Genomic DNA, 56161 nt, shown 5'->3' on the forward strand with positions numbered 1-56161 from the left:
GGACGCGCTGATGGAGGTGGGGCTGGGTTACGTCAAGGTCGGCCAGCAGGCCACCACCCTGTCGGGCGGCGAGGCGCAGCGGGTCAAGCTGGCCAAGGAACTGTCGCGCCAGTCCACCGGCAAGACGCTGTACATCCTGGACGAACCGACGACGGGCCTGCATTTCGAGGACGTGCGCAAGCTGCTGGAGGTGCTGCACCGGCTGGTCGATCAGGGCAACACGGTCGTGGTCATCGAACACAACCTGGATGTCATCAAGACCGCCGACTGGATCATCGATATCGGTCCCGAAGGCGGCGATGGCGGCGGGCGCATCGTGGCCGTCGGCACCCCCGAGGACGTGGCCAAGGTCGGCGAAAGCCATACCGGCCGCTATCTGGCGCCGATGCTGCGGCCCGCGCGGGTGCGCGCGGCCGAGTGAACCGTCTGGAAAGGTCTGCCGTCGGAAGTCCGGGGCCCATTCCCCGGCGCGCCGCCGGACCCTCAATGGCCAAGCGGCAGGACGACGGAAAAGCGGCCCCGAAGGGCCTTTGCCGAAAAGTGGCGGGCAGGCAACTTTTCCTCTTGCACCCCCCGGTCCGGTCCCATAAATCACCGCCTACCAAAGGCGACATGCTGCATGGCAGGCCAATGGAACGGATGCGGGCGTAGCTCAGGGGTAGAGCATAACCTTGCCAAGGTTAGGGTCGTGAGTTCGAATCTCATCGCCCGCTCCAATCAAAAAACCGGGCTTCGGCCCGGCTTTTTTTTGCGCAATCGCAAAATGTGCAGACAAAATATTGCGCACGATGCAAAATCGGGCTATCGTTGAATTCCAACCCTGGCCCGATCCTCGTTAAAAAGAAAAATCAAGAACCCAGGCCAGAGCCGTGAGCGAACGGACCCACACTTATTAACCCTGAAAAACGCAACAAGCGCGTTTTTCTCACCAGCCTACCGTGACACTGCTGGGCATCGCAGAGTTCGCCCAGAGGGTTTACAATGTCAAGATAAGATGAGGCGGCCATGCCCACACGTGGCAACTTACCAGAGGCCCTGGTCCAGGCCGGCATCGCCCTGCTGGACGAGGATGGAACCGAGGCGTTGTCGCTGCGGCGCATTGCGGCACGGGCAGGGGTTTCCCATGCGGCGCCTGCCCATCACTTCGGTGGATTGCCGGGTCTTAAGACGGCTATGGCGATCCGTGGCTTTCAGCAATTTCAACAGCATCTGATGGCCGCCCGCGATGCGGTGCCTGCCGACGCCCCGCCGTTCCAGCGGCTGTCCACGGTCGCCGATGCCTATGTCCGCTTTGCAGGAATGCGCACCGGTTTGTTCCAGTTGATGTTCGATCAGCTTGCTGCCAGCGATCCCGATCTGCTGCATACGGCATTGGGCAGCTATCTTCTGATCAAGGAATTGTGCGCGCCCTTCGTGGACGGCCGGCCCGCGGTTGCGGTCGAAACCGCCGTCTGGTCGCTGACCCACGGCTATGCGGCCCTGAACCTGGACAGGCCGCGCCCGTCAGACACGCAGGTCGCCACCTCGGCCTTGGTGGATGCCTTGCGCCTGATTATCGACTGACGATCAGGCGCCGCGGTTATCCATCGACGCGAATGCGCGCGTTCTGCGGATCGTAGGGACTGTCTTCCGTCACCTCGGCATTCCAGAACTCGCGGAACATGCGGACTTTCAGCTTGGTGCCGGGCGCGGCCAGATCGGGGCGGACATAGCCCATGCCGATTTGCTTGCCGAAGGCCGCCGAATACCCGCCCGAGGTGAGGCGCCCGACCTTTTCCCCCTCCAGAAAGATCCCTTCGCGCCCCCAGGGATCGGCGTCCTGCGGGCCGTCGATCAGCAGCGTCACGCAGATCGACCGGATGCCCTTGTCCTGCATCGCCGCCTTGCCCCGGAAATCCTTGGACAGATCGACAAAGCGGTCCAGCCCGGCCTCCAGCGGGGTGGCGTCGCGGCCCAGTTCGGTGCCGAAGGCGCGATAGGATTTTTCCTGCCGCAGCCAGTTCTGCGCCCGCGCGCCCACCAGCTTCATGCCCAGCGGCTCTCCGGCTTCCATCAGGCGGTCGAACAGATGGTTCTGCATCTCGATCGGGTGATGCAGTTCCCAACCCAGTTCGCCGGTATAGGCCACGCGGATCGCGTTCACCGGCACCATGCCCAGTTCGATCCGCCTGGCCGACAGCCAGGGAAAACGCTTGTTCGACAGCGCCGTTTCGGGCTGCGCGTCACGGATCATCCTGGCCAGGATGTCGCGGGATGCCGGACCTGCAAGGGCAAAGACGCCCCACTGGGTCGTCACGTCCTGGATGCCGACGTGTTCGCCGGCCAAGGCCATGAAATCCTCGGCCGACTTGACCAGGTGATCGCCGTCATAGGCCGCCCAGGCGCCTGCGGACACAAGGTAATAGTCGTTCTCGGCCAGACGGACGATGGTGTATTCGGTCCGCGTGGTGCCCGCATCGGTCAAGGCATAGGTCAGGTTGATGCGGCCGACCTTGGGCAGCCTGTTTGTGGTCAGCCAGTCGAGGAAGGCCGTCGCCCCCGGCCCCGTGACCATGTGCTTGGCAAAGGCGGTGGCGTCGATCAGGCCCGCCGCATGGCGGACAGCCTCGGCCTCGGCCCTGGCATACTGCCACCAGCCGCCGCGCCGAAAGCTGCGCGCGGCGTGGTCGTCGAAACCTTCGGGGCCATAGTAGTTCGGGCGTTCCCAGCCGTTCACCTGCCCGAACTGCGCCCCCCGCGCCTTCTGCCGGTCATAGGCCGGAGAGGTGCGCAGCGGCCGGCAGGCGGGCCGTTCCTCATCGGGGTGGTGCAGGATGAAGACGTGTTCGTAGGCTTCCTCGTTCTTGCGGGCGGCATATTCGGTGGTCATCCAGCCGCCGAAGCGGCGCGGGTCCAGCGATGCCATGTCGATCTCGGCCTCGCCCCCGACCATTATCTGCGTCAGGTAATGGCCGACGCCCCCCGCCGCCGTGATGCCGAAACTGAAGCCCTCGGCCAGCCACATGTTGCGCAGACCGGGTGCCGGGCCGACCAGCGGGTTCCCGTCGGGCGTATAGCAGATCGGGCCGTTGTAGTCGTCCTTGAGCCCCGCCGTCTCCGAGGTCGGAAGGCGATGGATCATCGACATGTATTCTTCCTCGATCCGTTCCAGATCCAGCGGGAACAGGTCGGCGCGAAAGGTTTCGGGCACGTCGTACAGGAACCGTGCCGGGGCGTTCCGTTCATAGGGGCCAAGGATCCAGCCGCCGCGCTCCTCGCGGACATACCACTTGGCGTCGGCATCGCGCAGGACCGGGTGTTCCGGGTTGCCCTCGGCCCGCCATTTCACCAGGGCCGGGTCGGGTTCGGTGACGATGTACTGGTGCTCGACCGGGATCGCGGGGATCCTGATGCCCAACAGGCGGGCGGTGCGCTGTGCGTGGTTGCCGGTGGCGGTCACGACATGTTCTGCCCGGATTTCGAACGTTTCGCCCGACCCCACCAGATTGCCGCCTTTCTCGGCCAGCTTCTCGCAGGAAACGATCCATTCGCCGCCGGTCCATCGGTAGCCGTTGACCTGGATCTTGCGCTCGATCGTGGCGCCGGCCATGCGCGCACCCTTGGCCATGGCCTGCGTCACGTCGGCGGGGTTGATATAGCCGTCGGTCGGATGGAACAGCGCGCCCCGCAGATCCTCGGTCCGGACCAGCGGCCAGCGATCCCTGATCTGGGCGGGGGTCAGGAACTGATGCTCGATGCCTACCGTCTCGGCGGTGGCGGAATACAGCATGTATTCGTCCATCCGTTCGTCGGTCTGGGCCATCCGCAGGTTGCCGCAGCGGGTAAAGCCCGCGTTCAGCCCGGTCTGCGCCTCGAGTTCCGCATAGAGCCTGACGGAATAGTCGTGGATATGGGTTGTCGCATAGTTCATGTTGAACAGCGGCAACAGCCCCGCCGCGTGCCAGGTGGACCCCGCCGTCAGCTCGTCGCGCTCGACCAGCATCGTCTCCCATCCGGCGCGGGCCAGATGCAGCGCGATGCCGCAGCCGACCGCGCCGCCCCCGACGACCAGAACCTTCACATGCGACTTCATTTCCGCGCGACTCCATTGGCCTGTTGCTGCCTGTTACTGACATGGTCTGAAAACGGCGTGTCGATGGGCCCGACCTAAAATGGCCAAAAACGACATGCTGCGACGCAGCACTTGTGCGAATCTGTGCCGTTACCTTAGGGTCGCGCCACCGGGGAATGGGGGACGGATGCAGATTTGCCGCGACAAGCAGGCGATGCGCGACTGGCGCGGTCAGGCAGGCCGCATTGCCCTGGTGCCCACCATGGGCGCCCTGCATGCCGGACACCTGTCGCTTGTGGCCCATGCCCGCACATGGCTGGACGCAGGGGGCGGAGGGCGGGTGGTCGCGTCGATCTTCGTGAACCCCACGCAGTTCGGCCCGAACGAGGATCTGGCAACCTATCCGCGGGACGAGGAAAACGACCTTGTTCTTTTGCGGCAGGCGGGCTGCGACGCGGTGTTCCTACCGACCGTCGCCGACATCTATCGCCCCGGCGCACAGACGGTGGTCGAGGTCACGGGCCTGTCGCGGATATTGATGGGACGCTTGCGCCCCGGCCATTTCCGGGGGGTGGCGACCGTGGTGACAAAGCTGTTCAACATCGTTCAGCCCGATGCGGCCGCGTTCGGCGAAAAGGACTATCAGCAGCTTGCCGTGATCCGGCAAATGGTCGCGGACCTGGACATGCCGGTCGAAATCCTGCCCGTGCCCACGGTCAGGGAACCCGATGGTTTGGCGATGTCCTCGCGCAACCGCCGCCTCTCGCCCGCCGAGCGTGCAGCCGCCCCGGTGTTGAACCGTGCCCTGGATCGCGCGGCGCAGATGATCGCCGATGGGGCGAACCTGCCCGCCGTCAGGGCCGAGCTGCGGCGCATCATCAGGACCGAACCTCTGGGCCAGATTCGCTCGATCGACATCCGCGATGCCGCCGACCTGTCGCGCGTCGGCGCCATTCGCCGTCCGGTGGTGATCCTGTTGGCCGTCCGTTTCGGGGATGTGCTGCTGATCGACCAGCGTGTTGCCGTTCCGAAGGGAGAAATGAATGTCCGTTGAAACCCGCATCAAGCGCGTCACCGCGCCCCAAATCGCCTCCCGCAAGGGCGATACACCGGTCGTGGCCCTGACGGCCTATACCGCGCCCATGGCGGAACTGGTCGATGCCCATGCCGACCTGATCCTGGTGGGCGACAGCCTGGGCATGGTGGTTCACGGCCTGCCTTCGACCATCGGCGTCACGGTCGAGATGATGATCCTGCACGGCCAGGCCGTCGTGCGCGGCAGCCGGCGGGCGATGGTGGTGGTGGACATGCCCTTTGGCAGCTACGAGGAAGGCCCCGAGCAGGCCTTCCGAAACGCCGCCCGCATCATGGGCGAAACCGGTGCGGGCGCGGTCAAGCTGGAAGGGGGCAGCCGCATGGCCCCCACCATCCGGTTCCTGACCGAACGCGGCATTCCCGTGATGGGGCATGTGGGTCTGCTGCCGCAGGCCACCCACACCCTTGGCGGCTTCAAGACCCAGGGGCGCGAAACGGACACCTGGTCCCGGCACCTGCAGGATGCCGTCGATGTGGCCGAGGCGGGGGCGTTCTCCATCGTGGTCGAAGGCGTCGTCGAGCCCCTGGCGGTCCGCCTGACCGACGCGGTTTCGGTCCCGACCATCGGCATCGGCGCCTCGGCCCGTTGCGACGGGCAGATTCTGGTGCTGGACGACATGCTGGGGCAGACGGCACGGGCGCCCCGCTTTGTTCGCCGCTTCGCGGATCTGGGGGCGCAGGCCGACCGGGCCATTGCCGACTATGCGGCGGCGGTCCGCGACCGCAGCTTTCCGGGGGACGACCACGTGTACCGCTGAGCGGCCGGTGGCGCGCCCCTAGCCGCCGCCCTCGAAATCGGCGTTGCTTGCCAGCCGTGACAGCAGCAGCGGAATCAGAAGAAGCAGCGACAGGCCAATGAAGATGGTCGAGAAACTCATCCCCTCGGCCAGGAAACCGATGGTTCCGGGGGCCAGCAGGATGCCGGAATAGCCCATCGTCGTCACCACCGACAGTCCGATCCCCTGCGCAAGGCCCGGCAGATTGCCCGCCGCGGAAAAGGCGATGGGCACCATGTTGGCGATGCCGATCCCGGCCACGGCGAACCCCGCGATCGCCACCGCCGCCGAGGGTGCAAGCCCCGCCAGCGCCAGACCCGCCATGGCAAGGACGCTGCTGAGGCGCAGCGTCCTGACCGCGCCCAGACGGCGGCGGAGGCCGTCGCCCAGAAACCGCATCACGGCCATCGTTGCCGCGCAGGCCGCAAAGCCCCATCCCGCCAGCGACAGGGGGGCGCCCATCTCGCGCTGAAGATAGACGGCGGCCCAATCAAGGATGGCGCCCTCGGGGATCATCGAGGCAAGGGCCATCAGCCCGATCAGATAGGGCAGCGGCCTGCGCGGCAGGCGCAACGGCTGATGAACATGTTCCGCGCCGGGCGGATCGCGCAGCAGGCGCGGCAAGGCCCAGGCTAGGATCGCCGCGACGGCCAGCGTGACCAGCACGGCATGGCCCGTCTCGCCCAGGGTCTGGATCAGCATTCCGCCGGCCCCGGCCCCGGCGACCCCGCCAAGGGACCAGAACCCGTGGCAGGACGACATGATGGCCCGGCGCCGGGCGCGTTCGACCGCCACGGCATTGGCGTTCATCGCCACATCCATGCCCCCGATCAGGCCCCCGAACAGCAGCACGGCCGCCGCGACGGTCCAGACCGACGGGGCCAGGGATATCCAAATCAGGCTGGGCGCGAACAGCACCGCCGCCAGCCTGGCGGCGTGGGCCGATCCGCGCCGCGCCACCAGCGCGCCAAAGACCGGCATCAGACAGATGGACCCCACCCCAAGCGCCAGCACCAGCAGCCCGGCGGTCGATTCGCCGATGCCCAGCCGCGCCATCATCGCGGGCAGCTTGGGCGCCCAGCCGCCGACAACCAGACCGTTGGCAAAGAACAGCGCGGACACGGCCCAACGCGCCTCGATCCCGACGGGGGGTGCGTTCATGAGAGGGGTTTTCCTTTCCGATGTCGCGGCGATCACAACATGCTGGGCACGATCAGATCCGGGGGAGGATAGCCGTCGGCAAAGGTCCTGATGTTGAAGATCACCTTTTCGCCCATCTCGATCCGGCCTTCGACGGTGGCGCTGCCCATATGTGGCAGCAGGACCACGTTCGGCAACTGGCGCAGGCGGGGGTTGATCTCGTGCCCGTGTTCGAACACGTCAAGGCCTGCCCCGGCGATCTCGCCCGCCCGCAGCATTCGGGTCAGGGCGTTTTCGTCGATCACCTCGCCGCGCGATGTGTTCACCACCACCGCCGTGGGCCTGAGCATCTTCAGCCGGCGGGCGTTCAGCAGGTGATAGGTGGATGGCGTATGCGGGGCGTTCACGCTGACGATGTCCACCCGGCGCAGCATCTGGTCGAGGTTTTCCCACCAGGTCGCATTCAGCGCGGATTCGATCTCGGACGGCAGGCGGCGGCGATTGTGATAATGGACGTGCATCCCGAAGGCATTGGCCCGGCGCGCCACGGCCTGCCCGATCCGGCCCATCCCCAGGATGCCCAGGTGCCGGCCGCCCAGGCGCCCGCCCAGATGGGCGGTGGGCGACCAGCCGCGCCAGCGCCCGGCCTGCATCTCGGCCAGACCCTCGGGGATGCGGCGGGTGACGGCCAAGATCAGCGCCAGGGTCATGTCGGCGGTATCTTCGGTCACGACGCCCGGGGTGTTCGTTACCAGAACGCCGCGCTGCCGCGCCGCCAGAATATCGATATGGTCGATTCCCGCCCCGTAATTCGCGATCAGTTGCAGCCGGTTGCCCGCCTCGGCCAGCATCGCGGCATTGATGTGGTCGGTCAGCGTCGGCACCAGCACGTCCGCCCCCCGCATCGCGGCCAGAAGCTCTTCCTGGGTCAGTCGCTCGTCCGTGTCGCGGGCTACCAAGTCGAACTGTTCGGCCATGCGCGCCTCGACCGGCAGGGGCAGACGGCGCGTCAGGACGACACGCAGTTTCTGGCGATGGGGCCGCGGGCTGTGCATGGTGGCCTCACTTTCTCGATGCCATGTCGCGGCGGGCTTTTCATGGGCCGCCGCTTTTGGCAAACTGCCCGCGTCATGACACAGGCACAAGACCCAACGGGGATGCTTTCGGCCCCGATCGGGGGGCAGGAGAACCGCCGCAACGACGGTCGGGCAGAAACGGACAGGACATGAGAATACCGACAATTTCTGGTGGCGCCGCAGCCGTTCTGGTTGCCACGGCCCATCTGGCCATGGCGCAGACGGCCGGAGTGCCCCTGTCTGCCGACGCCCGGATCGTCAGAACGCAGGCCGCAGCCGATGGCATGGTCCGCGGCGCCGTCACCAACCTGCCCTTGCCGCGTTACGTCAGCCTCAAGGGGTCCGAGGGCAATGCCCGGCGCGGTCCCAGCCTGTCGCATCGCATCGACTGGGTTTTCCGCCACCCCGGAATGCCCCTGCGGGTCGTGGCCGAGTTCGGTCACTGGCGCCGGGTCGAGGACAAGGACGGCGCGGGCGGCTGGGTGCATTACGCCCTTCTGTCGGGCGTCCGCACCGCCCTGGTGACCCAGGACATGCTGGAACTGCGCACCCGTCCCCACCCCGATGCCGATATCGTCGCCCGGGCCGAAATGGGGGCGATCGTGCGGCTGGGGGAATGCAATCCCGGCTGGTGCCGCATTTCGGGCGGAGGTCAGCGCGGCTGGGTGCCCAAATCTGCGATCTGGGGGGTGGACCCGGATGAGGTCAAGGACTGACCGTTCAGGCCAGTCCCCGCCCGCGCAACAGCGCATCGACCCCCGGCATCCGATCGCGGAACGCCAGCCAGAGCTGGTCCGCCGGGGCCGACCCGCCGCGCGACAGGATCGCGTTCTCCAGCCGCCGCGCCGTGACCGGATCGAAGATGTCGCCGGTTTCGGTGAAGGCCGCAAAGGCGTCGGCGTCCATCACCTCGGACCACAGATAGCTGTAATAGCCGCTGGCATAGCTGTCGCCGCTGAAGACGTGGCTGAAATGCGGCGTGGCATGGCGCATCGGGACGGCCTGCGGGGCATCCAGGGATGCCAGGATGCGCGACTGCGCGGCCATCGGATCGGCCGGCGGATCGCCTCGGTGAAAGGCCAGATCGACAAGCGCGCTTTCCAGGTATTCGGTCGTGGAAAACCCCGCATTCGCCTTGCCCGCCGCCAGCAGCCGGTCGCGCAAACCCGGGGGAAGCGGTTCGCCCGTCTGGTGATGGCGGGCATGGGCGTCCAGCACGGCAGGCTGTTCCAGCCAGTGTTCGTAAAGCTGGCTGGGCAGTTCTACGAAATCCTGCGCCACCGCCGTGCCGGAAATCGACGGCCAGGTCACGTCCGATAGGATGTGATGCGTCGCATGGCCGAATTCGTGAAACAGCGTCCGCGCATCGTCCCAGGACAGAAAGGCGGGCGCACCGGGTGCCTCGGGCGGGGTGAAGTTGCAGACATTGACGACGATGGGCCTCTGGCCCGCGCCGATCTTGTGCTGGACCTGCAGGGACGAACACCAGGCCCCCGACCGTTTCGACGGCCGGGCGAAATAATCACCCACAAAAATCGCCATCAGCTGCCCGTTCCGGGTGATCCGCCAGGCACGGGCATCGGGCGACCACAGGGGGGCGTCGAAGGGCTGGAACTCCAGCCCGAACAGCCGGTGCGCGACGTCCATCATGGCCCCCAGCATCGCGTCCAGCGTCAGATAGGGCTTGACCTGATCGGCGTCGAAATCGTGTTCGCGCCGTCGCAGGCGCTCGGCATAGAGCCGCCAGTCCCACGGCTGCAGGACATCGTTGATGCCGTCGTCGCGCAGCAGGGCGGTCAGTTTCGCCTCGTCCTCGGCCACGCGCCGGCTGGCGGGTTCCCAGACCTGTTCCAGCAGACCGGCCACGCGGTCGGCATCGCCTGCCATTTCCGGCTCCAGCTTGTAGGCGGCGAAATCGGCGTATCCCAGCAGGCGCGCGCGTTCGTGGCGCAGCGCCAGGATTTCCGCGACCAAGGGCAGGTTGTTCGTGGCCTGCCCGCCCGCGCCCTGCCCCGATCCGCGCGCGGCCCAGGCCCGGAAGGCAACCTCGCGCAGGGCGCGGTCGCCTGCATGTTCCAGGAACGGCACGATCAGCGACCGCGACAGCGTGACGATCTGGCCCGTCAGCCCGCGCTCGCGCGCCGCCGCGCGCATGGACCCCAGCAGCCAGTCGGGCAGGCCCGCCAGCCGGTCGTCGGGGACGGGCAGGACGTAATCGCGTTCATCCGCCAGGACATTCTGGGAAAACTGCGTGGTCAGCACGGCCATCCGGGCGCGGATCTCGGCCATGCGGTCGCGGGCGGCGGCGTCCAGCCCAGCCCCGGATCGGGTCAGGCCGCGCAAGGCCAGTTCGGTGATGCGGCGATCGTCGGGCGGCAGGCTGTCGGCGGTGTCGGCGACCGCCTTGACGCGCGCGAACAGACGCGGGTCCATGCCCGTCTTGCTGTTATAAGCGGCAAGCCGGGGGGCAAAGTCGCGTTGCAGCGCCTCTCTCGCGGGGTTCGAATCGACGCTGGCCAGGGTATAGAAGATCGACAGGACGCGGTTCAGCCCGTCCTCGGCCGTTTCCAGGGTGGCGACGGTGTTGGCGAAGGTCGGCTGTTCGGGATTGGCGGCAATCGCCTCCATCGCGGCTTCGGCGGTGGCCAGTTCGCGTTCGAAGGCGGGGGCAAGGTCGTGATCCTCGATCCGGTCGAAACGCGGCAGCCCCTCGGGGCCGGTCCAGCGGGTGAGTTCGGGATTCATGGCGCCTCCTTGGTTGGCGCAACCCTATGATGCCTGCGGGCCGCCTTCCAGTCCCGATCCGCAAACGGGGCAATCGCCGCGCCGTGCCGTGCCGATCATGCGGCTTTCGCCATAAAGCCCGTCAAAGATCAGCATCCGGCCGCGCAGCCCCTGCCCCGCACCCGAGTCCGAAATGCCGGCCAGGTGCTTGATCGCCTCCAAGGCCATCAGGCTGCCGACAACGCCGGGCAACGGTCCGATCACCCCCGCCTCGGCGCAGGGGGGCGCCAGACCGGGGGCCGGGGCGGCGGGAAACAGGCAGGTCAGGCACGGCCCGCCCCGCGCCGGATCATACAGCGCGACCTGGCCTTCCCACTGGGCGATGGCCCCCGCGATCAGCGGCACGCCGGCCGCGACACAGGCCCGGTTGATCGCATCCCGCGCGGCAAAGCTGTCGGTGCCGTCCAGCACCAGATCGTGCTGCCCGATCAGGTCCGCATCGGCATCGGTGATCCGGCGCGGCAGGGGCGTTACCTGCACATGGGGATTGAGGGCGCGCATGGCGGCGGCAGCGGCGTCGGCCTTGGCCTCGCCCCGCTGGTCGCTGCGAAAGATCACCTGGCGCTGCAGGTTCGACAGGCTGACCGTGTCGTCGTCGGCCAGCGTGATCCGTCCGACCCCGGCGGCGGCCAGATACAGGCAGACCGGCGCGCCCAGGCCGCCTGTACCCACGACCAGCACCTGCGCATCGCGCAGCCGCATCTGTCCGGGGCCGCCGATTTCCCGCAGCACCAGGTGGCGGGCATAACGGTCCAGTTCGGCGTCGGCCAAACCTCGGTCAGCAGGGGCCGCGGGCTGATCGGGTGCCGCACGGGCCCGCAACCGTGCCAGGACAGCGCGATAGACGAGAACCGCCGCCGCCGCCCCGCCTGCGACCAGCCACCCCTGTGCCGAGCCGCCGAAGACCGCGCCCAACCGGGGCGACAGCAGATGGGCAAGTTCGATCAACCCCCATGCCGCGGTCAGTGCCCCCAGAATCAGGCGGCGGCGCAGGCCGAATACCCAGCCACCCGCCGCGATCATCAGCAAAAGAAAGACGCCGGCCATTCCCTAGGCCCCGGTCGAGCCGAAACCGCCCGCCGCCCGTTCGGTCGAACGGCTGAATGCCTGAACGACGCCAAAACGGGGCCGCACGACGGGAACGAAGATCATCTGGGCAATCCGCTCGCCGGGCTGGATGGTCAAGGGGGGCGATCCGGCGGGGTTGCGGTTCCAGGTGCTGATCAGGATCTCGCCCGTATAATCGGGGTCGATCAGCCCGGTGGAATTGCCCAGCACCAAGCCGCGCCTGTGGCCCTGCCCGGATCGGGGGAGGATCAGCCCGGCACAGGAAAAATCGTCAAAGGACAGGGCGATCCCGGCGCCGATAAGGACCGCCGGGGCCTGCGGCGCGATGTCCAGGGGCGCGTCGATGCAGGCGAACAGATCGACCGCCGCCGATCCCGGCGTCTGATAGTCCGGGATTCCCCAATCGAGAATACGCGGATCAAGTATCCTGACATCCATGCCTGCCGCCCCCGCTGTTCCGGCCTGCAATAGCGGAAGCGGATCAGACCTGCCAGCGCGGCTTGCGCCTATCGAAGAAGGCGGCGATCCCCTCGGATGCCTCGCCGCCCTCCCAGACGGCGACCAGGCGGTCGATGCTGTCGTCGATGACGGCCTGGTCGATGCGCGGGCCAAGGGCGCGGCATTGCGCCTTGGCGGCGGCCACGGCGCCGGGGGCGGCCATCAGGAACGGCGCCACTTCGGATTCGACCGCCGCATCCAGATCGTCCAAGGCGACGCTGCGGGCGGCAAGGTTCAGCCCCACCGCCTCATCCGCGCCGAACAGCCGGGCCGAGAAGAACACGCGGCGGGCCTTGTCCTCGCCCATGCGGGCCAGGACATAGGGGCCGATGGTGGCGGGGATCAGGCCCAGCTTTACCTCGGTCAGGCCGAATGTCGCGGTGTTGGCGGCGATGGCGATGTCGGCCACGGCCATCATGCCGACGCCGCCGCCAAAGGCATTGCCGTGGACCCGGGCGATCAGCGGCTTCGGCAGCAGGTTCAGCGCCGACAGCATCCCCGCCAGCACCCGCGCGCCGGTGCGCCGGGTGTCTGCATCGGCCTCCATCTGCGCGCGCATCCAGCCCAGGTCGCCGCCCGCGCAGAAGCTGGCGCCATCGCCCGCCAGCACGACGACGCGCACGGCGGGGTCTGTGCCAAGGCGGGCTGCGGCCTCGGTCAATTCCTCCATCATCCGCTGGGACAGGGCGTTATGCTTGTCGGGGCGGGCCAGCCACAGGGTCGCCACGCCGCGTCCGTCGGTGTCGATGCGGATCGTCTCAAACATGGGCCGTCCCCCTCAGGCTGTGCGCAAAGGCGGCGGCCTGTTCGATGACCGCCATGTCCAGGCCATGGGCGAACCCCCGCGCCGTCAGATGCGCGGCGACCTTTTCGGTGGCGACATTGCCCGCCGCGCCAGGCGCATAGGGGCAGCCGCCCAGTCCCCCGACGGCTGCGTCAAAGACGCGCAGCCCGCGCGCCAGGCTAGTGTCGATATTGTCCAGCGCACGGCCCGCCGTGTCGTGGTAATGCCCCGCCAGCCGTGCCGCCGGCAGTTCGTCCAGAACAGCAGCCAGCATGGAGTCGATGGTTTCGGGACGCCCCTGGCCGATGGTGTCGCCCAGGCTGATTTCATAGCATCCCATATCCCGCAACGCCGCCGCGACGCGGGCGACATGGCCGGGGGGCGTCGGGCCGTCGAAGGGACAGTCCGTCACCACGCTGACATAGCCGCGCACCGGAATTCCGTCCGCCTGCGCCGCCCGCGCGACGGAAGCTGCCCGGTCCAGGCTTTCGGCGATGGTCGCGTTCAGGTTGGCGCGGCTGAAACCCTGGGACGCGCTGGCAAAGACCGCGACCTCGCTGGCCCGCGCGGCCCTGGCGGCTTCGTAACCCTGCATGTTGGGCGTCAGCACGGCATAACGGACGCCGGGCGCGCGGGCGATGCCCGCCATCACCTGTGCTGCGTCGGCCATCTGCGGCACCCATTTCGGGCTGACAAAGCTGGTCGCTTCGATCCGCTGAAAGCCCGCCTGCGACAGCATGTCCACAAGCGCGATCTTGTCCGCCGCCGGAATCATCCGCTTTTCGTTCTGCAGGCCGTCGCGCGGCCCCATCTCGAAGATTTCGACCGTCTCAGGCATCGGGAAGCTCATAGAAATCGCGTTCGTAAAGCTGCGGCTCGCCCTGCTGCGGCAACGCGCGCCGAAAGGCCGGGCGCGCGGTGCAGCGATCGGCATAGGCCCGAAGCGCTGGGGTCAGGCGGACAAAACGGCCGGCGGTCCAGACCGACCAGCCCACGGCGCAGTCCACGCCCGAAAAGCCGCTGGCCATCAGCCAGTCCTGGTCCTTGACCGTCTGTTCGACCAGGCACAGGGCGCGGGTTAGCCGCGCCGTCTCCAGTTTCATCACCGTGGGCGATCGCGTCGAGGGATCGCGCAGGACCAGATGACTTTGCGTCAGGTTGGCGATGTGCTGGCCAAGGGTTTCCGCGAAATGCAGCCAGTCGAGCCAGCCCAGGCGTCCCTCGGCCCCCGGCGCGCGCCACAGGTGCGGCCCGCGGGTTTCGCACAGATATTCGACCATGGCGCCGGATTCGTGGATCACGTTGCCGTCGATCTGCAAGGCAGGCGCGCGGCCGACCGGATGGATGGCCTCGTATTCCGCGCCGCGCATGTCCTTGCTGCGCAGGTCCATCACCCGCAGGGCGAAGGGCAGTTCCAGTTCGTTCAGCAACCACAGGATCCGCATCGACCGCGACAGGGGCACGTGCCACAGGATGATCTTTCCGTTGTCATGGGTGACCGGTCCCCCTGCGGCGGGCGGCGGGGCCTCGGTCGGGACGGGATCGGGGGGCGTGTCAGGCATCCTGTTCCTCCAGCCGGATCAGGGGGGCGCCGGCCTCGACCTGATCGCCGGCAGCCGCCAGAACCTCGGCCACCACGCCGTCGCGGGCGGCGGTCAGGCTGTGTTCCATCTTCATCGCCTCCAGCACGGCCAGCCGGTCGCCGGCCTTGACCGCCTGACCCGCGCTGACATCCACCGACTTCACCAGGCCCGGCATCGGCGACAGGGTCAGCGCCGCCCCCGCCCCTGCATCGCCCCGACGGTCCAGCGGATCCAGCGGCGCCAGATGCAGGCTGCCGGCGCCAAAGACGCTGATGCCGCCGTCATGGGCGGCGATGCGGTGTCGGCACAGGCTGCCATCGACCCACCAGCGGTCGCCCTGCCAGCGGACCTCGTGCGGGCCGTCGTCCAGCGTCACGCGGGCCGCACCGGGGCCAAGCACCTCCAACACGGCATGACCGTCTTGCCAGTGGATGGTGCGGCGCAGGGGCTGCCACAGGGTCATGCCCCCCTTGACCGAGGGGTCGGCAAGCCCGGCCAGGCCGATCACCGCAAGGGCGCGGGCGGCAGGCTGGGGCTCGGACGCCGCGACAAGCGCGTCCAGATCGCGCCCGATCAGGCCCGTATCCACATCGCCCGCCTGGAACCCCGCGTGACGCGTCAGGGCGATCAGGAAATCGAGATTGGTGACGGATCCCGCGACCTCTGTATCGACAAGGGCGGCCTCCAGACCCCGCAGGGCGATGGCGCGGGTCGGACCACATGTCACCACCTTGGCGATCATGGGATCGTACCAGGGACTGATCGTGTCACCCTGCCGCACGCCGGTTTCGATCCGCGCGCCCTCAGGAAAATGCAGATGGGCCAGGCGCCCGGTTGCGGGCAGAAAGCCCGCAGGCACGTCTTCGGCGTAAAGCCGGGCCTCGAAGGCATGGCCCCGGATCGACAGTTCCTCCTGGCGGGCGGGCAGAGGTTCGCCGCTGGCCACGCGCAATTGCCATTCCACCAGATCGACGCCGGTGATCGCTTCGGTGACGGGATGTTCGACTTGCAACCGGGTGTTCATCTCCATGAACCAGAACCCGTCGGGGCGCAGGCCCCGGCTGCCGTCCACGATGAACTCGATGGTCCCTGCCCCGCTGTAACCGATGGCCTCGGCCGCGCGGACGGCGGCGTCTCCCATGGCCTGCCGCATTTCGGGCGTCATGCCGGGGGCCGGGGCCTCCTCGATCACCTTCTGATGGCGGCGCTGCAACGAACAGTCGCGTTCGAACAGGTGTACGGCATCGGTGCCGTCGCCGAACACCTGCACCTCGATATGGCGGGGCCGCTGGATGTATTTCTCGATCAGCACGGCGGGGTTGCCGAAGGCGGTCGCGGCCTCGCCCTGCGCCGATTGCAGGGCTGCGGCGAAATCGCCGGGCCGTTCGACAAGGCGCATTCCCTTGCCGCCGCCGCCTGCCACGGCCTTGATCAGCACCGGATAGCCGATCTGGGTGGCCTCCGCTTCCAGATGCGCCGGATCCTGGTCGCTGCCGTGATAGCCCGGCACGACCGGCACGCCCGCCTCGGCCATCAGCACCTTGGCCGCGTCCTTGAGACCCATCTTGCGGATCGCGCTTGCCGAAGGGCCGATAAAGACCAGCCCCGCCGCCGTGACGGCATCCACGAAATCAGGGTTTTCGGACAGGAAGCCGTATCCCGGATGGATCGCCTGCGCGCCCGTGTCCAAAGCCGCCCGGATGATCGCGTCGCCGCGAAGGTAGCTGTCCTTGGGGGCCGGGCCACCGATATGGACGGCCTCGTCCGCCATGGCGACATGGCGCGCGGCGCGGTCGGCGTCGGAAAAGACCGCCACGGTGCGCACCCCCAGCCTGCGGGCGGTGTCGATGACGCGGCAGGCGATCTCGCCCCGGTTGGCGATCAGGATTTTCTGGAACATGGCAGCAACCTCACATCCTGAAGACGCCGAAGCGGGTGGGTTCGATGGGCGCGTTCAGGCTGGCGCGCAGGGACAGGGCCAGCACCTCGCGGGTCTTGCGCGGGTCGATGATGCCGTCGTCCCACAACCGGGCCGAGGCGTAAAGCGGGTGGGACTGGCGGTCGAACATCTCGATGGTGGGGCGCTTGAACTCGGCCTCGTCCTCGGGCGACCACTGGCCGCCCGCGCGCTCGATCCCCTCGCGCCGGACGGTCGCCAGAACCCCCGCCGCCTGTTCGCCGCCCATGACGCCAATGCGCGAGTTGGGCCAGGTCCACAGGAACCGCGGGCTGTAGGCGCGTCCCGACATGCCATAGTTTCCGGCGCCGAAGCTGCCGCCGACCAGCATGGTGATCTTGGGGACATTAGTGGTGGCGACGGCCGTGACCATCTTGGCGCCGTGCCGCGCGATGCCCTCGTTCTCGTATTTGCGTCCGACCATGAAGCCGGTGATGTTTTGCAGAAAGACCAGCGGGATGTTGCGTTGGGAACAGAGTTCGATGAAATGCGCCCCCTTCTGCGCGGCCTCGCTGAACAGGACGCCGTTGTTGGCGACGATGCCGACGGGGCAGCCCTCGACATGGGCGAACCCCGTCACCAGCGTTTCGCCAAACCGGGTCTTGAATTCGTCGAAGCGGCTGCCGTCCACGACCCGCGCGATCACTTCGCGGATGTCATAGGGGGTGCGCAGGTCGGCAGGCACGACGCCCAGTATGTCCTCGGGGTCGTGGGCCGGGGGTTCGGGCGACTGCCAGACCACGCTGTCGGGCATCCTGCGGTTCAGGTTGCCGATCGCGCGGCGGGCCATGGCCAGCGCGTGGGCGTCATCCTCGGCCAGATAGTCGGCCACGCCGGACAGGCGGGTGTGGACATCACCGCCGCCCAGATCCTCGGCCGTGACGACCTCTCCGGTCGCGGCGCGGACCAAGGGGGGACCGGCCAGGAAGATCGTGCCCTGGTTGCGCACGATGATGGCGACATCCGACATGGCGGGGACATAGGCGCCGCCCGCCGTGCAGGACCCCATCACCACGGCGATCTGGGGAATGCCCCTGGCGCTCATCTGCGCCTGATTGAAGAAGATGCGCCCGAAATGATCGCGGTCGGGAAACACCTCGTCCTGGTTGGGCAGGTTGGCGCCGCCCGAATCGACCAGATAGACGCAGGGAAGATGGCACTGTTCGGCGATCTCCTGGGCGCGCAGGTGCTTCTTGACGGACAGGGGGTAATAGGTGCCGCCCTTGACGGTGGCGTCATTGGCCACGACCATCACGTCCTGGCCGTGCACCCGCCCGATGCCCGCGATCACGCCCGCGCCGGGGGCCGCGTCGTCGTACAGGCCATGCGCCGCCGTTGCGCCGATTTCCAGGAACGGGCTGCCGGGATCCAGAAGGTTCGCGACCCGTTCGCGCGGCGGCATCTTGCCCCGGCTGGTATGACGCTCCATCGCCTTGGGACCGCCCCCGGCGGCTGCGGCCAGGGCGGCCTGCCGCGCGACCTCCAGCAGCGCCAGATGCGCGGCGCGATTGGCGCGGAACGTGTCCGATGTGGTCAGGGCCGATGATGTCAGCTTCATGGATGGACTTTCCGGAAAAAGGCACGGCAGGTCGGAATCGGCCATGCCGCTGCAAGGGCGATTGCGGGACGACGGCGTGGACCCTGGCTGCGCGGCACTATCATCCCTGCAAGCTCCGCAATTCCAGGGCGCGCATGGCCGTCATGCTCATCTGGCAATTGGCCGCGGCAATGGTGCGCATCGAACCGCCGCCATAGCGGGCATACTGGAACGCGCATTCGGCATCGCGCCAGGCGATCCAGGCGCGCTGCGCATCGCGCAGGCGGTCGGCGGCGGTCTGGTCCTCTGCGTAATGCGCCCGTGCGGCCTGGTATTCGCGGTTCAGCGCCGCATCCCAGGCCGCATGTTCGCCCATCACGCATCGCGAGATGCCAATGGTGGTGTCCCCGCCCGGCGCCTGCTGGCATTGCTTCGCCGCGGCGCCGATGCAGCCGGGCGCAAGATCGCCCGCGGGGGTATCGGCCACACAGGCCTCGACGATCGACGCGTCTACGGACAGGGGTTTGTCATCCTGCGCCAGGGCGGGTGCCGCGATGACCAGCAGGATCATCAGGGCCGCACGCATCAGACCAGCCCCATCAACTCTCGTCCGATCAGCATCCGGCGGATTTCGCTGGTGCCGGCGCCGATCTCCATCAGCTTGGCGTCGCGGAACAGGCGGCTGACGGTGCTGTCGTTCAGGAAACCCGCCCCGCCCAGCGCCTGCACGGCCTGATGCGCCTGCACCATGGCCTGTTCGCTGGAATAGAGCACCGCGCCCGCCGCGTCCTGCCGCGTGACCTTGCCGGCGTCGCAAGCCTTGGCGACCTCATAGACATAGGCGCGGGCGGTGTTCAGCCCGACATACATGTCGGCGATCTTGGCCTGCATCAGTTGAAAGGAGCCGATGGGCTGGCCGAACTGCTTGCGCTCGCGCACGTAAGGCATCACCTCGTCCAGGCAGGCCGCCATGATGCCGGTGCTGATGCCCGACAGGACCAGCCGTTCGTAATCCAGCCCCGACATCAGCACGCGGACGCCCCGGCCTTCCTCGCCCAGGACATTCTCGAACGGCACTTCGCAGTTCTCGAAGATCAACTCGCCCGTGTTCGATCCGCGCATTCCCAGCTTGTCGAAATGTGGGCTGGTGGAAAAGCCGGCCATGCCACGTTCGATGATAAAAGCGGTGATGCCCTTGGACCCCGCGTCAGGATCGGTCTTGGCATAAACCACCAGGGTATGTGCGTCCGGCGCGTTGGTGATCCAGTATTTGTTGCCGTTCAGGACATAGCGGTCATTGCGCTTTTCCGCCCGCAGCTTCATGCCGACAACATCGCTGCCCGCGCCTTCTTCCGACATGGCAAGCGCGCCGACGGCCTTGCCGGAACACAGGTCGGGCAGATACTTGCGGCGCTGTTCGTCGGTGCCGTTCAGCTTGATCTGGTTCACGCACAGGTTCGAATGCGCGCCATAGGACAGGCTGACGCTGGCACTGGCGCGGGCGATTTCCTCGGTCGCGACGACATGGGCCAGATAGCCCATGCCCGACCCGCCGAATTCCTCGGGGACGGTGATGCCCAGCAGGCCCAGGTCGCCCATCTCGGTCCACAGGTCATTGGGGAATTCGTTGCTGCGGTCCACCTCGGCCGCGATCGGCTTGACGCGATCCTGCGCCCAGCGATGCACCATGTCGCGCAAGGCGTTCACGTCATCGCCCAGATCGAATTCCATCCCCTGCGTGAACATCCGCACCCCTCCCCGATTTATTGAACGACCGTTCATTTAATACATAGCCCAGTCGTGCGGCATCCGTCAAGATCAAGGGTGCGCCGCAACCGCCCGCTGGTCAATCGCCGATGACTTGCCCCTCGGTCGCGGGCGGGACATGCTGCGCCGGGGTTTGTGGAAAGGAACCATGGTCCGTATTCTGATCCTGCGCCACGCGCCGGCGATGCCGGGGGGCATTCTGGCGGGACGGCGTGATGTCGATGCCGACTGCACGGCAAAGGATGGCCTTGCCCGGATCCGCATCCGGATCGGCACCGTCCCGCAGATCGTCAGCAGCCCTGCCCGGCGCTGCCTGCAAACCGTCCAGGCCCTTGGCCTGCGGCCCGACCGCGAATGCCCCGAACTGTGGGAGCAGGACTTTGGCGCCTGGGAAGGTCTGCCCCACGCCGCGCTGCCCGACCTGGGGCCCTTGTCCACGGCCGAACTGGCCCTTTACCGTCCACCCGGCGGCGAAAGTTTCGAGGACATGGCATCTCGGGTCCGCCCGCTGTTGCACGAACTGGACCGGGATACACTGGTGGCGGGTCATGCGGGCACCGTTCGCGCCGCGCTGTCGCTGCTGGTCGGTCATGCGGCGCTGTCCTTTCAGATCGCGCCCCTGTCGCTGACGGTGCTGCACCGGCTGTCCGGGGTCTGGTCGGTCGAATCCGTGAACGTGACCGCATGACGATCCCCCTGATCGCCTTGCTGATGGACGCCGCGATCGGCTGGCCCGACCGCTGGTTCCGCCGGATCGGACACCCGGTCACATGGATCGGCGCGCTGATCGCCCTGCTGGATCGCCGCTGGAACGCGGGCAAGGCGCGTTTCCTGAAAGGGGCGGCTGCCAGCATCGCTATGATTGCGGCGGCGGCGCTGCCTGCCGCCCTGTTACAGGACTGGCTGGGCCCGGTGGCATCTGGCCTGTTGGCTTGGCCGCTGGTGGCGGCGCGGTCCCTGGACGAACATCTGCGCGCCGTGGCCCGGCCCCTGGCCGCAGGCGATCTGCGCCGCGCGCGGCAGGCCACGGCGATGATCGTCGGCCGCGACGTGACGCGGGCGGACGAGGCGGCATTGGCCCGCGCCAGCATCGAAAGCCTGGCCGAGAACGCCTCGGACGGGGTGATCGCGCCCTTGTTCTGGGCGGCGGTGGCGGGATTGCCGGGGATCGCGGCCTACAAGGCGATCAACACGCTGGATTCGATGATCGGGCACCGCACCCCCCGGCATCGGCAGTTCGGCTGCTTCGCGGCGCGGCTGGACGATCTGGCGAACTGGCTGCCCGCGCGGATCACAGCCATCGTGATCGCCCTGGCCTCGGGCAGGGCGCGCTTGGCCTGGACGGTCGCCGGGCGCGACGCCCGCAGGCACAGGTCCCCCAATGCCGGCTGGCCCGAGGCGGCCATGGCCGGTGCCCTTGGCATCCGGCTGTCCGGACCGCGCGTCTATGCCGACCGCGTGGCCGACGAGCCCTGGCTGAACGGCCAGGCACCTGACCCCGTCGCAAAAGATCTGAGGCGCGCCATGACCATCTATCGGCGGGCAATCCTGCTGGCCGGGGTGGCGTTGCTGGCGGTCAGTCCGTTTGCGTGACCGAAACCGTCTGGGTCTGCAATTCGGTCGCGGTCACGGTGGTCAGGAAGGCCACGTCAACGGCATCGCGGCCAACCGCGACCAGGGCCATCTCGTCCGCCTCGGCCATACCGGTCGGATCGATCAGGTGCCAGGTGCCGTCCAGATAAACCTCGGCCACGGCATGAAAGTCGGGCGGTTCGACCCGTGGGGCAAAGACGCTGGCGATGCGCGCCGGAATCTGGCCCGCTCGGCACAGGGCGATCATCAGATGCGCATAGTCGCGGCACACCCCGCGCCGTTCCAGAAACGTGTCCGCCGCCGTCGTGCTGGCGGTGCTGACCCCGGAAACATAATCCAGTCGCTGTTCGATCCAGTCGCGGATCGCCACCACCTTGTTCCCGCCCGACAGATCGCCGAACCGCTGGTTGACAAAGGGTCCAAAGCGTTCGGCCTGGCAATAGCGCGACGGCAGCAGATAGCGCAGCGCGTCGCCGGGCATTTCGTCCACCTCCATCGCGGCCATCCTTTCGAACACCGGCCGGGTGCGGGTGACGATCACGTCCGCCGAATACCGGCAGCGCAAATCCTCGGCCGCGCGGATGATGATCTTTTCACCGATCCCCTCCTCGCCCGGAACGCGGGCCAGATGTTCCACCGGGCCGAAATCGATGCTGGCATTGCTGATTTCCTGCCCGAAGGCCCCTGCGGCCTCGACCGCCAGGATGGCCGGTCCCGGCGTCAGCAGCGTGTAATGCAGGTCAACCTCGATCTTGATGCGCATGGGATCCCGTCTGCGTTGATACGGCACGAAACGACAGGATGGCGCGAAAGGTCCATGGGTCGCGCAAAGATCTTCAGTCCCGGCGCAGGGCCTGTGCCAGGGCTGCCCCCAAACTGCCTTCACCGCCCTGTTTTGCGGCAGGGCGGGGTCCGGGCTTGCCGCGCGCGGCCGGCGCGGGTGTTTCTTCGGGTCCGCCCTTGCGCATGCTCAGGCCGATGCGCTTGCGGGCCACGTCGATCTCGGTCACGCGGACGCGGACCACGTCGCCGACCCTGACGACCTCGTTCGGGTCTTTCACGAACCGATCGGCAAGCTGGCTGACATGGACCAGCCCGTCCTGGTGGACCCCGATGTCCACAAAGGCGCCAAAAGCCGCGACATTGGTGACTGTACCTTCCAGCACCATGCCGGGCCTCAGGTCGGTGATCTGTTCGACCCCGTCGGCAAAGCTGGCGGTGACAAAGCCGGGGCGCGGATCGCGACTGGGCTTTTCCAGTTCGGCCAGGATGTCGCGCAGGGTGGGCAGGCCGAACCGGTCGTCCACGAACTGTTCGGCCCGGATGCCCTTGAGCGCCGTCCCGTCGCCCATGATCGCGCGGATGTCGCGTCCGCAGGCGGCAACGATCCTGCGGGCGATGCCGTAAGCCTCGGGGTGGACGGCGGAGGCGTCCAAGGGCTCTTTGCCGCCGGGGATGCGCAGGAAGCCCGCGCATTGCTCGAACGCGCGGGGGCCCAGGCCCGCGACCTTCTTCAGGGCGGCGCGGGACGGGAAGGCCCCGTTTTCGTCGCGCCATGCAACGATGTTCTGGGCCAGCGACGGTCCCAGCCCCGCGACATGGGCCAGCAAGGGCGCGGATGCGGTGTTCAGATCGACGCCCACGGCGTTCACGGCATCCTCGACCACGGCCTCCAGCGTGTTTGCAAGCTGCCGTTGATCCACGTCGTGCTGGTATTGGCCGACGCCGATGGATTCAGGCGGCACCTTGACCAGTTCGGCCAGCGGATCCTGCAGGCGCCGGGCAATGGACACCGCGCCGCGCAGGGACACGTCAAGCTGCGGAAACTCTCGGGCCGCCAGTTCGGACGCCGAATAGACCGAGGCGCCGGCCTCGCTGACCACCACCCTGGTCGGCACCGTGGCGCCCGCGGGCAGGCGCTTAAGAATGTCGCCCACCAGCCGTTCGGTTTCGCGGCTGGCGGTGCCGTTGCCGATGGCGATCAGGTCGGCGCCGTGTCGCGCGATCAGCGCCAGCAACGTCGCCTCGGCCCCGCGCAGGTCGTTCCTCGGCTGGAATGGATAGATCGTTGCGGTGTCCAGCAGCTTGCCGGTCGTATCGACCACGGCGATCTTGCACCCGGTGCGGATGCCCGGATCGACGCCGATCGTGACACGCGGCCCGGCGGGCGCGGCCAGCAGCAGGTCGCGCAGGTTGCGGCCAAAGACGCGGATCGCCTCGTCATGGGCGCGCTTGCGCAGTTCGGTCAGCAGATCGACATACATCGTGTTCGACAGCCGCACCCGCCACGTCCAGGCCGCCACCTGCCGCAACCATTGGTCGCCGGGGCCGCTGCGCAACGGACCCAGGGCGCGGGCCACGATCCCTTCGGCCCGCGGGGTGCCGGTGTCGGAATCGGGCGAAATGTCGATGGTGACGATTTCCTCCTTGGCGGCGCGCAGGATCGCCAGGGCCCGGTGCGAGGGGATCGCCGACCATTTTTCCCGATGGTCGAAATAATCGCTGAACTTGGCGCCGACGGCTTCCTTGCCCGCGATCAGACGGGCCGCGATGAACGCCTCGGTCCGCATGAAATCGCGCAGATTGCCCAGCAGCGCGGCGTTTTCGGAAAGCTCCTCGACCAGGATGTCCCGTGCGCCGTCCAGGGCGGCCTTGGCGTCCGGCACCGCGTCGGTCAGGTATGTCGCCGCCAGGGTGGCAGGATCGGCCGTCCGGTCGGCCTGAATGGCGCGCAGCAGCGGTTCAAGCCCCTGTTCGCGGGCAATCATCGCCTTGGTGCGGCGCTTGGGCTTGAAGGGCAGATAGATATCCTCGAGCGCGGCCTTGGTTTCGGCCCCGGCGATGGCGCCGGCCAGATCGTCGGTCAGCTTGCCCTGACCGGCGATCGACGCCAGGATCGTCGCCCGCCGCGATTCCATCTCGCGCAGATAGGCCAGCCGGTCGGCCAGCATCCGCAACTGGGTGTCGTCCAGACCGCCCGTCGCCTCTTTCCGGTAGCGCGCGACAAAGGGCACAGTGGCGCCGCCGTCCAGCAGACCTGCGGCCGCCGCGACCTGGCCGGGACTGGCCTTGATCTCGGCGGCGATGATGCGGGCGATGCGGTCGGCGGTGTCCATGATGTTCTCCGGGTCGGGGCATTGGTTCTAACCGGCCACGGCGCGCAGGCCAAGGCCGACATGCGTCCGCCGCATGTTGACACGGCCTGCCGCCATGCACAGGTGCAGGGAATGCAAAAACGAAAGGATGATTGATGCCGACCCTGTTCGACCCCCTTCACATTGGACCCCTGACCCTTGAAAACCGCATCGTCATGGCCCCCCTGACCCGGTCGCGTGCCGGAGCCGAGCGCGTCCCGAATGCCCTGATGGCGGAATATTACGCGCAACGCGCCGGTGCCGGGCTGATCCTGTCCGAAGCCACCAGCGTGACGCCGATGGGCGTGGGCTATGCCGACACGCCCGGCATCTGGAGCGATGAACAGGTCGAGGGCTGGAAGCTGGTCACAAAGGCCGTCCATGACGCGGGCGGGCTGATCTTCTTGCAATTGTGGCATGTCGGGCGCATTTCGGACCCGATCTTCCTGGACGGCGAACTGCCGGTCGCGCCCAGTGCCGTGCGGCCCGCCGGCATGGTCAGCCTGGTGCGCCCGAAAAAGGAATACGTCACGCCACGCGCCCTGGAAACCGATGAAATCCCCGGCATCGTCGAGGCCTATCGCAAGGGCGCCCAGAATGCCAAGCGCGCGGGCTTCGACGGGGTCGAGATGCATGGGGCCAATGGCTATCTGATCGACCAGTTCCTGCAAGACAGCACCAACCGGCGGACCGATCAGTATGGCGGGCCGATCGAAAACCGCGTGCGTTTCCTCAACGAGATCGCGGACGCGGTGATCGGCGTCTGGGGCGCGGATCGCGTGGGTCTGCATCTGGCGCCGCGCGGCGACAGCCACGACATCGGCGACAGCGACCCTCGTGCGCTGTTCACGCATGTCGCCCGGCAGATGCGCGACCGGGGCCTGGCCTTCATCTGCCTGCGCGAACATCCCGGCCCCGATAGCCTGATGGGCGACATCAAGGCGGCCTTCGGCGGCGTGGTCATTGCCAACGAAGGGCTGACAGGCGAGGTCGCGGCCGATCTGGTCCGCAGCGGTCAGGCCGATGCCGCAGCCTTTGGGCGCGATTTCATCGCCACGCCCGACCTGCCGCGCCGCCTGCGCGAGGGGCTGGAGCTGAACCAGCAAGACCCCTCGACCTTTTATGCCGGCGGTCCCAAAGGGTATGTGGATTATCCGGTGGCCGAAGAGGTCGCCTGATTCATCCGGCTGGCCATCCCCGTGGCCAGCCGTTTCCTTACTTGGCCCGCGCCGCCGCACTTTCCGGCAGTTCCTCGTCGAACAGGCGCTGATAGAATTCCGCGACGGTCTGGCGTTCCAGTTCGTCGCATTTGTTCAGGAAGGTCAGCCGGAAGGCATAGCCGACGTTGTTGCCGAAGATTCGGGCGTTCTGCGCCCAGGCGATGACCGTGCGGGGCGACATGACGGTGGACAGATCCCCCTGCATGAAGGCCGTGCGCGTCAGATCCGCCAGCGTCACCATCTGGCCGATGATCTTGCGGCCCTTTTCGGTGTTGTAGGTCGGGTTCTTGGCCAGCACGATCGCCGCCTCGGCGTCGTGGGACAGATAATTCAGCGTGCTGACCAGCGACCAGCGGTCCATCTGGCCCTGGTTGATCTGCTGGGTGCCGTGGTACAGGCCCGTCGTGTCCCCCAGGCCCACGGTGTTCGCGGTCGCGAACAGCCGGAAACAGGGATGCGGGGTGATGACCTCGTTCTGGTCCAGAAGCGTCAGCTTGCCGTCGGCCTCCAGCACCCGCTGGATCACGAACATCACGTCGGCGCGGCCCGCATCGTATTCGTCAAAGACGATGGCGGTGGGGTTGCGCAGCGCCCAGGGCAGGATGCCTTCGTGGAACACCGTGACCTGCTTGCCGTCGACCAGCTTGATCGCGTCCTTGCCGATCAGGTCGATCCGGCTGACATGGCTGTCCAGGTTCACCCGCACGCAGGGCCAGTTCAGCCGCGCGGCAACCTGTTCGATATGTGTGGATTTCCCCGTGCCGTGATAGCCCTGGATCATCACCCGGCGGTTATAGGCAAATCCCGCCAGGATCGCCAGGGTCGTGTCCGGGTCGAACTTGTAGGTGCTGTCGATCTCGGGCACGCGGTCGGTCCGTTCGGCAAAGCCCCGGATCTTCATGTCGCTGTCCAGACCGAACACCTCGCGCAGGTCGATCTCTTCGGTGGGTTTGGCGTTCATATCCAGCATCGTCCGGCCCTTTCGTCGCATCTTGGTCTTGATCGCGCATTCATGCTGTGTGTGCAAGGCGCTCTGCCCCGCGTTGACGCCTCAACCGCCGCCGCCTACGGTGTGCCAGCGCGCCGGAAGAAAAGAAGACAGGCCCTTGCAACAATTTTGCCGATCCGAACTGGAAACGATGATCGCGCGGATTGCCGCAGGCGACCGGGCGGCCTTTGGCGCGCTTTACGACGCGACTTCGGCCAAGCTGCACGCCGTTTGCCTGTCGATCCTGAAGGACCGGCCCGAGGCCGAGGAAACCTTGCAGGAGGTGTATCTTCGCGTCTGGCAGGGCGCCGCCCGCTATGCGGTCAACGGACTGTCGCCGATGACATGGCTTATCACGATTGCGCGCAATCGCGCCATCGACCGGCTGCGCGCGCGCGGATCGCGTCCCATTGCGGTCGTCAACAGCCGCGACCCGCTTGCCCCGGATCTGGCCGAAACGCTGCCATCGGCCGAGCCCGGCCCCGAAGCCGCCGCGATCGCCAGCCAGCAGCGGCGGATGTTGGCCGACTGCCTGGCGCAGTTGTCCGATCCCCAGGCGGGGGCGGTGCGGGCGGTCTATCTTGAAGGCTGGTCCTATGCCGATCTGGCCGCGCGCGAGGGGATGCCCATCAACACCGTCCGCAGTTGGCTGCGCCGCAGCCTGTTGCGGCTGAAAGACTGCGTGGACCAATGACCATCGACGACGGATCGCTGACCGGCCCCGAGGCAGACCATGCCCTTGCCGCGGAATTCGCGCTTGGCCTTCTTGAAGGCGACGAACTGCAGATCGCGCGCGATCGCATGGCCGTGGATGCCGTCTTTGCCGCCGAGGTGCGGATGTGGCAGGAACGGTTGGCCGAACTGGCCTTGGCCCTGACGCCGGTCATGGCCCCTGCTCGCGCCCGCCATGCCGTGCGCGAAAGGCTGGGCCACTCGGTCGCCCCGCTATCCGTTGACCCGGCCGACCGCGTCCCCGTGTGGCGCGGTTCAGCGGGGTGGCTGACCGGATTGGCCGTGGCGGCCGCACTGGCCGTCGCCGTCTTCTCGCCCGCGCTGCGCAGCCCCCAAGACCGGGACGGGCAGCAGACCGAGACCGCCGGTTATCGCGCCCGGCTTGTGTCAGACGACAATGCGCTGCGCGTCGATGCGCAGATTTCGGGGCGCGAGATGCAGGTCACGCTGCAGGCGGGGGCCGCAGCCCAGGGGCGGGATTTGGAAATCTGGTGGATCGACCCGGATCTGGCCGCGCCCGTTTCGCTGGGCCTCCTGCCGGCAGCGGGCGGAATGCGCATGAGCCTGCCCGGCGAACTCGAGCCCGGCGCCGACATCCGCATCGCGCTGTCTGACGAACCCGCGGGCGGCAGCCCGACCGGCCAGGCGACCGGGCCGATTGTCGCGATCGCACCGTTCACTTCTTTGTGAATGCATTCTTTGCGCAACTTTCCGGGCGCGCTTCCGTGTCTGGCGGGGTGGGGTGCAACCGATGCCCCGTCAAACAGGAGAAAGCTCGATGACCTTTCGTATGTCCCTGGCCGCCGCGCCGCTGATCGCCGTTGCCGCCTTCGGCGGTGCCGCCCTGGCCCAGAACACCATGGTCGGCGGGGCCGAGATGTTTCCCGACAAGACCATCGTCGAAAACGCTTCGGCCTCGGCCGACCACACTACGCTGGTGTCGGCGGTGACGGCGGCCGGCTTGGCCGAAACGCTGTCCGGTCCCGGTCCCTTCACGGTCTTTGCCCCGACGAACGCGGCCTTTGCCAAGCTGCCCGAGGCCGCTGTCGCCGATCTCTTGAAGCCCGAGAACAAGGAAATGCTGACCAAGGTCCTGACCTGCCATGTGGTTGCAGCCGACGCCATGTCGCCTGCGATCGGCAAGATGATCATGGACGAGGGTGGCAGCCATGTCGTGGATACGCTGGGCGGCTGCAAGCTGACCGCGACGATCAATCCCGACAACAACGCGCTGCAACTGACCGACGAGAACGGCACCGTTGCCACCGTCACCATCCCGGACGTGGATCAGTCGAACGGCGTGGTCCATGTGATCGACACGGTGATGATGCCCGCGATGTAAGGCACCGCTGAATCTCGACGGCCCGCGCAGCCCCGACGGGGACGCGCGGGTCAACTGCGCCGTCAGGCGTTGAACAGGAAATGCAGCACGTCGCCGTCCTTGACCGGATAGGTCTTGCCTTCGACCCGGAACTTGCCTGCCTCGCGGGCCCCCGCCTCGCCCTTGTGGGCAACGTAATCGTCATAGGCAATGGTTTCGGCGCGGATGAAGCCGCGTTCGAAATCACCATGGATGACACCCGCCGCCTGCGGGGCCAGCGTGCCCCGGTGGATGGTCCAGGCCCGCGCCTCTTTGGGGCCGACGGTGAAATAGGTGTCCAAGCCCAGCAGTTTGTAGCCCTCGCGGATGAGACGATCCAGGCCGGCTTCGTGCAGGCCCATCTCCTCCAGAAACAGGGCGGCTTCGTCGGCGGGAAGCTGGCTGATCTCCTCCTCGATCCGGGCGGAAATCACCACATGGCCGGCGCCCTGCGCCCGCGCCATCTCGGCCACGCGATCGGATTGGGCGTTGCCGGTGGCGGCCCTGTCCTCCTCGACATTGCAGACGAACAGAACCGGCTTGGCGGTCAACAGTTGCAGCATGTCCCAGGCCTTGCGATCCTCGTCCGCGACCTGCACCGTTCGGGCGGGCTTGCCCGATTCCAGTGCGGCCTGCGCCCCCCTGAGCAGGCGTTCCTGGGCCACGGCTTCCTTGTCGCCGCCCTTTAGCTTGCGCGCGATATTGGCAAGGCGGCGCTCGACCGATTCCAGATCCGCGATCATCAACTCGGTTTCGATGGTTTCCGCGTCAGCGATGGGATCGACACGGCCTTCGACATGGGTGACGTCGCCATCCTCGAAACAGCGCAGGACATGGGCGATGGCGTCCACCTCGCGGATGTTGGCCAGGAACTGGTTTCCCAGACCCTCGCCCTTGCTGGCGCCCTTCACGAGGCCCGCGATGTCCACGAAGGTGATGCGGGTGGGGATGATCTGCTTGCTGTTCGCAATCTTGGCCAGCGTCTCCAGCCGCGGGTCCGGAACCGCGACATCGCCCACATTGGGTTCGATGGTGCAAAAGGGAAAGTTGGCGGCCTGCGCGGCGGCGGTTTTCGTCAGCGCGTTGAACAGCGTCGATTTGCCCACGTTCGGCAAGCCGACAATTCCCATGCGAAAGCCCATGACGCGCCCTTTCCTGCCAGGTCAGGGCGCGTTCTAGGCAAGAGGTCCGGGTTTCGCAAGCGTCAGCGGAACAGCACCAGCGATCCCGGCGACCAGGCCAGCCGGGTGCGCGTGCCCACCTCTTGCACGTCGCGGCCAAAGACGTTGCGCATGGAGATTCGCACCGGCCGCGCCTTGCCGTCCATCGCCGCGGCCCCGTCCAGCCGCAGGTCGTAATAGGTCATGTCGCCGTAATAGACGACCTCGTCGATGGTGGCGTTCGTTTCGCGCGGCTGGCCGTGGGTCTGGTTCGGGCCGACCAGGGTCATGGTTTCGGGACGGAAACCGATGGTCGGACCAGCGTCGTCGGGATTCGCGCGGCTGATCTGGCGTTCGGGCAATTCGACGACGCCCAGCCCCGGAACCTCGACCGTGGCCCCGCCCCCCTGTTCCCCCAGGATGCGCGCGGGCAGGAAATTCATCACCCCGATGAAATCCGCGACGCGGCGGTTGGCCGGGCGGGCATACAGCGCCTCGGGGCCATCCAGTTGCGCGATCTCGCCCTCGAACATGACGGCGATGCGGTCGGACATAACCAGGGCTTCCTCCTGGTCGTGGGTGACCAGCACGAAGGTGATGCCGACCTGGCGTTGCAGCTTGATCAGTTCGACCTGCATCTGTTCGCGCATCTTGCGATCCAGCGCGGACAGGGGTTCGTCCAGCAGCAGCACCTTGGGTTTCAGGATCAGGGCGCGGGCCAGCGCCACCCGCTGCCGCTGCCCGCCCGACAGGGCGTGGGCGGCCCGGTTGCCGAAACCGCGCAGGCCGACCATCGCCAGGGACTCATCGACCAGTGCAGCCTTTTCGGCCCTGCCGCGCGGATCGCGGCGCAACCCGAAGGCCACGTTCTGCGCCACCGTGAGATGGGGAAAGATCGCATAGGACTGGAACACCATGTTGGTGGGCCGCTTGTTGGCCGGCACATCCCCCATGTGCTTCTGGTCGATCAGGATCGCGCCGTCGGAAATATCCTCGAACCCGGCGATGGTGCGCAGCAGCGTCGTCTTGCCGCAGCCGGACGGCCCCAGAAGCGAAAAGAACTCGCCCGCGCGAATGGTCAGGTCGATGCCGCGCAGGGCGTGGTAATCGCCGTAATGCTTGTGGACGCCGCGGCATTCGATCATCGGCTTGCGGTCGTCGGTCACAGGAACCCTCCGGTCGGATTGCCGCCCATCCGGGCATTGCCCCGGCGGCGGAAGTATTCGCCCAACGCCAGCAGGACGATGGACAGCGCCACCAGCACCGTGCCAAGCGCCATGATCATCGGGATCTGCTTGGGGAACCGCAACTGGCTGAAGATATAGGTGGGCAGCGTCGGCTGGTTGCCCGCCAGAAAGAAGGCGATGATGAATTCGTCCAGGCTGATCGTGAACGAGATCAGCAGCGAACTGATGATGCCCGGCATGACCAGCGGCAGCGTGACCAGGCGGAACGCGCTCCACTTCGTCTCGCCCAGGTCATAGGCCGCTTCCTCGAGCGACTTGTCCAGGGACGAAAAGGCCGTGGACAGGATGGCGATGGCATAGGGCATGCAGATCAGCACATGGCCCACGATCACCGTCAGGATCGACAGTTGCACCCCCGCGCCCAAAAGCACCACCAGCAGCGACATCGCCACGATGATCTCCGGCAGCACCATCGGCAGCAGGATGAAGCCCATCATGCCGCCCTTGCCCGGAAATTCGAACCGGGTGGACGCGCGGGCGGCAAAGATGCCCAGGCAGGTCGCCAGGATCGCCGCCGAAACCGCGATGATCAGCGAATTGGTCAGGGCGGTGCGCAGCGTGGCGTTGTCCCACATCTGCGAAAACCAGTCGGTGGTGAATCCCTGCAACGGAAAGGCGATGATGGTGCCGGAATTGAACGCGAAAAGGGGCAGCAGGATGATCGGCGCATAGAGAAACAGCAGATACAGCAGCGCATAGATCTGAAGGCCCCGTCCCTGCCCCTTCACGACCGCACCTTCAGAAAGCGACGGTTGATCAGCAGGAACACGATGCTGACGATCGCCACGATGGCCATGGTCGTCACCGCCAGGGCCGATCCCAGCGGGCGGTTGTCCAGGGCCAGCATCTGCACCTGGATCAGGTTGGCGATCATCGGGATCTTGCCGCCGCCGATCAGTTCGGGCGTCACATAATCGCCGATGGTCGGGATGAACACGATCAGGACCGCCGCCAGAACCCCCGGCATCGCCAGTGGCAGCGTCACCCGCAAAAAGGTCATCACCCGGCTTTCGCCCAGGTCGCGCCCCGCCTCCAGCAGGGAACGGTCGATCTTTTCCAGGGCCACGAAGATCGGCAGGATGGCAAAGGGCGCATAGGCATGGGCCAGCGTGATCACGATGGAGTTCACGTTGTAGAGGATGAAGGTCAGCGGCTCGTCGATGATGCCAAGGCCCGTCAGGCCCGAATTGATGACGCCGTTGTATCCCAGGATCACCTTCCACAGGAACACCCGGATCAGATAGCTGGTCCAGAAGGGAATGGTGATCAGGAACAGCCATGTGGCCTTCTTTTCGGGCCTGATCATGAAGCTGACGTAATAGGCGACCGGAAAGGCCAGCAGGACCGTGACCAGCGTCACCAGGGCCGACACCATCAGCGACCGCAGCATCACCGTGCGCACGATGGGATCGGTCCAGACCTGGACATAGTTGGCCCAGGTGAAGTCGCGTACGACCGTCAGATAACCGTCGGTCAGGAAGCTGTAGGCCAGGATGGTCAGCAGAGGCGCGGCCAGGATCAGAGCCGCATACAGGAACGGCGGCGCGATCAGGGCATAGCCCTGTCGTGCCTGTGCATCCCATCCCTTGGCCATCCGATCCGTCCCGCAGCGTTCGGTTCAATTCCTTTCATATCGGCGAAAGGGTGAAAAGAGGGTTTATGGTTCGAGCAGGGGCCCCGTCCTAGCGCCACCACCGGCCGGTCAGCGCCAGCAGCGCCAATGAGGCGCGGCGTTGGAACAGCGTGATTTCAGTGACTTCCTCAAGGCAGTTGATGTTTCCCCTAATGATGCCGGCCAGGAACGGCATCACGCCCGGGCCGGGATACAGCGCGGCGGCTGCCCGTTTGGGCAGCAGAAGGCGCGACCGGGCCGCGCGGCGCAGCGCGTCCCGTGCAATGGTCGCCAGCATCGCGGCATCACCGGGATCGGGGTGTTTCAGGCCCAGACCCATGGTCTGCAATCGCGGCAGCGCCCGCAGCCAGGCGGTCAGCCCCGCCCCAAGCGCCTGATCGGCCACCACGGCCCGCGCATCCTCGGCGGCGCCCAGGCGCTGCACCGCGGCCCACATCAGCCGCCCGTTCGTATCGTTCACGTAGGACACGACCGCCTGCGGATCGGCCAAAGGCTCTCGGGCGCAGTCGCGGCGTCGCGCCTCGGCCAGGGGAACAAGGCCGCCAGCATCCCGGCCCCAGGCATCCCACAAGGGGGTCAGCACATCGTGCAGCGGCGGCGGCTTGCCCTCTCCCATACCGGCCAGCCGGTCAATCCACCACTGCAACCGCATCTCGGCCAGCATCGGCTCGGCCGACTGGAACGGCGCGCGGGCAATCTCGAGGTTCAGGGCGTAAAGGGTTATCAGGCCGGGGCGATCGGGGGGATCGGCCACCAGAGTGGCGCCGAAGCGGTCGGGGTCGTGGGTCCGCACCAGATCCGTGCAAGCGGCAAGGGTCATGAAAAGACCTTTGCACGCATCAACGGATCAATTCATCCAGCTTGCGTTCATCAAAATCCGCTGGAAGGCTAAAGGAGTAACCGCCGCCCGGCATGTCACGCAACTCCACGCCAACGTCTTGCAGTGCCTTGCGAATCCGGTCCGCAGTTGCAAAATCCTTCATGCGCTTTGCTTCCTGCCGAGCCAGTAGTAACATCGCAACCCGCTCATTAGCAGGATGATCTCCCACACTGCTGACACCTATTCTTGCAATGCTGCCGATTTCGTCCCAATCAGAAACAAAACCGAGCAAGTCCAGCGATGCTGCAAAGGGCGCCAATTGGACAGCACGACCGCTCAGGTCAAACTCATGCAATGCGGCCAGCGCGCCAGATGTGTTTAGATCGTTTGCCAGCGCATCGACGACGGCGTCTAACGGCTTCCAAGCCCCGCCCTCTTTAAGAACCCTTACCATGCTGCGGCTGTATCCCGCGTGCACCAGTGCGTAGAACCACTTTTCAATATGCCGTTCAGCCTCGCGCGCCTTCGCTTCCGTCCAGTCCATCGGCTTGCGATAATGCGTGGACAGCATCACGAACCGGATCACCTCGCCCGGCACGCCCTGGTCCAGCAAATCCCGCACCGTGAAGAAGTTGCCCAGAGACTTGGACATCTTCTTGCCCTCGACCTGCAGCATCTCGTTGTGCAGCCAGACATTGGCAAAGGACGCCTCGGGGCGGGCGCAGCAGCTTTGGGCAACCTCGTTCTCGTGATGCGGGAATTGCAGGTCGATGCCGCCGCCGTGGATGTCGAAGCTTGGTCCCAGCAGCGCCTCGGACATGGCGGAACATTCGATGTGCCAGCCGGGGCGGCCCCGGCCCCAGGGGCTGTCCCAGCCGGGCTGGTCGGCACCGGACGGTTTCCATAGCACGAAATCCATCGGATCGCGCTTGAAGGGCGCGACCTCGACCCGCGCGCCGGCGATCATGTCGTCGACGGACCGGCCCGACAGCCGGCCATAGGCGGGGAATGACCGCACGTCGAACAGGACATGGCCCTCGGCTGCATAGGCATGGCCGCGTTCGATCAGGTGCCCGATCATGGCCACCATCTGTGGGATGAATTCCGTCGCGCGGGGTTCATGGTCCGGCCGCAGCGCGCCCAGGGCGTCCATGTCGTCGTGATACCAGGCGATCGTCTCGTCGGTGATCTCGCGGATGGTGCGGCCCGTGGCGGCGGCGCGGGCGTTGATCTTGTCGTCCACATCGGTGAAGTTGCGCACGTAAGTCACTGCACCCTCACCATAAACATGGCGTAGAAGTCGCACCAGCACGTCGAACACCAGCACCGGCCGGGCATTGCCCAGATGCGCGCGGTCATAGACGGTCGGGCCGCACAGGTACAGGCGCACGTTTTGCGGGTCCAGCGGCTGGAACGGGTCCTTCCTGCGGGTGCGGGTGTTCGTCAGCCGGATTTCGACCATGGGGCGCCTCATGCAAATCGTGGGCCGGATCTAGCCCATCGGCGCAAAGCTTTCCACCCATGCGATCTGGCGCGGCAGGCTGTGGCGGTGCAGGTCATAGCCGTCCCGGATCGTCTGGCGCGCGGCGGCCCGCAGACGGCCGGCATCGGGATCGCCCGCAAGACCCCGGATCAGCGCGGCGGACAGCGCGGGCAGGTCGAAGAACGGCACCAGACGGCCGTTTTCGCCGTCCCGGATCAGTTCGCGCACGGGTTCGGTGTCGGATGCCACGACATAGCTGCCCGCCGCCATCGCCTCGGCCAGGGACCAGGACAGCACGAAGGGATAGGTGAGGTAGCAATGCACACGCGCCGTCTGGATCAGCGACAGATAGTCCGCATAGGGCACGCGGCCCAGGAAATGCACCCGCGACAGATCCAGCCGGTCGCCCAGTTCCGCCAGCATCCGCGCCTTCCAGGTGCCGCCGTCCCTGGGGGAGCTGCCATAGCTGATGCCTTCGGCGCCGATCAGGACGACTTGGGCCTGCGGGCGGGCGGCCAGGACATCGGGCAAGGCACGCATGAAGATGTGGAAACCGCGATAGGGTTCCAGCGACCGGCTGACATAGGACAGAACCTCGTCCCCCGCGCGCAGGCCCTGCCCGCCGGGCAGGGTCAGGCACGCGGTCGGATTCGGGCAGACGCGGGCGGTGTCGATGCCGTCGTGGATGACGGTGATCTTGCCCCGCAGTTCGGGGGGAAAGCTGTCGGCCTGATACCTGGTGGGCGCGATCGCCGCATCGGCCTGAACGATGCCCTGGATCAGGTGGGCGCTGCGGGCCAGGGTCGTTATCCGCATCTCGTCGGTGTTGTCCTGAATGGCGGGATCGAAGCCGACATCGTGCCCGCGGGTGCGATACAGAAGCTCGGCATAGACCAGCAGCCGGGCCTCGGGCCAGATTTCGCGCAGGAACAGCGTCTCGCCCCAGCCGGAATGGCCCAGGATCACGTCGGGCACAAAGCCGTGCCGGTCCCGCAGCACTCGCGCGCCCCGCGCGGCCAGATAACCGCGTTCGGCATGGTTTGCATAGCTGCGCCCCAGACCGCCGGCCGGTGCTGGCTCGGGGGTCTTGTAGCGGACGGTCGGGACCGGGCTCGGCCGGCTGTTCGTCTCGTCCGTCAGGGCCAGGACCTGATGGCCGCGCGCGGCCAGGGCGGGGGCAAGATGCGGAAACTGGCCGGGGAAATTCTGGTGGACGAACAGGATCTTCATCGATGATGGTCGCGGAACGCCGCCGCAAGCAGCGTTCGCGTATAGTCGTGTTGCGGATCGTCGAAAATCTGCGCGGTCGTGCCCTGTTCCACAACCTCTCCCGCGCGCATCACCATGATCTTGTGCGACATGGCCCGAACCACGCGCAGGTCATGGCTGATGAACAGGAAGGCCAGGCCGTATTTCCGCTGCAAGCCGCGCAGCAACTGGACGATCTGGACCTGCACCGTCATGTCCAGGGCCGATGTCGGTTCGTCCAGCACCACCACCTTGGGGCGCAGGATCATCGCACGGGCGATGGCGATCCGCTGACGCTGGCCACCGGAAAATTCGTGCGGATAGCGGTGCATCATGTCGGGGTTCAGCCCGACCTCGGCCATGATCTCGGCCACCATGGCGCGGCGGTCGCGACCCTTTTCGACGCCGTGCACGCACAGGCCCTCGGCGATGATCTGTTCCACGGTCATGCGCGGCGACAGGCTGCCGAACGGGTCCTGGAACACGATCTGCATGTCGCGGCGCAGGCGGCGCAACTGCCTGGACTGCCAGCGGGCGATATCCTGGCCCATGAACAGGATCGGGCCGTCGCTGGGGATCAGGCGCATGATGGCCAGGGCAAGCGTGGTCTTGCCAGACCCGGATTCGCCGACGATGCCCAGGGTTTCGCCCGCCCGCACGGACAGGGTGGCGCTGTTCACGGCCTTCACATGGCCCACGGTCTTGCGCAGCAGTCCCCGCTGGACCGGAAACCAGACCCTGAGGTCGCGCGTCTCGACCATGGTTTCCGCGTCAGCGGGGACGGGATCGGCGGTGCCGGTGGGTTCGGCGGCCAGCAACTTGCGGGTATAATCGTGTCGGGGGTCGGTGAAGATCGCCTCGACCGGTCCCTGCTCGACGATCTCGCCGTCCTTCATCACGCAGACGCGGTCGGCGATACGGCGCACGATACCCAGATCGTGGCTGATGAACAGCATCGACAATCCTTCGTCGGCCTTGAGTTCCGCCAGAAGATCAAGGATCTGCGCCTGGATCGTCACGTCAAGCGCCGTGGTTGGTTCGTCCGCGATCAGCAGTTCGGGACCGTTCGCCAGGGCCATGGCGATCATCACCCGCTGGCGTTGGCCGCCCGACAGTTGGTGCGGGTAATCGGCCAGACGGCTTTCGGGGTCGCGGATGCCCACGCGGGTCAGCAGGTCCACGATCCGCGCCCGCGCCCTGGCGCCCGTCAGCCCCTGATGCAGCGCCAGGCTTTCCCCCAGTTGCTTTTCCAGCGTATGCAGCGGGTTCAGCGAGGTCATCGGTTCCTGAAAGACAAAGCTGATATCGTCGCCGCGAATGTCGCGCAGCACGCGGTCGGGGGCGCCGACCATCTCTCGGCCCGCGTATTTCACCGACCCGTCGACGACGGCGGAATCGCCCAGCAGGCGCACGGTGGACAGCGCGGTCACCGACTTGCCCGACCCGGATTCGCCGACCAGTGCAACCGTTTCGCCCCTGCCGATGTGAAAGCTGACGCCCTTGACGGCGGGCACGATGCGGCCTTCCTGGCGAAAACCGATGCGCAGGTCGCGCACCGCCAGAACCGCATCGCTGTCGGGGGACGGGGCGGCATGGCCCTGTCCCTGACCCGGCATTTGCACGCCGTGCCCCTCGGCCACGGCGGCGGGGGCGCCGGGGGCGGGAATGAGGGGCGTCAGGTCGTTGGTCATTTGAACGTCTTTCGCGGGTCAAAGGCGTCGCGCACGCCCTCGAAGATAAAGACCAGCAGCGACAGCATGATGGCGAAGGTGAAAAAGGCGGTGAAGGCCAGCCAGGGCGCCTGAAGGTTCTGCTTGGCCTGCAAGGCCAGTTCGCCCAGCGAGGGCGCGGATGCCGGCAGGCCGTAGCCAAGATAGTCCAGGGCCGCCAGCCCGCTGATCGTGCCGGTCACCACGAAGGGCAGCATGGTCAGCGTGGCGACCATCGCATTGGGCAGGATGTGGCGGAACATGATGGTGCGGTCCCCCACCCCCAGGGCGCGGGCGGCACGGACATATTCGAAGTTCCGCGCCCGCAGGAATTCGGCGCGCACCACGCCCACCAGGGCGGGCCAGCCGAACAGGATCGTCACGAACACCAGCAGCCAGAAGCTGCGCCCCAGGATCGCGAACAGGATGATGATGACATAGAGCGACGGGGTGGATGCCCATATCTCTAACAGGCGCTGGAACACCAGGTCGGTCCTGCCGCCGAAATATCCCTGGATCGCGCCCGCAGCGATGCCCACGACGGATGCCACCACCGTCACGATCAGCGTGAACAGGATCGAGATGCGGAAGCCATAGATCACGCGGGCCAGCACGTCGCGCGCGGTGTCGTCGGTGCCAAGCCAATGCGTGGCATCGGGGGGGCTCGGGGCGCTGCCCACGTTGTTGATGGTGGAATAATGGAACGGGATCGGCGGCCAGATCATCCAGCCCTGCTCGTCCTTGGGGATGTTGCTACTGCCCGCGTCCACGGCGGCGATCAGATCCTCGGGCGTGTCCCAGCAATCGGGGCTGCCGCCGGTCACGATCAGGCATTGCACCGCGGGATCGGTATAGATCGCTTCGGTCTGGAAATCGCCGCCAAAGGCCGTTTCGGGATAGAAATTATAGGCCGGGAAAACCAGTTCGCCGCGATAGCTGGCCACGATGGGTTTGTCGTTCGCCACGATCTCGGCGCACATGGCCAGAACGAACAGCACCGAAAAGATCACCAAAGACCAGAAAGCCCGGCCATTCCTGCGGAAATTGCGCCAGCGGCGGCGATTGAGTTCGGACAGCGCCATCATCCGGCCCTTGATTCAAAGTCGATGCGCGGATCGACAAAGACATACATCATGTCCGACAGGATCCCCACGACCAGCGACATCAGGCCAAAGACATAGAGCGTGCCGAAGATCACCGGATAATCGCGCTGCACCGCGGCCTCGAACCCCAGGCGACCCAGGCCGTCCAGCGAAAAGATCGTCTCGATCAGGATCGATGCCCCGAAGAACACGCCCAGGAACATCGCCGGAAAGCCAGCGATCACGATCAGCATGGCGTTGCGAAAGACATGGCCGTAAAGAACCCGGCTTTCGGTCAGGCCCTTGGCGCGGGCGGTCATCACGTACTGCTTGTTGATCTCGTCCAGAAAACTGTTCTTGGTCAGCAGGGTCAGGGTCGCAAAGCTGGAAATGGTCGAGGCGATGACCGGCAGTGTGGCGTGCCAGGCATAGTCCTTGATCTTGCCCCACAGGGTCAGGTCGGCGAAATTGTCGCTGGTCAGCCCGCGCAGGGGGAAGATCTGCCAATAGCTGCCGCCCGCGAACAGCACCATCAGCAGCACCGCGAACAGGAAGGCCGGGATCGCATAGGCCATGATGATCACGGCCGAGGTCCAGGTGTCGAAGCGCGTCCCGTCGCGCGTGGCCTTACGGATGCCCAGCGGGATCGAGATGAGATAGGCCAGCAGCGTGGACCACAACCCCAAGGTGATGGATACCGGCATCTTTTCCAGCACAAGGTCGATCACGCTGATGGACCTGAACCAGCTTGTTCCGAAATCGAAGGTCAGGTAATTGCCCATCATCGTCAGGAATCGCTGCAAGGGTGGCTTGTCGAAGCCGAATTCCTTTTCCAGTTGCGCGATGAATTCCGGCGGCAGGCCCCGCGCGCCCTCATACCCCTCGACCACGCCGGTATCGCCGCCTGTCCCCGCACCCGAGATGTTGCTGAAGGCGTCGCCCGCCCCCTGGACCTGGGCGGCGATCTGTTCGATGGGTCCGCCCGGCACGAATTGCGTCAGCGTGAAGTTCACCACCATGATCCCGATCAGTGTCGGGATGATCAGCAGAAGCCGCCGCAGGATATAGGCGCCCATGGGATTGCCCCGTCCCTTCCGGGCCTTTGCGGCCCCGTTTCCCTTGTCCGGCCCTTGTCGGGCGGGATCGCCGGAAAATCAACCCTGCCCTGTCACCGGATCGCGCCGCTGGCCTTCAGTTCCGCCTCTCGCGCCGCATCCGCCCACCAGAAATCCAGCGTGCCAAGCGCATAGGGCGGCATGGCGTCGGGGTGGCGATACATGTCGTAATAGGCAAGCGTGTATTCCGCCTTGTACCACTTGGGCACCCAGAACCGCAGGCTGCGCAGCGCGCGGTCCAACGCCTTGATGGCGACGACATTGTCTTCCTGCGTTTCGGCCTGCTGGCCCAGTTCCAGCAGCCTGTCGATCGCGGGATTCGCCAGACCCATCGGGTTGAACACGTCATCCACGTCCTCGGACCCGAAAACCTGGCCGGCATAGCCGCCGATGGCATAGGACTGGCCCAGCGAATCCTCGACCATGTCGAAATCCTTGGATCGGGTGCGCTGCTGCATCTCGGCATTGTCCACGCGGCGATTTACGGCCTCGATGCCGATGGCCTGCAGGTTCTGGACGAATGGATTGATGATCCGGTCGTTGCCCACGTCGTCGTTCAGGATCTCGACCGTCAGCGGCTCGCCATCGGCGTTGCGACGCTTGCCGTCGCTGCCCACGGTCCAGCCCGCCTCGTCCAGCAGCGCCATCGCACGGCGCATGTTCTGGCGGTCAAGCTGGCGTTCGCCCCCGGTGGGCTGGACCACGGCATCGTCGGTCAGGATGCCCGCGGGCAGATCGGCCGCGACCGGTTCCAGCAATGCCAGTTCCGCGGCCGAGGGCGGGCCGTCGGCGCGGAATTCGCTGTTGTCCCAAAAGGAATTGACCCGCGTTTCAAGGCCATAAAGCAGCGTCTGGTTGGTCCATTCAAAGTTGAACATCAGCCCGATCGCTTCGCGCACGCGGATGTCCTGGAACTTTTCGCGCCGCAGGTTGAACACCCAGGCGTCGCCGCTGGCGATCTGCCCGTCGGGCAGCGTCTCGCGCACCACGGCCCCCGACGACAGCGCGGGAAAGTCATAGCGCGTGGACCAGTGCATCGATGATGTTTCGTTGCGGAAAGTATATTCTCCGGCCTTGAACGCTTCGAATGCGCCGTCAAAATCGCCAAACATTTCATAGCGAATCCGGTCGAAGTTGAAGCGGCCCCGGTTGATGGGCAGATCCTTGCCCCAATAGTCCGGGTTGCGCTTGACCACCAGGGTTCGGCCCATGTCGGCGCGGTCGAACATATAGGGGCCCGAGCCGACATACGGGATGTTCGTGCTCTGCTCCAGATCGCGGTCGTTATCCTCGAAATCCTTCTTGGAAAAGACGATCTGGCTGCCCATCTGGGAAATCACGTCACGGCGGGGATAGCCCTCGGCAAAGGTGAACCTGATGCGCTGATCGTCCAGCACCTCGGCCTTGGCGACCATCTGCTGCATCGCCATGCGGAAGGACGACAGGCCCTTGTCGCGCAGGGTTTCAAAGCTGAACAGAACGTCATGCGCGGTCAGAGGCGTTCCATCGCTGAACCTGGCCTCGGGGCGCAGGTTGAAGATCACCCAGTCCTTGCTTTGGGGATATTCCAGCGTTTCGCACAAAAGACAGTAGTCCACGCCCAGTTCGTCCGCCGGGCTGTCCATCAGCCGTTCAAGCTGGATCACCGACAGGGCAATGGCCCGGCCCCGATGGGTAAAGGGATTATAGCTGTCGAATCCACCGACCGCGCCGAAGGAAATCTCGCCCCCCTTGGGCGCGTCGGGGTTCACATACGGATAGTGCGGAAAGTCGGCGGGCAATGCGGGTTCGCCGAACAAGGCGATGGCATGGGTCTTGATAACGGTTTCGTTCCCTTCTGGCGCGGCGTTCTCCTGCGACAAGACGGCGGTGGCCGGGGCAAGGGCAAGAAGGGCGATCAGGGCAAGGCGGCGCATCGGGCGAACTCCGGTCGGGACACTGCCCTGCACGCTAGGCCAGCGCCGGGGACACGATCAAGCCGCGATTTCGTGAAGCGCCCGCCCCGAGGACAACGAAAAAGGGCGCATCCTGCGATGCGCCCGGTCAGAGGAAACGTCCCCGGCTCAGGGCTGGGCTTGCAGATAGGCAACGATATCCGCCCGGTCCTGGGGATCGTCGATCCCGGCAAAGGACATCTTGGTGCCGGGCACATATCCCTTGGGATCGGCCAGAAACGCCTGCAGCGCCTCGGGCGTCCAGGCCGGATCGACTGCGGCGTGTTCCACCATCCCGGCGGAATAGTTGAAGCCCTCCACCCCGGCCACGGCGCGGCCCACCACGCCGTTCAGATGCGGACCCACGCCATCGGTTCCGTCCAGCTTGTGGCAGGCGCGGCACTTGCCGAACCCTTGTTCCCCCGCGGCGGCATCGGCCGAGGCCAGCAGCGCGGCAAAGTCGATCTCCTCCTCCACCGCTTCCTCCTCGCCGCCGGCCTCCTCGACCGGGATGGCATAGGCCTGGGCGACCTCTTCCCCTTCACCGTGTTCGGCAGAGCCCACGTGATACAGCGAGCTTGCCATCCAGTTGGCCAGCATCAGAAACAGCAGCGCGCCGATCAGCGCGCCGGCGGCCTTAGTCACGGTCATGGTGTTGAACATCGCGTGCGATCCCCGCTTGGTAAGCTCGTCAATTCGTCGGGTATGTATCCGCTTTCGCTTTGAAGGTTCAAGGTATAGTTACCGCGCCAGGTTTCAAATTTCGGATGGCGGCATGACGACCACGACCAACCGCATCGCCTTTCAGGGCGAGCCCGGGGCCTACAGCCACGAGGCCTGCCGCAAGGCCCGCCCCGGCATGGAGGCGCTGCCCTGCCGCACCTTCGAGGACGTGATCGAGGCGGTCCGCAGCCACCAGGCCGATCTGGCGATGCTGCCGGTCGAAAATTCGACCTATGGCCGGGTCGCCGACATCCACCACCTGCTGCCCGAATCCGGCCTGCACATCATCGACGAGGCCTTTGTCCGCGTCCATATCAGTCTGCTTGCGGTCCCCGGCACCTCCTTAACCCAGGTGCGCGAGGCGATGAGCCATACCGTTCTGCTGGGCCAATGCCGCAGCTTTCTGCGCCGGCACAACATCCGCGCCGTGACGGGCGCCGACACCGCAGGGTCAGCCAAGGAGGTCGCATCGCGAGGCGATCCGTCGGTGGCCGCCCTGGCCGCCCCCCTGGCGGCCGAGATATACGGCCTGGACCGCCTGGCCGATCAGATCGAGGACCGGCAGAACAACACCACGCGCTTTCTGATCATGTCGCGCCAGCCCGATTACAGCCGCCGGTCGGACCGGATGCTGACCAGTTTCGTCTTTCGCGTGCGCAACATTCCCGCCGCCCTCTACAAGGCGATGGGCGGCTTTGCGACCAACGGCGTCAACATGACCAAGCTGGAAAGCTACATGGTCGATGGCGTCTTCACGGCCACCCAGTTCTATGCCGATGTCGAAGGTCATCCCGAAGACCCGGCCCTGCAAATGGCCCTGGAAGAGCTGGGCTATTTCACATCGTCGCTGGATATGCTGGGCGTGTATCCGGCAGATCCCCTTCGCGAGGCGCAGCGGCAGGGGGACCGGGGGGCATAGGCTGCGCGCAGATGCGCGACATAGTCGGCAATCCGACGGTCATGGCCCCGGTCCAGGTCGGCCCTGGCAAGCCGGGCCATCTGCACCAGCAGCCTTGCGCGCATTGTCAGCGGACAGACAACGGTTTCGCACAGCAGGCGCGACCGTTCGCGGCCCAGTGCCATAACCGTCATCGCGACACGCAGGTCGAACTGATCGGATCCGCCGGCCAGCACCAGTTGCGACGGCCGCACCAGCCGGGCCACCCTGAGACGCAAAAACCGAGGCCGGCCCCGCCAGGTGAAGGTCACGGTCCACCCCGCCCCGGTGCCAGGTTCGGCCGCAGGGTCGATCCGGCGCAGCATAGCCCCGCAGGCCGCAAGGGCCCGTTCACTGCGCGAAAAATTGGCGAGGAGATCGAACAGACTGCCTGCGGGCAGATCCGTATCGACGCGGGTGAAAAATTTCATGCGCGAATGGCCGCCGGAATATCCACAGACAAATGCCCGGCATTATTCGTTTGAAGGGTGAAAACAGGTGTCATCGTCACGCCCAAGGATTAAATCTGGTGAATGTCGGGTCCGGTGATTCCCATCCCTACCCGGTTTTCGTGAACAAACCGGAAACCGCCTTGGATTTTGCAATCTAGGGTTGAGTGAATCACCTTGTGTCGCTACGCTGGTCCAATGGCCCGAATACAAACCGCGGCGATTTCGGACGAGGGGCGGATGCCAGACGGGAACGGCGATCTCCAGGGGTTCGGTCCGGCCAGCGCCGATACGCAGGACGGCGTTGCATTGCGCATTCTGGCCACGACCGATCTTCACATGAAGCTGCTGCCCCATGATTATCTGTCGGGGAACCCCTGCGACCGCGGCAGCTTGGCGCAAGCCGCCTCGCTGATCGAACGGCACAGACGGTCGGCGCCGAATGTCCTGCTGGTCGATAACGGGGATTTCCTGCAAGGCACGCCTCTGGGTGAACAGGCCGTGCTGAACACGCGCCACGACCATCCCGCCATTACCGCCATGAATCTCATGGGATACGACGCGGCGGCGATCGGCAACCATGACTTCGCTTTCGGAATAGACCTGCTGCAATCCGTTGCCCGCCAGGCGCGTTTCCCCTTGCTTGCGGCCAATCTGCAGGTCAGGGGCAAGCCGGATTTCCTGAAATATGTGATCCTGAACCGCCGGCTTCGCTCTGATCGCGGAAAGCCGATCGATCTGCGAATCGGGGTGATCGGGTTCCTGCCGCCGCAGACGACGGCCTGGGACAGCGATCTGGGCCGGCGCATGGCCTGCGACGACATCCTGCTGACGGCGCGCCGGCTTGTGCCGGAAATCCGGGCGCAGGGCGCGGATCTTGTGATCGCCCTGGCCCATAGCGGCATCTCGCACCGCCCCTGGACTCCGGGGGCCGAGAATGTCGCGGTCGAACTGGCCCTGGTGGACGGGATCGACGCCATTGTCGCCGGTCATACCCATGAGGTCTTTCCCGGCAGCGGCATGGCCTCGGCCCCCGGGATCGATGCCATCGCCGGAACCCTGGAAGGCAAACCCGCCGTCATGCCCGGCTTTGGCGGCTCTCATCTCGGGGTCATCGACCTGTGGCTGGAACGGGGCCCCTGGCAGGAATGGCGCGTGGCAGGCGCCCTGGCACGCTGCGAGGTCGTCACAAGCTTGGATGTCCCGGTCGCGCCCGCCATCGTGAAGGCCGTCGCTCCCACGCATCGCAAGACAGTGTCGCGACTGAACACGCCGATCGCCCGCAGCGGCCGACGGATCAGCAGCCATTTCGCCCTGGCGGGGGTGGACCCCGTGTCTGCCCTGGTCAACATGGCGCAGCGTTGGCATGTGCGCAAAAGCCTGCGCGGAACAACGTTCGAGGGGGTGCCGGTGCTGTCTGCGGCGGCACCGTTTCGGGCAGGCGGGCGCAGCGGGCCGCTCCATTATACCGATGTGGGGCCCGGACGCCTGTCACAGGCCAATCTGGCGGACATCTATCCCTTTCCCAACCGGATCTGCGCCTTGGCCCTGTCGGGTGCCGAACTGCGGGCCTGGCTCGAACGTTCGGCCAGTCTTTTCAACCGGATCGTGCCGGGACAGGCGGATCAGATGCTGGCCGATCCGCGCTTTCCGGCCTATCAGTTCGATGTGATCCAGGGGCTTTGCTGGCAGGTGGACCTGTCCCAGCCGGCTGCATTCCGCATGGATGGCACGGCCACAGGCGCCAGCCGGATCCGCAACGCGCTGTGGCGCGGCCGCCCGCTGGCGGATGACGACCTGTTCGTGCTGGCCACAAACTCGTACCGCCTGGCCAGCCACGGCCTGTTTTCAACCCTTGTCGCGTCCCGGCAGTGCGTCCTGCCCCCCGGTCCCAGGACGCCCGAGGTGATCCGAAACTATCTGAGGCGCCGCCGACGGATCGACATCGACGCGGCGCCGTCCTGGCTCTTTGTCCCGATGCCGGGCACCACCGTCATCCTCCAGACCAGCCCGGCCGGTCTTTCCCTGCTGCCGGACATTGCCGGCGACAGCGGCCTCCGGATCGAGGACGCAGGCCGGACCGAGGATGGCTTTGCGCAGGTGCGGCTGCATCTGTAACGGGGTTGCATCGCCCCCGGTCCCGCATTATCTGACGGGGTGAGAGGTTGGCGCGGGCAGGCGCCTCGCCAACCCGGTCAGGTCCGGAAGGAAGCAGCCGTAACGAGCCCCGCTTGGGTCGTTGTCCAGCCTCTCACCCTTTCCTCGTTGGGTTGTTGCGACGCAGAAGCCCCAGAATAACGCGGGCTTGGATGGTACAGGCCAGGCAAGGTTGCGCAGACCAAGGGTTCCAGGTTCTTGTCGCGCCTTCCGTCAATGGGGCGGCTGCAGCTCCGCCAGATCCGCACCACCCGCCTGCCGGAACCAGCGGATCACCTGCGCGCGTTCCTCCGGCTCCATAAAGGTGACGTTGGCGGGGGGCATGGCGTTGGTCAGGCCGGACTGGATGTAAATCTCGCGCGCGTATTTTGCGATATCGGCGGGGGTTTCCAGAAACACGCCCTTGGGCGCGTGGTAAATTCCCTCATATCCCGGCTCGCGGGCATGACACATCGAACAACGGCCCATCACGATGTCGCTGACCTGCCCGAACCCCTCGGCCTCGGCAAAGCGGGTCTCGACCGGGGTCAGGGGCCGGGCCTCGGCTTGGTCCAACCTGTCCTGGTTCAGGCCGGCCGAGGACAGCCACATCACCATGATGAACAGGACCACCGTGACGGCCCAGGTCCACCAAAGCATTCCCTTGCGGGCGTGCATGGTGTTGAAGAAATGCCGGATGGTCACGCCCATCAGAAAGATCAGCGCCGCGATCAGCCAGTTGTACTGGCTGGCGAAGGCCAGCGGATAGTGGTTGGACAGCATCAGGAAGATGACCGGCAGCGTCAGATAGTTGTTATGCGTAGACCGCAGCTTGGCGATCTTGCCGAATTTCGGATCGGGCGCGCGCCCGGCTTTCAGATCCGCCACCACGATCCGCTGGTTCGGCATGATGATGAAGAACACATTAGCCGTCATGATCGTGGCGGTGAAGGCACCCAGATGCAGCAGCGCGGCCCGGCCAGTGAAGACCTGCGTATAGCCCCAGCCCATGGCCACCAGCGCCACGAACAGCAGCAGCATCAGCACAGTCGGGGTTTCCCCCAGCGGCGACTTGCACAGCGTGTCGTAGATCAGCCATCCCAGCGCCAGCGACCCGGCCGAGATCAGGATCGCCTGCCAGGTCGCCAGATCGGCCTTGGCGGTGTCGATCAGATACAGGTTCGCGCCCGCCCAGTAGACGACCATCAGAAGCGCGGCGCCCGACAGCCAGGTCGCATAGCTTTCCCATTTGAACCAAGTCAGATGCTCGGGCATCCTGTCCGGGGCGACCAGGTACTTGTTGATGTGATAGAAGCCGCCGCCATGGACCTGCCACTCCTCGCCATGCGCGCCCTTGGGCAGGCCAGGCGCCTTGGTCAGCCCCAGGTCCAGCGCCACGAAATAGAACGAGCTGCCGATCCAGGCTATGGCGGTGATGACATGGGTCCAGCGGACGGCAAAGGCCAGCCATTCCCACAAAACGATCTGGTCGGGGACAAGGTGCAGCATGGTATTCAGCTTCCCCGATAGGTCGAATAGCCAAAGGGCGATACCAGCAGCGGGACGTGATAATGGTCGTCCTGCGACATGCCGAAACGGATCGGGATCACGTCCAGGAACCGCGGGCTTTCGGCATCCACCCCCGTGGCGTCCATCCAGGCGCCCGCGTGGAATTCCAGTTCATAGGTGCCGGTCGCGAAATCCGCCGCCGGCAGGATCTGGCGGTCGGTGCGGCCGTCATGGTTGGTGCGCAGCCGGGCAAGCTCGGTCCGCCGGGGGCCGTCCAGGCGGAACAGCACGATCTCCATTCCCTCGGCCGGACGGCCGCGCGCGGTGTCCAGCACATGCGTCGTCAGGTATCCTGGCATCATCACCCTTTCCCTATTCTTGCAGAAACATGAATAACCGATCCCGGCATCCGGCGGCGAGTGGGGCCGAAAGCAAGGCAGTCTATAAGTCTGGTATAAAATCCCCCGGCGGGTTGCCCGGCACCGGCAATGCCAGACGCGGCGGGCTTTCACCCGCCGCGCCGATGGTGCGGAACAACCGGAGGCCTCAGTGGTCGGCGACGCTGCCGGCGGCCCGGATGTCGTCCTCGTTGGCGCGGGCGGCACCGTTGTAGAACCAGTTCAGAGCCACCGCTGAGATCGCCGCCAAGAGGATGCCGGAATGGATCAGCGGATGGATCGCGTGCGGCATCCACTGGTTGAAGTTCGGCGCCACCAGCGGGATCATCCCCATGCCGATGGAGATGGCCACGATGAACAGATTGTGGCGGTTGGTCGCGAAATCCACGCGCGCCAGGATGCGCACACCGGTCGACGCCACCATGCCGAACATCACCAACCCCGCGCCGCCCAGAACGGTGGTCGGCAGACTTTCGACCAAGGCGCCCATCTTGGGGATCAGGCCCAGCACGATCATGATCGCGCCCCCCGCCACGCAGACGAACCGCGACCGGATGCCGGTGACGCCCACCAGACCGACGTTCTGGCTGAAGGACGTATAGGGGAAGGTGTTGAAGATGCCGCCGATGGCCGTGCCCAGCCCGTCCGCGCGCAGGCCGGCGGCCAGCGATTTCTGGTCCATCGGCTTCTTGCAGATGTCGGACAGCGCCAGGAACATGCCGGTGGATTCGATCATCGTGACCAGCATGACCAGCACCATGGTGGCGATCATGACCGGATCAAAGGCCGGCATTCCGAAATGGAACGGCTTTATGACTGCGAACCAGTCGGCGGCACCGACCTTGTCGAAATTCATCATCCCCAGCATGGCCGCGACGACCCCGCCCACGACGATGCCCAGCAGCACCGCGATATTGGCCATGAAGCCCCTGGCATAGCGGGAAACCAGCAGGATCGTGCCCAGCACCAGCAGCGCGATCATGATGTTGCGTCCGGATGCGTAAGCGGGGTTCTGCACCGTCGGCGCTAGGGTCACGCTGGCCGGGACATTGCCTGCGGCACGCGCGGTTTCCAGCCACGCCACCGCTTCCGGGTCCACGATCCTGGGCGCGGTCGGCCCGACCTGAAGACCGAAGATCCAGTTGATCCCGATGGGCATCAGGCTGATGCCGATGGTCAGGATCAGCGTGCCGGTCACGACCGGCGGAAAGAACCGCAGCATCCGGCTGATGAAGGGCGCGATGGCGATGCCGATCACCCCTGCCGCGATGATCGCCCCGAACAGGGCGCGCGCGCCGTCATGGCCGGGCAGCGATGTGGCAACCGCCACCATCGGCCCGACCGAGGCAAAGGTCACGCCCATCATCACCGGCAGCTTGATGCCGAAATACTGGGTCGCACCCAGGCTCTGGATCATCGACACGATGCCGCAGACGAACAGGTCGGCGGAAATCAGGAACGCCACCTCCTCGGGCGGCAGTTGCAGCGCGCGACCCACGATCAAGGGCACCGCGATGGCGCCCGCATACATGACCAGCACATGCTGGAACCCAAGCGTGAAAAGCCTGGGGGCGGGAAGGATTTCATCGACCGGATGAACCCCTTCCCCATAGGTTGCTTCAGACATGGCGGACCTCCCCTTCCACGGATGCCTTGCTTCGTTCAGATCTCGATCTGGATCGCCTTCCCCTGCTGCTTTGCCAGTTTGACGACGGCGGATGCGACGGCCAGATCCTGCAAGCCCACGCCCGTCCCGTCGAAGATCGTGACCTCTGCATCGCCGCGCCCCGGATGGTTGCCAAGAATGACATGGCCTAGCGCGGTGATGTCGTTCGCGGATACGGTTTTCTGCGCCGCGACATGCTGGAATTCGCCGATGCTGACCGATTGGGCAACCTCGTCGGTAAACAGGCGCGCGCGGGCGACCAGCGCCGGGTCCAGTTCCTGTTTGCCCCTGGTGTCGGTGCCCATCGCCGCGATATGGGTCGGGCCCGTGACATGCTCGTCCAGCAGCAAGGGTTCAAAGGCCGAGGTGATGCTGATGATGACATCCGCCTCGGTCCCCAGTTGCGGCAGGTCCACCGCCTCGAACGGCAGGCCCAGTTCGGCGGCGGTGTCGGCCAGGCGGGACAGCATCTCGGGATTCGGGTTCCAGCCGATGACCTTTTCGAACTGTCCGAACCGCACGGCGGCGCGCATCTGGAACGCCGACTGGTGGCCGGCCCCGATCATGCCTAGCACCCTGGCGCCTTGCGGGGCCAGATACTTGCTGCTGACGGCGCTGGCCGCAGCCGTGCGCAGGGCGGTCAACAGGTTGCCTCCAACCGCTGCCGACACGCGGCCGGTATCGGGGTCGAACAGGAACACGGTGGACTGGTGGTTGATCAGCCCGCGTTTCTGGTTGTTGGGCCAATAGCCCCCGGCCTTCAGGCCAAGCGTCATCCCCGCGCCGTCGAAGCCCCCCTTGAAGCCATAAAGCGCGTCCTCGTGGCCGATCGCCTCGCGCACCACGGGGAAGTTTCGGGCATCCCCGCGCGCCATGGCGGCAAAGACCGCCTCGACCGCCTCGAACGCGGCCTCGGGGGTCATCAGACCGGCGATCTCACTCTCGGGAACGACCCACATCAGTAGGCCTTCCCGCGTGCCGACACCGGCCACAGGGTTTCGACCTTGCCGTTCCTGACGCCCACATACCAGTCATGGACGTTGCAGGTCGGATCGCAGTGGCCGGGCACCAGCCGCAGCTTGTCATTGACCTTCAGCACGCCGTTCGGATCGTCCACAACCCCGTGTTCGTCGCTGCACTTGACGTATTTGACGTCGTCGCGACCATAGATGACGGGCAGGCCGCTATCGACCGACTGGGCCTTGAGGCCCGCGTCCACGATGGCCTTGTCGGGCTTGGCGTGGGACATGACGCTGGTCAGGATGAACAGGGCATTTTCCCATTCCCCCTGATCGATGCGCTTGCCGTCCTTGTCATGGATACGGCCATAGTCGGCATCCATGAAGGCATAGCTGCCGCACTGCAATTCGTTGTAAACGCCCGAGTTGCTTTCGAAATAATAGCTGCCGGTGCCGCCGCCCGATACCAGTTCCGGCTCCAGCCCGGCGGCCTTCAGACCCTCGACCGCATCCTTGACCTGGGCGATGGCCGCGTCCAGCCTGGCCTTGCGTTCCTCAAAGCTGTCGATGTGCTGCATCGCGCCCTGATAGGCTTGGATCCCGGTGAATTTCAGCCCCGGCGCCGCGTCGATGGCCGTGGCGATCTCGACTACCGCATCGGTGGTCTTGACGCCGCAGCGGCCCGCGCCGCAGTCGATCTCGACAAAGCATTCGATGGTGGTGCCGTGCTTTTGCGCCGCAGCCGACAGGTCCGCCACATTGGCCAGATCATCGACGCACACGATGATCCGGCTGCCCAGCTTGGGCAGGCGGGCCAGACGGTCGATCTTCAACGGATCGCGCACCTGATTGCTGACCAGCACATCCCTGATGCCGCCGCGCACGAACACCTCGGCCTCGCTGACCTTCTGGCAGCAGACGCCGACCGCACCGCCGAGGCTTTCCTGCAATTTCAGCACGTCCACGGATTTGTGCATCTTGCCGTGGGCGCGGTGGCGCATCCCGTGCGCCTTGGCGTAATCACCCATCTTCCTGATATTGCGCTCCAGGGCGTCCAGATCCAGGATCAGGCAGGGTGTCTGGATGTCCTTTTCATCCATGCCCGGCAGCGCGGGCACGTCGAAGCCGACTTCCAGATTGTCGAAGTTCACGCCATTCGACTTGATGGGTGCGTTCATGATTGCGCTCCTTGGATCCAGGGCAGCCTGTCAAGATCGACATTGCCGCCGGTGATGATGATGCCGACGCGCTTGCCGGCGAAGGCGTCGCGGTTCTTCAGGACGGTGGCCAGCGGCACCGCGCTGCTGGGTTCCATCACCACGCGCAGGTGCTTCCAGATCAGCTTCATCGCGTCGATGATCTCGGCGTCGGAGGCCGTGTAGATTTCGGACACGTGGTTGCTGACGAAATGCCAGGTCAGATCCTTCAGCGGAACCAGCAACCCATCGGCGATGGTCTTGGGCGCGTCGTCGGCGATGATGTGGCCGGCCTTGAAGCTGCGATAGGCGTCGTCGGCTTGCTCGGGCTCGGCCGCGATGACCTTGGTTTCCGGCGCCAGCGTCGCCAGCGTCAGGCAGGTGCCGGAAATCATGCCGCCGCCGCCGATCGGGGCCACGACCATGTCCAGCCCGTCGGTCTGTTCCATGAATTCGCGCGAACAGGTGCCCTGCCCCGCGATCACCCGCGGATCGTTGTAGGGATGGACGAAATCGCCGCCCGTCGCCGCCTGCACCTGGGCGAATGTTTCCTCGCGCGAACTGGTCGAGGGCTCGCATTCCGTGATCACCCCGCCATAGCGGCGCACGGTATCCTTTTTGGCCTGCGGCGCGGTGCGCGGCATGACCACGTTGCAGGGGATGCCCCGCCGCATCGCGGCATAGGACAGACAGGACGCATGGTTGCCCGACGAATGGGTCGCCACCCCCTTGGCGGCCTGCGCGTCGTCCAGCCCGAAGACCGCGTTGGCAGCGCCGCGGACCTTGAAGGCCCCCGGCTCCTGGAAGTTCTCGCACTTGAAGAACAGTCGTGCCCCGGTCAGCTCGTTCAGATAGTCCGAGATGCGGACCGGGGTGCGGCGGATATGGGGCTGGATGCGGTCGTGCGCCTCCAGCATGTCCTGATAGGTCGGGATGTACATGGCGTCCCTCATCACGCAGCCTTTTGCATGGCGGTGGCGCTGCGGCGGTAATGGTCCTGCGCGGCGGCGACGCCGCTGCCCAGCGTCACCGGCAGGCCCAGGTCGGCCATGACCATTTCCGCCGTGGCGATGCCCGACAGCGCCATCACGTCGGTCAGGCTGCCCAGGTGGCCGATGCGGAACACCTTGCCCGCGACATCGCCCAGGCCCGTGCCGAAGGCCACACCATAGGCGTTCAGCGCGTGGCTGACGATCGTGTTGGCGTCGAACCCTTCGGGCACGCGGATCGCGCTGACGCTGTCGGAATACAGGTCCGGCCGCTTGGCGCAAAGCTGCATCCCCCAGGCCGCGACGGCGCGGCGGACGCCTTCGGCGATGCGGTGGTGGCGGGCAAAGACATTCTCCAGCCCCTCGTCAAGCAGCATCTGGCAGGCGACGTTCAGCCCGTTCAGCAGCCCGACCGGCGGGGTATAGGGATAGCCGTTGGCGGCATAGCCGCGCGCCTGGTCACGGATATCGAAAAAGGTGCGCGGCAGCCCGGCCGTTTCCACCGCCGCCATGGCCTTGGGCGAAAAGCCGAGGATGGCAAGGCCGGGGGGCAGCATGAAGCCCTTCTGGCTGCCGGTCACGGCGATATCGACGCCCCAGTCGTCCATGCGGAAATCATAGCAGGCAATCGACGACACCCCGTCCACGAACAGCAGCGCCGGATGACCGGCATTGTCCAGCGCGCGGCGGACGGCGGCGATGTCGCTGCGCACGCCGGTGGCGGTTTCGTTGTGCGTGGCCAGGACGACCTTGATCTCGTGCGCCTTGTCGGCGGTCAGGATCTCCTCGAGCCGGTCGGCGGGAACCCCCTCGCCCCATTCCTGATCGACGACCTGCACGTCCAGCCCGTGGCGCTGGCACATGTCGATCCAGCGGTGGCTGAACATGCCGTTGCGGGTCGCCAGAACCTTGTCGCCGGGCGAGAGCGTATTGGTGATCGCCGTTTCCCAGCCGCCCGTCCCGGTCGAGGGAAACACGAAGACCTGCCCCTGCGTGGTCTTCAGCACCTGTTTCACCCCGTCCAGCGCCGGATGCAGGATCTTTCCGAAAACCGGACTGCGATGATCGATCGTGGGCATGTCCACGGCCTTGCGCAGCACCTCGGGGATATTGGTGGGTCCGGGAATGAACACGGGATTCTGGCTGGTCATGGCGGTTCCTCCTCTGATACGCGCAGCATAGCGGTTGCGACCAGATGTCACAATTTTTCTGGAAAAGATTTCCATTTTGACGCTAAAAGCAGAATCGACCAACGTGGCCATGGACTTGGTATTTTTCAGGCCGCGCTTGCGATTTTCGCGGTTTTGAAAATGTATTCTTTAGAAAAGGGCAAAAATGTCTGAACCGACCCGCCGCCGGGGCCGTCCCCGCAGCGCCAAGGAATCACCAGGCACGGTGCAGGTTCTGGACCGGGCGCTTGACATGCTGGACCTGCTGGCCGCCCATCCCGGTCTTACCCTCAGCGAAGTGGCCGAGCGGATCGAGCAGTCGCCTTCGACCGTGCATCGGCTGCTGCATTCTCTGGCATCGCGCGGCATGGTGGAAAGCGATCCGGCCACGCAGGCCTGGAACATCGGACCCGCGACCTTTCGGCTGGGATCGGCATTCATGCGCCGGTCGGGCATCGTGGAACGCGCCCGCCCGATCCTGCGCGCGCTGATGGAACATACCGGGGAAACCGCGAACCTGGGCATCCTGAACGGCGACGCGGTGCTGTTCGTCAGCCAGGCCGAAACGCATGAAACGATCCGCGCCTTCTTCCCGCCCGGAACGCGGTCGCCGCTGCACGCCTCGGGCATCGGCAAGGCGCTGCTGGCCTTTGGCCGGCCCGAGGTTCTGCGCAGCTCTCTGGACGGTGCCGGCCTGACCCGGTTCACTGACAAGACGCTTGTCACAATCGAGGCCATTTCCGAAGACATGACCCGGATCCGCGCCCGCGGCTTTGCCTTCGACGATGAGGAACGGACACGGGGAATGCGCTGCATCGCCGCCCCGGTTTTTGACATGACGGGCGACGCCGTGGCCGGCGTCAGCGTCAGCGGTCCGTCCCATCGCATCGGCTATGAACACGTCAAGACGCTGGGCGCCGTGGTTGCGGCTGCAGCGGCGGAACTGTCGGCGGCGATGGGGGGTGGCGGAAAATGAAGCGCCATTCTCTGCGTGAGCAGATAGACGGTCCCGAAGAGTCTGGCCCGCCTCCGGGTTCTCTTGCACATGGTTGAACCTGCTCGAATTCTGCTTGGCGGGCTGTTCCCATCCATCACCAGCGGCACCTGCCCAACGACCTTGGTGACAAAGCGTGACCCGGCCCAGCACGACTGCTGCGGACAATTTTACATGACCGGGTTCAAACCCCGTGTCTGACTGGAGCCTTATGGGAAAATCAGCGGCAATTACAAGGTCTTGCCACAAATAATGGCTGGGGCGGTAGGATTCGAACCTACGGTACACGGTACCAAAAACCGATGCCTTACCACTTGGCCACGCCCCAACTGTGTGGGGGTGAATAGCCAAGCGCGTGATGGGGTGCAAGCCGAAAATACGTGAAACTTGCGGGTGATCCGTTCCCGGATTATGGCCGTCCGATGGAACAGGCGGACCTTGTCATATTGGGCGCGGGCGCGG

The 56161-nt window shown here is 66.0% G+C and carries 51 protein-coding genes, 2 tRNA genes and 1 other RNA gene (2 of these 54 cut by a window edge); 17 read left to right on the forward strand and 37 right to left on the reverse strand.

Annotated elements, in window-relative coordinates:
- From uvrA to EYE42_RS01705, 3 genes are all read left to right on the forward strand, one after another.
- Nucleotides 1–421, forward strand: partial view of an excinuclease ABC subunit UvrA gene (gene uvrA / locus EYE42_RS01695; RefSeq protein ID WP_130989833.1) — the 3' portion only. It extends 2435 nt beyond the left edge of the window; 421 of the gene's 2856 nt are visible here — the last part of the coding sequence; the start codon falls outside the window, past its left edge; the stop codon is at nucleotides 419–421.
- A 220-nt stretch (nucleotides 422–641) separates the two neighbouring features.
- Nucleotides 642–716, forward strand: a tRNA-Gly gene (locus tag EYE42_RS01700).
- A gap of 289 nt (nucleotides 717–1005) precedes the next feature.
- Nucleotides 1006–1563, forward strand: a complete 558-nt coding sequence (locus tag EYE42_RS01705; RefSeq protein ID WP_130989569.1) for a TetR/AcrR family transcriptional regulator — start codon at nucleotides 1006–1008, stop codon at nucleotides 1561–1563.
- Between the two features lie 16 nt (nucleotides 1564–1579).
- Here EYE42_RS01705 and EYE42_RS01710 read toward each other — a convergent pair whose 3' ends face one another.
- Nucleotides 1580–4072: a GcvT family protein gene (locus EYE42_RS01710; RefSeq protein ID WP_130989570.1), complete on the reverse strand. Its 2493-nt coding sequence runs from the start codon at nucleotides 4070–4072 to the stop codon at nucleotides 1580–1582.
- A gap of 166 nt (nucleotides 4073–4238) precedes the next feature.
- Between EYE42_RS01710 and panC the strand changes: the two genes are divergently transcribed.
- The gene (gene panC, locus EYE42_RS01715) at nucleotides 4239–5105 is read left to right on the forward strand and encodes a pantoate--beta-alanine ligase (protein WP_130989571.1); all 867 of its coding nucleotides are present in this window, start codon (nucleotides 4239–4241) and stop codon (nucleotides 5103–5105) included.
- Nucleotides 5095–5904 carry a 3-methyl-2-oxobutanoate hydroxymethyltransferase gene (panB, locus tag EYE42_RS01720; protein WP_130989572.1) on the forward strand — a complete coding sequence of 270 codons (810 nt, stop codon included), beginning with the start codon at nucleotides 5095–5097 and terminating at the stop codon, nucleotides 5902–5904. The genes panC and panB overlap by 11 nt, the downstream gene beginning before the upstream one ends.
- 18 nt (nucleotides 5905–5922) lie before the next feature.
- Here panB and EYE42_RS01725 read toward each other — a convergent pair whose 3' ends face one another.
- Nucleotides 5923–7083: an MFS transporter gene (locus EYE42_RS01725; protein WP_130989573.1), complete on the reverse strand. Its 1161-nt coding sequence runs from the start codon at nucleotides 7081–7083 to the stop codon at nucleotides 5923–5925.
- 32 nt (nucleotides 7084–7115) lie between these two features.
- Entirely contained in the window at nucleotides 7116–8117 is a 1002-nt protein-coding gene (locus EYE42_RS01730) for a 2-hydroxyacid dehydrogenase (RefSeq protein ID WP_130989574.1), read from the reverse strand.
- A 170-nt stretch (nucleotides 8118–8287) separates the two neighbouring features.
- On the opposite strand from EYE42_RS01730, the gene EYE42_RS01735 reads away from it, so the two are divergent.
- Nucleotides 8288–8854, forward strand: coding sequence for an SH3 domain-containing protein (locus EYE42_RS01735; RefSeq protein ID WP_130989575.1), 567 nt, complete (start codon nucleotides 8288–8290; stop codon nucleotides 8852–8854).
- Nucleotides 8855–8858: 4 nt separating this feature from the next.
- Here the strand turns inward: EYE42_RS01735 and EYE42_RS01740 are convergent, their stop codons facing one another.
- From EYE42_RS01740 to EYE42_RS01785, 10 genes are all read right to left on the reverse strand, one after another.
- On the reverse strand, nucleotides 8859–10883 hold the full coding sequence (locus EYE42_RS01740) for a M3 family metallopeptidase (RefSeq protein ID WP_130989576.1): 2025 nt from the start codon (nucleotides 10881–10883) through the stop codon (nucleotides 8859–8861).
- Nucleotides 10884–10907: 24 nt separating this feature from the next.
- A complete protein-coding gene (locus EYE42_RS01745) occupies nucleotides 10908–11969 on the reverse strand; it encodes a HesA/MoeB/ThiF family protein (RefSeq protein ID WP_130989577.1) in 1062 nt (353 codons plus the stop codon).
- A 3-nt stretch (nucleotides 11970–11972) separates the two neighbouring features.
- On the reverse strand, nucleotides 11973–12428 hold the full coding sequence (dut, locus tag EYE42_RS01750; protein ID WP_130989578.1) for a dUTP diphosphatase: 456 nt from the start codon (nucleotides 12426–12428) through the stop codon (nucleotides 11973–11975).
- Nucleotides 12429–12471: 43 nt separating this feature from the next.
- On the reverse strand, nucleotides 12472–13254 hold the full coding sequence (locus EYE42_RS01755) for a crotonase/enoyl-CoA hydratase family protein (RefSeq protein WP_130989579.1): 783 nt from the start codon (nucleotides 13252–13254) through the stop codon (nucleotides 12472–12474).
- Entirely contained in the window at nucleotides 13247–14110 is an 864-nt protein-coding gene (locus EYE42_RS01760) for a hydroxymethylglutaryl-CoA lyase (protein ID WP_130989580.1), read from the reverse strand. The genes EYE42_RS01755 and EYE42_RS01760 overlap by 8 nt, the downstream gene beginning before the upstream one ends.
- Nucleotides 14103–14834 (reverse strand): glutathione S-transferase family protein, encoded by a 732-nt coding sequence (locus tag EYE42_RS01765; RefSeq protein ID WP_130989581.1) that lies wholly within the window; start codon nucleotides 14832–14834, stop codon nucleotides 14103–14105. The genes EYE42_RS01760 and EYE42_RS01765 overlap by 8 nt, the downstream gene beginning before the upstream one ends.
- Nucleotides 14827–16755: an acetyl-CoA carboxylase biotin carboxylase subunit gene (locus EYE42_RS01770; protein ID WP_130989582.1), complete on the reverse strand. Its 1929-nt coding sequence runs from the start codon at nucleotides 16753–16755 to the stop codon at nucleotides 14827–14829. The genes EYE42_RS01765 and EYE42_RS01770 overlap by 8 nt, the downstream gene beginning before the upstream one ends.
- A gap of 10 nt (nucleotides 16756–16765) precedes the next feature.
- Nucleotides 16766–18370, reverse strand: a complete 1605-nt coding sequence (locus EYE42_RS01775) for a carboxyl transferase domain-containing protein (RefSeq protein WP_130989583.1) — start codon at nucleotides 18368–18370, stop codon at nucleotides 16766–16768.
- A gap of 100 nt (nucleotides 18371–18470) precedes the next feature.
- A complete protein-coding gene (locus EYE42_RS01780) occupies nucleotides 18471–18935 on the reverse strand; it encodes a lysozyme inhibitor LprI family protein (protein ID WP_130989584.1) in 465 nt (154 codons plus the stop codon).
- Nucleotides 18935–20095: an isovaleryl-CoA dehydrogenase gene (locus tag EYE42_RS01785; protein WP_130989585.1), complete on the reverse strand. Its 1161-nt coding sequence runs from the start codon at nucleotides 20093–20095 to the stop codon at nucleotides 18935–18937. Before EYE42_RS01785 ends, EYE42_RS01780 begins: the two co-directional genes overlap by 1 nt.
- A 169-nt stretch (nucleotides 20096–20264) precedes the next feature.
- Between EYE42_RS01785 and EYE42_RS01790 the strand changes: the two genes are divergently transcribed.
- Nucleotides 20265–20804 (forward strand): histidine phosphatase family protein, encoded by a 540-nt coding sequence (locus tag EYE42_RS01790; protein WP_246020550.1) that lies wholly within the window; start codon nucleotides 20265–20267, stop codon nucleotides 20802–20804.
- Nucleotides 20801–21709: an adenosylcobinamide-phosphate synthase CbiB gene (cbiB, locus tag EYE42_RS01795; protein WP_130989587.1), complete on the forward strand. Its 909-nt coding sequence runs from the start codon at nucleotides 20801–20803 to the stop codon at nucleotides 21707–21709. Before EYE42_RS01790 ends, cbiB begins: the two co-directional genes overlap by 4 nt.
- Here the strand turns inward: cbiB and EYE42_RS01800 are convergent.
- Complete coding sequence (locus EYE42_RS01800) at nucleotides 21693–22472, reverse strand: transglutaminase-like domain-containing protein (protein ID WP_130989588.1); 780 nt, start codon at nucleotides 22470–22472, stop codon at nucleotides 21693–21695. The two genes, cbiB and EYE42_RS01800, sit on opposite strands and share 17 nt — an antisense overlap.
- A 73-nt stretch (nucleotides 22473–22545) precedes the next feature.
- Nucleotides 22546–24825 (reverse strand): Tex family protein, encoded by a 2280-nt coding sequence (locus tag EYE42_RS01805; protein ID WP_130989589.1) that lies wholly within the window; start codon nucleotides 24823–24825, stop codon nucleotides 22546–22548.
- 134 nt (nucleotides 24826–24959) lie between these two features.
- On the opposite strand from EYE42_RS01805, the gene EYE42_RS01810 reads away from it, so the two are divergent.
- The gene (locus EYE42_RS01810) at nucleotides 24960–26021 is read left to right on the forward strand and encodes an alkene reductase (protein ID WP_130989590.1); all 1062 of its coding nucleotides are present in this window, start codon (nucleotides 24960–24962) and stop codon (nucleotides 26019–26021) included.
- A 37-nt stretch (nucleotides 26022–26058) separates the two neighbouring features.
- On the opposite strand, the gene cobS is transcribed toward EYE42_RS01810, so the two are convergent.
- Nucleotides 26059–27033, reverse strand: coding sequence for a cobaltochelatase subunit CobS (gene cobS, locus EYE42_RS01815; RefSeq protein ID WP_130989591.1), 975 nt, complete (start codon nucleotides 27031–27033; stop codon nucleotides 26059–26061).
- A gap of 136 nt (nucleotides 27034–27169) precedes the next feature.
- Here cobS and EYE42_RS01820 point away from each other — a divergent pair, with 136 nt between their 5' ends.
- The 3 genes from EYE42_RS01820 (at nucleotide 27170) to EYE42_RS01830 (ending at nucleotide 29125) form a co-directional block, all read left to right on the forward strand.
- Nucleotides 27170–27745 carry a sigma-70 family RNA polymerase sigma factor gene (locus EYE42_RS01820; RefSeq protein WP_246020551.1) on the forward strand — a complete coding sequence of 192 codons (576 nt, stop codon included), beginning with the start codon at nucleotides 27170–27172 and terminating at the stop codon, nucleotides 27743–27745.
- Nucleotides 27742–28473: an anti-sigma factor gene (locus EYE42_RS01825; RefSeq protein ID WP_130989592.1), complete on the forward strand. Its 732-nt coding sequence runs from the start codon at nucleotides 27742–27744 to the stop codon at nucleotides 28471–28473. The genes EYE42_RS01820 and EYE42_RS01825 overlap by 4 nt, the downstream gene beginning before the upstream one ends.
- 88 nt (nucleotides 28474–28561) lie before the next feature.
- Nucleotides 28562–29125 carry a fasciclin domain-containing protein gene (locus EYE42_RS01830; RefSeq protein WP_130989593.1) on the forward strand — a complete coding sequence of 188 codons (564 nt, stop codon included), beginning with the start codon at nucleotides 28562–28564 and terminating at the stop codon, nucleotides 29123–29125.
- A 62-nt stretch (nucleotides 29126–29187) separates the two neighbouring features.
- Here the strand turns inward: EYE42_RS01830 and ychF are convergent, their stop codons facing one another.
- The 12 genes from ychF to EYE42_RS01890 all read right to left on the reverse strand — a co-directional run bounded on the left by ychF (nucleotide 29188) and on the right by EYE42_RS01890 (nucleotide 43237).
- Nucleotides 29188–30285, reverse strand: a complete 1098-nt coding sequence (ychF, locus tag EYE42_RS01835) for a redox-regulated ATPase YchF (protein ID WP_130989594.1) — start codon at nucleotides 30283–30285, stop codon at nucleotides 29188–29190.
- A gap of 62 nt (nucleotides 30286–30347) precedes the next feature.
- Nucleotides 30348–31469, reverse strand: coding sequence for an ABC transporter ATP-binding protein (locus tag EYE42_RS01840; RefSeq protein WP_165455681.1), 1122 nt, complete (start codon nucleotides 31467–31469; stop codon nucleotides 30348–30350).
- Complete coding sequence (locus tag EYE42_RS01845; RefSeq protein ID WP_130989595.1) at nucleotides 31466–32278, reverse strand: ABC transporter permease; 813 nt, start codon at nucleotides 32276–32278, stop codon at nucleotides 31466–31468. Before EYE42_RS01845 ends, EYE42_RS01840 begins: the two co-directional genes overlap by 4 nt.
- Nucleotides 32275–33144, reverse strand: coding sequence for an ABC transporter permease (locus EYE42_RS01850; RefSeq protein ID WP_130989596.1), 870 nt, complete (start codon nucleotides 33142–33144; stop codon nucleotides 32275–32277). The genes EYE42_RS01845 and EYE42_RS01850 overlap by 4 nt, the downstream gene beginning before the upstream one ends.
- An 88-nt stretch (nucleotides 33145–33232) precedes the next feature.
- On the reverse strand, nucleotides 33233–34003 hold the full coding sequence (locus EYE42_RS01855; RefSeq protein ID WP_130989597.1) for a squalene/phytoene synthase family protein: 771 nt from the start codon (nucleotides 34001–34003) through the stop codon (nucleotides 33233–33235).
- A gap of 19 nt (nucleotides 34004–34022) precedes the next feature.
- The gene (gene cysS / locus EYE42_RS01860; RefSeq protein WP_130989598.1) at nucleotides 34023–35465 is read right to left on the reverse strand and encodes a cysteine--tRNA ligase; all 1443 of its coding nucleotides are present in this window, start codon (nucleotides 35463–35465) and stop codon (nucleotides 34023–34025) included.
- 30 nt (nucleotides 35466–35495) lie between these two features.
- Nucleotides 35496–36716: a glycosyltransferase gene (locus EYE42_RS01865; RefSeq protein WP_130989599.1), complete on the reverse strand. Its 1221-nt coding sequence runs from the start codon at nucleotides 36714–36716 to the stop codon at nucleotides 35496–35498.
- Complete coding sequence (locus tag EYE42_RS01870; RefSeq protein WP_130989836.1) at nucleotides 36713–38350, reverse strand: ABC transporter ATP-binding protein; 1638 nt, start codon at nucleotides 38348–38350, stop codon at nucleotides 36713–36715. Before EYE42_RS01870 ends, EYE42_RS01865 begins: the two co-directional genes overlap by 4 nt.
- Before the next feature lie 71 nt (nucleotides 38351–38421).
- Nucleotides 38422–39525, reverse strand: a complete 1104-nt coding sequence (locus EYE42_RS01875) for an ABC transporter permease (protein WP_130989837.1) — start codon at nucleotides 39523–39525, stop codon at nucleotides 38422–38424.
- Nucleotides 39525–40601 carry a microcin C ABC transporter permease YejB gene (locus EYE42_RS01880; protein WP_130989600.1) on the reverse strand — a complete coding sequence of 359 codons (1077 nt, stop codon included), beginning with the start codon at nucleotides 40599–40601 and terminating at the stop codon, nucleotides 39525–39527. The genes EYE42_RS01875 and EYE42_RS01880 overlap by 1 nt, the downstream gene beginning before the upstream one ends.
- A 92-nt stretch (nucleotides 40602–40693) precedes the next feature.
- On the reverse strand, nucleotides 40694–42556 hold the full coding sequence (locus EYE42_RS01885; protein WP_130989601.1) for an extracellular solute-binding protein: 1863 nt from the start codon (nucleotides 42554–42556) through the stop codon (nucleotides 40694–40696).
- Between the two features lie 147 nt (nucleotides 42557–42703).
- A complete protein-coding gene (locus EYE42_RS01890; RefSeq protein WP_130989602.1) occupies nucleotides 42704–43237 on the reverse strand; it encodes a c-type cytochrome in 534 nt (177 codons plus the stop codon).
- 112 nt (nucleotides 43238–43349) lie between these two features.
- Between EYE42_RS01890 and EYE42_RS01895 the strand changes: the two genes are divergently transcribed.
- On the forward strand, nucleotides 43350–44216 hold the full coding sequence (locus EYE42_RS01895) for a prephenate dehydratase (RefSeq protein ID WP_130989603.1): 867 nt from the start codon (nucleotides 43350–43352) through the stop codon (nucleotides 44214–44216).
- Here the strand turns inward: EYE42_RS01895 and EYE42_RS01900 are convergent.
- Nucleotides 44129–44665 (reverse strand): hypothetical protein, encoded by a 537-nt coding sequence (locus EYE42_RS01900; protein ID WP_211657881.1) that lies wholly within the window; start codon nucleotides 44663–44665, stop codon nucleotides 44129–44131. The genes EYE42_RS01895 and EYE42_RS01900 overlap by 88 nt on opposite strands.
- A gap of 258 nt (nucleotides 44666–44923) precedes the next feature.
- Here EYE42_RS01900 and EYE42_RS01905 point away from each other — a divergent pair, with 258 nt between their 5' ends.
- On the forward strand, nucleotides 44924–46801 hold the full coding sequence (locus tag EYE42_RS01905; protein ID WP_130989604.1) for a bifunctional 2',3'-cyclic-nucleotide 2'-phosphodiesterase/3'-nucleotidase: 1878 nt from the start codon (nucleotides 44924–44926) through the stop codon (nucleotides 46799–46801).
- A 41-nt stretch (nucleotides 46802–46842) separates the two neighbouring features.
- Nucleotides 46843–46939, forward strand: an RNA gene (ffs, locus tag EYE42_RS01910) — signal recognition particle sRNA small type.
- Nucleotides 46940–47053: 114 nt separating this feature from the next.
- On the opposite strand, the gene EYE42_RS01915 is transcribed toward ffs, so the two are convergent.
- The 7 genes from EYE42_RS01915 to bhcA form a co-directional block, all read right to left on the reverse strand.
- The gene (locus EYE42_RS01915; RefSeq protein WP_130989605.1) at nucleotides 47054–48328 is read right to left on the reverse strand and encodes a urate hydroxylase PuuD; all 1275 of its coding nucleotides are present in this window, start codon (nucleotides 48326–48328) and stop codon (nucleotides 47054–47056) included.
- Between the two features lie 5 nt (nucleotides 48329–48333).
- Nucleotides 48334–48687, reverse strand: a complete 354-nt coding sequence (uraH, locus tag EYE42_RS01920; RefSeq protein WP_130989838.1) for a hydroxyisourate hydrolase — start codon at nucleotides 48685–48687, stop codon at nucleotides 48334–48336.
- Nucleotides 48688–48874: 187 nt separating this feature from the next.
- On the reverse strand, nucleotides 48875–50353 hold the full coding sequence (locus EYE42_RS01925) for a nucleobase:cation symporter-2 family protein (protein ID WP_130989606.1): 1479 nt from the start codon (nucleotides 50351–50353) through the stop codon (nucleotides 48875–48877).
- Between the two features lie 35 nt (nucleotides 50354–50388).
- Complete coding sequence (bhcD, locus tag EYE42_RS01930; RefSeq protein ID WP_130989607.1) at nucleotides 50389–51351, reverse strand: iminosuccinate reductase BhcD; 963 nt, start codon at nucleotides 51349–51351, stop codon at nucleotides 50389–50391.
- Nucleotides 51351–52529 carry a 3-hydroxy-D-aspartate aldolase BhcC gene (gene bhcC / locus EYE42_RS01935; RefSeq protein WP_130989608.1) on the reverse strand — a complete coding sequence of 393 codons (1179 nt, stop codon included), beginning with the start codon at nucleotides 52527–52529 and terminating at the stop codon, nucleotides 51351–51353. Before bhcC ends, bhcD begins: the two co-directional genes overlap by 1 nt.
- Nucleotides 52526–53500 (reverse strand): beta-hydroxyaspartate dehydratase BhcB, encoded by a 975-nt coding sequence (gene bhcB / locus EYE42_RS01940; protein ID WP_130989609.1) that lies wholly within the window; start codon nucleotides 53498–53500, stop codon nucleotides 52526–52528. The genes bhcC and bhcB overlap by 4 nt, the downstream gene beginning before the upstream one ends.
- Nucleotides 53500–54687 carry an L-aspartate--glyoxylate aminotransferase BhcA gene (bhcA, locus tag EYE42_RS01945; RefSeq protein ID WP_130989610.1) on the reverse strand — a complete coding sequence of 396 codons (1188 nt, stop codon included), beginning with the start codon at nucleotides 54685–54687 and terminating at the stop codon, nucleotides 53500–53502. Before bhcA ends, bhcB begins: the two co-directional genes overlap by 1 nt.
- A 184-nt stretch (nucleotides 54688–54871) precedes the next feature.
- On the opposite strand from bhcA, the gene bhcR reads away from it, so the two are divergent.
- Complete coding sequence (bhcR, locus tag EYE42_RS01950) at nucleotides 54872–55681, forward strand: HTH-type transcriptional regulator BhcR (RefSeq protein WP_130989611.1); 810 nt, start codon at nucleotides 54872–54874, stop codon at nucleotides 55679–55681.
- A gap of 271 nt (nucleotides 55682–55952) precedes the next feature.
- Here the strand turns inward: bhcR and EYE42_RS01955 are convergent.
- Nucleotides 55953–56027, reverse strand: a tRNA-Gln gene (locus EYE42_RS01955).
- 94 nt (nucleotides 56028–56121) lie between these two features.
- Here EYE42_RS01955 and EYE42_RS01960 point away from each other — a divergent pair.
- A protein-coding gene (locus tag EYE42_RS01960) for a BaiN/RdsA family NAD(P)/FAD-dependent oxidoreductase (protein ID WP_130989612.1) crosses the window boundary here: on the forward strand, nucleotides 56122–56161 show its start. Its footprint extends 1136 nt past the window's final position; 40 of the gene's 1176 nt are visible here — the first part of the coding sequence; it begins with the start codon at nucleotides 56122–56124; its stop codon lies beyond the right edge, outside the window.

The organism is Paracoccus subflavus, from assembly GCF_004310345.1.
Classification (GTDB): Bacteria; Pseudomonadota; Alphaproteobacteria; order Rhodobacterales; family Rhodobacteraceae; genus Paracoccus; species Paracoccus subflavus.

Excerpts from the sequence above, each read along its gene's own strand:
- EYE42_RS01730 (WP_130989574.1), bottom strand. The coding sequence starts at position 8,117 with ATGCACAGCCCGCGGCCCCATCGCCAGAAACTGCGTGTCGTCCTGACG.
- EYE42_RS01800 (WP_130989588.1), bottom strand. The coding sequence starts at position 22,472 with ATGCGCATCAAGATCGAGGTTGACCTGCATTACACGCTGCTGACGCCG.
- EYE42_RS01825 (WP_130989592.1), top strand. The coding sequence starts at position 27,742 with ATGACCATCGACGACGGATCGCTGACCGGCCCCGAGGCAGACCATGCC.
- EYE42_RS01870 (WP_130989836.1), bottom strand. The coding sequence starts at position 38,350 with ATGCCGGGTCAGGGACAGGGCCATGCCGCCCCGTCCCCCGACAGCGAT.
- panB (WP_130989572.1), top strand. The coding sequence starts at position 5,095 with ATGTCCGTTGAAACCCGCATCAAGCGCGTCACCGCGCCCCAAATCGCC.
- EYE42_RS01755 (WP_130989579.1), bottom strand. The coding sequence starts at position 13,254 with ATGTTTGAGACGATCCGCATCGACACCGACGGACGCGGCGTGGCGACC.
- EYE42_RS01890 (WP_130989602.1), bottom strand. The coding sequence starts at position 43,237 with ATGTTCAACACCATGACCGTGACTAAGGCCGCCGGCGCGCTGATCGGC.
- EYE42_RS01765 (WP_130989581.1), bottom strand. The coding sequence starts at position 14,834 with ATGCCTGACACGCCCCCCGATCCCGTCCCGACCGAGGCCCCGCCGCCC.
- EYE42_RS01705 (WP_130989569.1), top strand. The coding sequence starts at position 1,006 with ATGCCCACACGTGGCAACTTACCAGAGGCCCTGGTCCAGGCCGGCATC.
- EYE42_RS01875 (WP_130989837.1), bottom strand. The coding sequence starts at position 39,525 with ATGGCGCTGTCCGAACTCAATCGCCGCCGCTGGCGCAATTTCCGCAGG.
- EYE42_RS01865 (WP_130989599.1), bottom strand. The coding sequence starts at position 36,716 with ATGAAGATCCTGTTCGTCCACCAGAATTTCCCCGGCCAGTTTCCGCAT.
- EYE42_RS01885 (WP_130989601.1), bottom strand. The coding sequence starts at position 42,556 with ATGCGCCGCCTTGCCCTGATCGCCCTTCTTGCCCTTGCCCCGGCCACC.
- dut (WP_130989578.1), bottom strand. The coding sequence starts at position 12,428 with ATGGATGTCAGGATACTTGATCCGCGTATTCTCGATTGGGGAATCCCG.
- bhcC (WP_130989608.1), bottom strand. The coding sequence starts at position 52,529 with ATGAACGCACCCATCAAGTCGAATGGCGTGAACTTCGACAATCTGGAA.
- cobS (WP_130989591.1), bottom strand. The coding sequence starts at position 27,033 with ATGCTGGATATGAACGCCAAACCCACCGAAGAGATCGACCTGCGCGAG.
- EYE42_RS01725 (WP_130989573.1), bottom strand. The coding sequence starts at position 7,083 with ATGAACGCACCCCCCGTCGGGATCGAGGCGCGTTGGGCCGTGTCCGCG.
- EYE42_RS01925 (WP_130989606.1), bottom strand. The coding sequence starts at position 50,353 with ATGTCTGAAGCAACCTATGGGGAAGGGGTTCATCCGGTCGATGAAATC.
- bhcR (WP_130989611.1), top strand. The coding sequence starts at position 54,872 with ATGTCTGAACCGACCCGCCGCCGGGGCCGTCCCCGCAGCGCCAAGGAA.
- EYE42_RS01830 (WP_130989593.1), top strand. The coding sequence starts at position 28,562 with ATGACCTTTCGTATGTCCCTGGCCGCCGCGCCGCTGATCGCCGTTGCC.
- EYE42_RS01880 (WP_130989600.1), bottom strand. The coding sequence starts at position 40,601 with ATGGGCGCCTATATCCTGCGGCGGCTTCTGCTGATCATCCCGACACTG.
- cysS (WP_130989598.1), bottom strand. The coding sequence starts at position 35,465 with ATGGTCGAAATCCGGCTGACGAACACCCGCACCCGCAGGAAGGACCCG.
- EYE42_RS01900 (WP_211657881.1), bottom strand. The coding sequence starts at position 44,665 with ATGAAATTTTTCACCCGCGTCGATACGGATCTGCCCGCAGGCAGTCTG.
- ychF (WP_130989594.1), bottom strand. The coding sequence starts at position 30,285 with ATGGGCTTTCGCATGGGAATTGTCGGCTTGCCGAACGTGGGCAAATCG.
- panC (WP_130989571.1), top strand. The coding sequence starts at position 4,239 with ATGCAGATTTGCCGCGACAAGCAGGCGATGCGCGACTGGCGCGGTCAG.
- EYE42_RS01895 (WP_130989603.1), top strand. The coding sequence starts at position 43,350 with ATGACGACCACGACCAACCGCATCGCCTTTCAGGGCGAGCCCGGGGCC.
- bhcA (WP_130989610.1), bottom strand. The coding sequence starts at position 54,687 with ATGACCAGCCAGAATCCCGTGTTCATTCCCGGACCCACCAATATCCCC.
- EYE42_RS01735 (WP_130989575.1), top strand. The coding sequence starts at position 8,288 with ATGAGAATACCGACAATTTCTGGTGGCGCCGCAGCCGTTCTGGTTGCC.
- EYE42_RS01740 (WP_130989576.1), bottom strand. The coding sequence starts at position 10,883 with ATGAATCCCGAACTCACCCGCTGGACCGGCCCCGAGGGGCTGCCGCGT.
- EYE42_RS01775 (WP_130989583.1), bottom strand. The coding sequence starts at position 18,370 with ATGAAGCTGACATCATCGGCCCTGACCACATCGGACACGTTCCGCGCC.
- EYE42_RS01770 (WP_130989582.1), bottom strand. The coding sequence starts at position 16,755 with ATGTTCCAGAAAATCCTGATCGCCAACCGGGGCGAGATCGCCTGCCGC.
- EYE42_RS01790 (WP_246020550.1), top strand. The coding sequence starts at position 20,265 with ATGGTCCGTATTCTGATCCTGCGCCACGCGCCGGCGATGCCGGGGGGC.
- EYE42_RS01710 (WP_130989570.1), bottom strand. The coding sequence starts at position 4,072 with ATGAAGTCGCATGTGAAGGTTCTGGTCGTCGGGGGCGGCGCGGTCGGC.
- bhcD (WP_130989607.1), bottom strand. The coding sequence starts at position 51,351 with ATGTGGGTCGTTCCCGAGAGTGAGATCGCCGGTCTGATGACCCCCGAG.
- EYE42_RS01850 (WP_130989596.1), bottom strand. The coding sequence starts at position 33,144 with ATGGCCAAGGGATGGGATGCACAGGCACGACAGGGCTATGCCCTGATC.
- bhcB (WP_130989609.1), bottom strand. The coding sequence starts at position 53,500 with ATGAGGGACGCCATGTACATCCCGACCTATCAGGACATGCTGGAGGCG.
- EYE42_RS01760 (WP_130989580.1), bottom strand. The coding sequence starts at position 14,110 with ATGCCTGAGACGGTCGAAATCTTCGAGATGGGGCCGCGCGACGGCCTG.
- EYE42_RS01780 (WP_130989584.1), bottom strand. The coding sequence starts at position 18,935 with ATGCGTGCGGCCCTGATGATCCTGCTGGTCATCGCGGCACCCGCCCTG.
- cbiB (WP_130989587.1), top strand. The coding sequence starts at position 20,801 with ATGACGATCCCCCTGATCGCCTTGCTGATGGACGCCGCGATCGGCTGG.
- EYE42_RS01905 (WP_130989604.1), top strand. The coding sequence starts at position 44,924 with ATGCCAGACGGGAACGGCGATCTCCAGGGGTTCGGTCCGGCCAGCGCC.
- EYE42_RS01745 (WP_130989577.1), bottom strand. The coding sequence starts at position 11,969 with ATGGCCGGCGTCTTTCTTTTGCTGATGATCGCGGCGGGTGGCTGGGTA.
- EYE42_RS01855 (WP_130989597.1), bottom strand. The coding sequence starts at position 34,003 with ATGACCCTTGCCGCTTGCACGGATCTGGTGCGGACCCACGACCCCGAC.
- EYE42_RS01810 (WP_130989590.1), top strand. The coding sequence starts at position 24,960 with ATGCCGACCCTGTTCGACCCCCTTCACATTGGACCCCTGACCCTTGAA.
- EYE42_RS01915 (WP_130989605.1), bottom strand. The coding sequence starts at position 48,328 with ATGCTGCACCTTGTCCCCGACCAGATCGTTTTGTGGGAATGGCTGGCC.
- uraH (WP_130989838.1), bottom strand. The coding sequence starts at position 48,687 with ATGCCAGGATACCTGACGACGCATGTGCTGGACACCGCGCGCGGCCGT.
- EYE42_RS01785 (WP_130989585.1), bottom strand. The coding sequence starts at position 20,095 with ATGTTCACGCAGGGGATGGAATTCGATCTGGGCGATGACGTGAACGCC.
- EYE42_RS01805 (WP_130989589.1), bottom strand. The coding sequence starts at position 24,825 with ATGGACACCGCCGACCGCATCGCCCGCATCATCGCCGCCGAGATCAAG.